This window comes from Streptomyces sp. NBC_00247 (assembly GCF_036188265.1).
Classification (GTDB): Bacteria; Actinomycetota; Actinomycetes; order Streptomycetales; family Streptomycetaceae; genus Streptomyces.
The window spans coordinates 4192362-4249614 of record NZ_CP108093.1 but is presented as its reverse complement, the minus strand read 5'-3'; the positions used below and the strand labels follow the sequence as shown (position 1 = coordinate 4249614).

Genomic DNA, 57253 nt, shown 5'->3' with positions numbered 1-57253 from the left:
TCGCGAGCTTAAGGGCTGTCCCGGCTGCGGCTTCAGCCCGGGAGAGCACCGGGCACCCCGTAGCGGGCGTGGCCGGCGCGCACCGGCGCGGATCGTGCTCACCGGCACCCTCACCCTGCTCGCCCAGAGGGCCTGGGGGCGAGCCGGCGCGGCCGTTCCGCCGCGAGGAGCGCGAAGTGGGCTCCTCGCGGCAGAGTGCGGGCACGACAGCCCTCAGGCGTGGACGACTGCGGGGAATGCCTCCGTCGTGTCGACGTAGTACTTGCGGACCAGCGGGCCGAATCCGTCCTGCGACGCGCCGAGGATCATTTTCTTGATGACCTCGGTGCACTTCGCGTCATTGAACACCGACACCTTCGCAACGGTGCCCTTGCCGCCGAGGGCGACCGGAGCCCACGCCATCCGGGACTCCCTCGTGGCGCTGACGTCCGGGTCGAGACCCAGAAAGAAGGGGCTTCCGCCGGGCTCCTGCCCGGTGGCCAGAAGCACGATCACGTGGAAGCCGATCCCGTTCTTGGCGAGGAAGACGCTCTTGTCTCCGCCCACGTGCCCGGGCGGCCCCTTGAGGATCACGGCGCGGTCGCCGTGCAGGATCTTACCGATCCCTTCCCACTTGACCGCGATGTCCGCGGCCGCCGACAGATCCGCGGGGTTGTAATGTCCCCTCGGATCGGAGCTGAGCCGGTCGCCCACCTTCTTGGCGCGCTCATCGCAGTCCCTGTCCAGCATGCTCGTGACGAGGGAATCAGTCGGCATCTGCAGCCAGACCTTGAGATGTTCGAGAACGGTGGCCTCCGCCGTCTCGTCCATCGCCTGCGAGATCCGAGCCCGCAGTGTCGCGATCGCCGGAGTGGTCACGTCCCCGGCTCCAACGTACGCCTGCCCGATCATGAAAGCTCCCCCCGGTCAACTCCCTTGCTTTCACTATGGCGTACGGGGTGTGCCGTCGGTGATGCAACCGGGGAAGAGGCAGTCGCGGCCGGTGCGGCCAGGTCCGGGACTTCGGCGTGTGGATGGTGGTGGGACTTCGGCGTGTGGGTGGTGGCGGTTCATCGCCGTCCCGTGCCCTTCCGCGTTTCCGCCCGGCCGCCGGTCACCCCTGGCCCGGCCGCTGCCGGGGCTGATACCGCCGGGGCGCGAACGGGCCGTCCAGTGCCGCCCATTGCAGCAGCATGATCGTCTTGCCGTCGGCGACGCGTCCGTCGCGGGTCATGGCGAGGGCCTCGGCGAAGGGCACGTCGAGGACTTCGATGTCCTCCCCCTCCGCCTCCACGCCACCACCGGCTCCGGTCCGGTCGGCCTCCGTGTACGGGGCGGCGAAGAAGTGGAGCCGTTCGGTGACCGAGCCGGGGCTCATGTACGCGTCGAAGACGTGCGTGAGCGGGCCGAGGGTGATGCCGAGTTCCTCGGCAGCCTCGCGGCGGACGGCGGTGAACGGGTCGTCCGCGTCGAGCAGCCCGGCGGCGGCTTCGACGAGCATGCCGTCGGGGTGGTCGTTGACGTAGGCCGGGTACCGGAACTGCCGGGTGAGCAGCACGCACCCCCGCTCGGTGTCGTACGGCAGGACGACGGCACCGTTGCCCCGGTCGTACGTCTCGCGCTGCTGCGTCTCCCAACGCCCGTCGCGGCGGCGGTAGTCGAAGGTGGTGCGCCGCAGGACGTGCCAGCCCTCGGAGGTGAGTTCGACGGCCTGGACCACAACGTCAGGATTGCGGTCCAGGCCGCGTCCCGCCCGGTCGAGGCCGGTACGGCCCCGATGGTCGGGGGTATCGACGCCGGGGCGGGCGGTCATGCGACCTCGCCCGGGGTACGGCGGGGGATCTCGCTCGCCTCGAAGTAGACGGGCAGGCCGCGGCGGCGGGCGGTGGCGACGTCCTGATCGGCTCCGGCGGACTCGCCGGGGAGGCGGAGTACGGCGTCGCAGTGCGCGAGCAGCCGGTCGGCGACCGGGTAGAGGACCTCGTCCGCGAGGGGGTCGGTGGGGCCCGCACCGGCGGAACGCAGCACGGGCAGGGCGACCCACTCACCGATGACGGGGACGTGCCCGGCGGCGAAGACCGGCCAGGCGGCCCTTTCGAGGCTGCGGAGGTTGTCGGCCATGGCCTGCGGGTCGCCGTCGGTACCGGAGCGGTAGGGGCCGGCGATGAGGATGAGCATGAGCTTGTTCGTCACGAGTGTGTCGTTCACGCCGACTACACTACATGCAGAAACACGCAAGAACAGGAGAGAACGTGCATGCTGGCTGCTGAACGACGCGATCACCTACTCGGTCTGCTCGCCCGCGAGGGCAAGATCGTCGCCAAGAACGTCGCCGCCGAATTGGGCATCTCCGAGGACAGCGTCCGCCGCGACCTGCGCGACCTCGCGGCCGAGGGACTGTGCCAGCGGGTCTACGGCGGGGCGCTGCCCGTCTCTCCGGCGGTGGCCGACTACGCCGCCCGGCAGGACGTGGCCGCAGACGGAAAGCAGCGGGTCGCCATGGTGGCGGCGGGTCTGGTGCGGCCGGGCGGCTCACTGATCCTGGACGGCGGCACCACCGCCCTCGCGGTCGCCCGCGCACTCCCGGCGGATCTCGCCTGCACCGTGATCACCCACAGCCCGACGATCGCCGCCGCCCTGATCGTTCATCCGCAGGCGGAGCTCTTCCTGCTCGGGGGCCGCGTCTTCAAGCACTCGGCGGTCACCTGCGGCGCGGCGGCGGTCGAAGCCGCGCAGAACGTCTCCGCCGATCTCTGCCTGCTCGGCGTCACCGGCGTCCACCCCGAGGCCGGACTGACGACCGGGGACGCGGAGGAGGCGGCCATGAAGCGGGCTCTCTCCGCGCGGGCGGCGGAGACGTACGTCCTGGCGTCCTCGGAGAAGATCGGCACGGCCTCGCAGTACCGCGTCCTCCCCTGGGAACGGGTCACCGGGCTGATCACCGACGCCGACCCGGGCAACCCGGTGATCGAGCGGCTCGTGGCGGAGGTGGGGGTGGAGGTACTGGCTGCCGGGTGACGGTGTGGGGCGGGTTCGGGAGCGGCGCAGGTGGGGGCGGCGGCGCAAGACACGAGACGCGTCGGCCCGCGCCTCAGTCGCTCCCGTTCCTCCGGGGCGTGGTCAGCTCTCGGCCGCGAACCCGACGAACGCGGTCCAGGTGGCGGCCCGGAACCTGATCTGCGGACCCGGGACGGTCTTGGAGTCCCGCAGATGGACAGTCGAGGCAGTCGTATAGACCTCAACGCAGTCGGAATTGGCGTCACTGCTGCTGTAACTGCTCTTGAACCACGCCGAAATCTCTTCGACCGTGGGTTTGGTACTCATGTCTCTCCCAGCAGTTTCTCAATGAAGGCAAGCGACTCTCTTGGAGTGAGCGCCTGCGCCCGGATACTCCCGTACTGCATCTCCAGCATCTGGACCTCACGAGGCTCGGTGATCAGCATCGACAGGTGCTGAACCTCCGTGTATCCCAAGGTAGTACCGCCTCTTAGCCGGAGGATACGGAAGCCTCCCATCAGCCCGGCATGGTCCTCAAGGTCGGTCGGCATCACCTGAATCTCCACGTTGCGCATCTGCCCCAGTTCGAGGAGGCGCTCCAGCTGTCCCCGCTGGACGAGCTTGCCTCCGAGCGGGCGGCGAAGCGTTGCCTCATCCTGGACAAAACTGAAGACCGGCACGGTCTCTGACTTCCCGATGACGTTCTGCCGTGCGGTCCGGGCTGCCACGGCTCTCTCGATGACCTCAGCGGAATACAGGGGACGGCGCGTCCCGAAGAGGGCTTTCGCGTACTCGTGCGTCTGCAGGAGGGCATGAAACGTCTGGTGCGTGTACGCGCCCATTTCAACTGCGTCTGCTTCCAACCGGGCCATGTCCCGGACCTTCTTCGGGTACCTCGCCTCCGCCACGTCCTGTTTCATCGCGGCGATCTTGCCGCCCGCGCCCAGGACTTCGTCCGCCTTGTCCAGGAACTCCGGCTTGGGGATGCGCTTGCCGGACTCGACCTTGTAGATCTGGTTCTCGCCGTAGCCGATGGCCCGGCCGAGTTCGGCGGCGCGCATGCCGGCCGCCTCCCGCCAGAGGCGGATCTGCCTGCCCACGGCGGCGATCACCGCGCCGGAGTCGTCCTCCAGGCCGAAGTCGCCGACGTCCGGCTCGTCCAGACCGTCCGCCGTACCGTCCCTGCCGTCTTCCTCCAGCATCAAAGTTCCCCGCCTTCTCGACCCGTCGCTCAGGCATGCGGTGCCGTACGAGGTGGACAGGAGGGGGCCGCGACTGGACAGTCACCGTCCGTACCCGCGTCGGCGCTTCTCAGCGTAGTGACCTGCGGCCACGCTGAGTGACATGAATCAAGAAATCATCCAACCGCGCGCGACTTCGGGGAAGTTCACGCTTCAGCTTTCGGCCACTCGCCGGGGCGCCCGGCTGGCCCGGCTGTTGGCGACGGAGCAGCTGCGTGCGTGGGGACTGACGCCGGACACGGCCGCTCTGGTGGTGGCGGAGCTGGCGGCGAACGCCGTGGTGCACGGGTACGTCCAGGGCCGCGACTTCCGCCTCGGGCTCACTCTCTCGGATGACACGCTCCGTATCGAGGTGATCGATACGCGCGGGGAGCGGCTGCCGCGCGTACGGGCTTCGGGGGCGGAGTCCGAGTCGGGGCGGGGGCTGGTGCTCGTGGAGGCTCTGGCTGAGCGCTGGGGCGTGGAGCACGGGCCGTTCCCCCGGAAGACGGTGTGGGCGGAGGTGGCGCTCACCGGGTCCTGACTCCCGGGCCACCCGGGTTCCCGGACGTTCCGTCCCACCGGGTCCCGCCTCCCGGGACCCGGTGGGACGGGTCCCCGCCCTCCGTATCCCGGACGGCGGGGACATGGCGCTTCGGGACTCCAAAAGCTTCAAAGAACTTGAAAAAGAACCAAACCGAACCCCTCCCCCACCAGGCGGTTCGGGGGCGGCTCCACGCCGCTCGGCGTGTCCTCACCCGGACGGGTGAGTTTCGGTAACTCAGCTGGATTTTCGTCCGGTTGGCAGGCATATGCTCCCCCCAACAGCAGGGGCATCCGCCCCTCACCAGACATAGGACGGCCCCCGCCGGGACTGGCATCCCGATCGAGGGCCTGACCAACCAGGAAGTCTCAACCTTCCCAATGGATACGCATGAGGTTAGCGCGCACCCGCGCGCCCGGACAGTGGTCATCGACCGCAGTCGCACCCGGACCACCGGGCTCTCGCACGTCACCGTGCCGCTCACCAGCGAGTTCGTGGTGGTCGGCAACCATCTGGCGCAGCACCCCGAGCTCTCGCTCGTCGCGATCGGTGTCTCGGTCCACATCCAGTCGCTGCCGCCCGGCCGCCGCGTGGGCATCAAGGCGCTCGCCGAGCGTTTCCAGGAAGGCGCCGAGACCATCGCGCGGGCCATGCGCGAGCTGGAGCGCTGCGGATACCTGGACCGGCCCCGGGACCGTGTCGGCGAGGGACGGTTCATGACCCGCACGATCGCGTACAACCACCCCGACGCCGCCCAGCAGGACCGCGCCGCCCGGGCAGCCGTGGCCGAGCGCCAGGCCGCCGAGCGCAGGGCCTCCGGCCGGAAACCCCTCGGGCGGCGGGCTCCCGGCGTACCGCAGCAGCGGGTGGGGGCTACGGGAAGCACCAGACCCGGTGGTGCTCGGGGCGCCGCCCGTGGACGGCGCCCCGAGCAGCGGCCCGTACGGGCGATGTGCACGGCGGCGGACGCGCTGCGGGAGCTGTGGGAGCCGGTGGGCGTCGCCGCCGCGACTGGGGCTGCGGCTGCGAGTGAGGCCGCGCCCGCCCCGGTAGCGGCTGTCGTCGAACTCTCCCGGCCTCACGCGGACGCGCCCGCAGGAGTGCCCCCGGCCGCCGAACCGAACGCGCCGTGCGCACCGCTGGTCGAGACCGTGCGTACGGAGCCGGACGCGCCACCGCAGCCGCCGGAACCCGCCCCGCCCATGCCCGCACCCGCACCCGCACCCGCACCCGCACCCGCTGAGCCTTCGGCACCTTCCGTGCCCAATGCCGCGTCCATCCGCGCCTCCCTGCCGCAGCCGGTCCGGCCGACCGCGTCGCCCGCCGCCGAACTGGCACGGCTCGCGGTCGCCGCCGAGCTGCTCAGCGGGCTGCGGGGCGAGGAGAAGCGGCTGCGGCTCAGCGAGAAGGAGGTGCGGGAACTCGCGCCGTCCGTGGCGGTCTGGCTGGAGCGGGGCGTCCACGCGGACCACGTGCGGGAGGCCCTCCTCAGCGATCTGCCCGGGCAGGTGAAGTACCCGGCGAAGTTCCTCGTCAAGCGGCTGACCAGCCAGCTTCCCCCGCCGCTCCCGCTCCCCGCCGAGCGCGGGAGCCGACCGGCGCCGAACCGACCGGCGGTCCTCCCCATGCAGAACTGCCCCGCCTGCGACCGGGCGTTCCGGGCCCCCGAGCAGAGCAGGTGCGACCGCTGCCTACGGGCCGACGCGGTGGACCCGGGGATCGAGGGCGTGTGATGAAGGTCCCGCCTGGCCGGCGGGCGGACGACGTACTCCGCGACGCCTCAGGCTGTCCCGCCGGACACCTCCTGGGTGCCGCATCCGGCGCCGAGCACCCGCCGAGAATCGCGAACAGCCCTGAGGACGTCGCCGGACAGCGGCGATGCCGTGGGCGCCGGTGACGGAGCCCACGCCGGCCAACTGGTCCGGCCCTGCTTCCGCCAGATCAGGTGGTGCGTCACGCCGCTCGGGCTGGGCACGACGTCCTGGTGGAACCGGTCGAGCAGCTCATCGGGGGACTCCCACAGCCGGGCCCCGGAGCCGAGCTTCGTCGGCGCGACCGCCACATGCGGGGTGTCGACGAGGCCGGCCTCGATGAACTCCCGGATGATCGTGGCCCCACCGCCGAGCCGGACGTCCTGACCCTGTGCCGCCTCCTTCGCGCGGGCGGGCACTGCGGCCGGGTCGCCGTCGAGCTCCCGCGGGGCGACGACTCCCAGCGGAAATCCCGTCGCCCGCCCTCCCCGCCGCTGCATAGAGTGACAGTCGTTTTCCATCCGCACCGGGGGCCCGACCATCATGCGTACGCACTACCCCCGCACCCCGCACCTGCCCTGGTCGCCCGGTGCCACCTCGGACGACGTGCGGGTGGCGGACCTGGCGGCGCTCGTCGGGCGCGAGGTCGTCGCCACGGAGAAGCTCGACGGCGAGAACACCACGCTCTACGCGGACGGGCTGCACGCCCGCTCGCTGGATTCGGCCCACCATCCGTCCCGTGGCTGGGTGAAGGCGCTCCAGGGGCGGGTGGGTTCCCGCATCCCGGCGGGGTGGCGGGTGTGCGGGGAGAACATGTTCGCGCGGCACTCGATCCCGTACGACCGGCTGGACGGCTTCTTCTACGGCTTCTCCGTCTGGGACGGCGACCGCTGCCTCGGCTGGGACGAGACCACCGCGTTCCTGCGCGGGCTGGGCATCCCCGTACCGCCGGTGCTCTGGCGCGGGGTGTTCGACGCGCGGGCGGAGAAGGCGCTGCGGAAGCTGACGCTCGACACCGGCCGACAGGAGGGGTACGTCGTCCGGCCCGCCGAGGCGTTCCGGGCCGAGGAGTTCGGGCGGGTCGTGGCCAAGTGGGTGCGGCCGGGGCACGTGACGACCGGCACGCACTGGATGCACGCGGCGGTGGTCCCGAACACGCTGGGCCCGTCCGCCGCCCTGTGGGCCGTACGTTCGGGGGGTGCGGTCGACGCGGACGCCCTGCGCGAGGCGCTCCCGCCCTCGCCCTCGCCCTCGCGGGAGGACCAGCCCGACGCCCGTACGGCGGAGGCCCTGGGCGAAGTCTCCGGCGGCTCCGGCGCCTTCGGCGACGAGCGGCTGGCCGGGGTCCTGGCCGGGCTGCTCCACCAGGACCGGCGGGCCTCGATCGCGCCCCGGCTCGCCCCCGTCGTCGGCATGCCGCTCGCGGTCCGGGTGGCCGACCTGGTGGGGCTGCACCGTTCACTGCACCGCCCGTACCCGGACGAGGCGCGCCGGACCGGACTGATCCGCATGTCGTGGGCGGCCGACCTGGGGACGCTGCACGCGCTCGCGGCGGCCACCGCACCCACGGACGAGGCGCGCGAGCAGGTCGCGTGGTCCGCGCTCCACGCCGAGGACGTCCGCGAACCGGCCGGGCTGCGCGAGGCGTTCGACGACCTTGAGCCGGACGCCGCCGACCGCTGCCGGGCGCAGGTCCGCGAGGCGTACGCGCTGGGGCGGGTCACCACCGCCGAGGAGGCGGTGGCCGCCACCTGGCGTTGGCGATCCGGCGACTTCCCGCGCTTGGTGCTGCTGTGCGGGCCGTCCGGCAGCGGCAAGAGCACGTACGCCCGCACGCTGCCCGGGATCGCCACGTACCTCGCCCTCGACGACCTGCGCGAGGCGCGCGGCGACCGGGCCGACCAGAGCGCCAACGCCGAGGTGGTACGGGAAGCGGCCGAGCGGCTGGACCGCGCGCTGCTGCCCCGCACCACCACCGTGTGGGACGCGACCTCGCTCACCCCGAGGCAGCGCGCCCTGGTGCACTCCACCGCCGCGCGCCGGAACGCGATGGTCACGCACGTGGTGGCGGTGGTGGGCGCGGCGGAACTGGCCCGGCGCAACGTCCACCGCACCCATCCCGTACCGCCCCGGGTGCAGGAGGCGCAGCTGCGGCGGTACGTCCCGCCCTACCCGGGCGAGGCGCACCGGACCTTCTACCTGGGCGCGAGCGGGACGGTGGAGGCGACAGCCTGATGCGGACGAGCGGAACAGGGACGGCGAAGGTCTGATGCGGACGAGCGACGAGATCTACCACCGGATTCGCTGGGACGCCCGCTTCGATCCGGCGCGGTTCACGATCGGGGTGGCGCAGCGCGGCCGGGAGCCGAAGCGGGTGCCGTTGCCGCGCTTCACGCCGGGCGGGGAGGTCCCCTGGCACCGGGTGCTGTTCTTCGAGGCGGACGGCGAGACGGTGTGGGACCGCGCCTCGGGTCTGGACCGGGTGGACTCGACGGAGGCCGGGCGGGTGCGCGAGACGCGGCTGCTCCCGTCGCCGTACTTCGCGGCCCGCACCCCGCACACCTTCGACGGCCGGAGCTGGGCTCCCGCTTCCCCGGCCCAACCGGCCTCCCCCGCGACCGGGTTGACCGTGCTGACGTGGAACACCCTGTGGGACCGGTACGACTCCGAACGCATCGGCACAGCCCGCCGCCGCCCGCTGCTGCTCGACGCGTTGCGGGCCGCCGACGCGGACGTCATCGCCCTCCAGGAGGTCGAACCTCCGCTGATGGACCTGCTGGCAGGAGTTGCGTGGGTCCGGGACGCGTACGCGTTCGGCGCGGGCCTGGACGGGCGGGAGGTCGCCGACTGCGGGCTGCTGGTGCTCAGCCGGCTGCCGGTACGCGAGGCGGGGTGGCACCCGCTGGGGCGGCACAAGGCGGTCGCGGCGGTCGTCGTGGAGGCGGCGGGCGGGCCCGTCACCGTCGCGGTGACGCACCTCAGCAGCGATCACTCCCCCGCGGGCGCCGCCCGCCGGGATCGTGAACTCGCCGATCTGGCAACGGGGTTCGCGGATCTGGACGGTGACCTTCTGGTGGTCGGGGATTTCAACGACGGCGGCCCGAACCCGCAGTCGCGGCTCGGCCTGACGGATGCCTGGACGACGGTCCACGGCCCGGACGACGACACCCCCACCTTCGATCCCTCGGTGAACCCGCTGGCCGCCGTGGGCTCACTGACGGGCCGCGTGTCCCGCCTGGACCGGGTGCTGTACCGCTCGCGGCGGCTGCGCCCGGTGGCGGCCGGGCTGGTGGGCGCGACCCCGGACGCGACCGGACTGTACGCCTCGGACCACTTCGGGGTACGCGTCGAGCTGTCCACGGCGGACGGGCCGGAGGCCGAAGGCGCCTCGGACGCGGGGGAGTTGGTCCTCGCCCGGGTGGCACGGGCGCTGCCCGGCGCGGGCGTCCACCTCGTGGGCTCGCGGCGGATGGGCGGTGCGCTGCCGGGGGCGGACGTGGACCTGGTGGCGGCGCTGCCCACACCGATCGGCGCCCGGGCGCTGGGGCGTCGGTTGCCCGAGGCCGAGGAGGTGCGGGAGGTGGCCGGGGCCCGGGTGCCCGGCCTGCGCTTCCTCCTCGACGGGCTGCGGGTGGACCTCGTGACGGTCGTCCCGGTCGGCGTTCCCCCGGCGGAGGCGGTCGGGCGGCGCGTGGAGCTGGGCCCTGCGGCGGCCGTCGCGCTGAGCGCGGTGAGCGACGCGGAGGAGCTGCTCGGGGCGACCGCCCCGCACCGCGCCGCCTTCACGGAGCTGGTCCACGACGTGAAGGCGTGGGCGCGGGCGCGCGGGCTCGACTCCGCGCCCTGCGGCGGACTGCCGGGGCTCGCGTGGACGGTCCTCGCGGCGCGGACGGTCCTGGAGGCGGGTGGTGCCCGGTCGACACCCACGGTCCGGCCGACGCGTACGGCGCTGCTGCGACGGTTCTTCGCCCAGTGGGCCGAGTGGGACTGGTCCCGGCCAGTGGCGTACGCGGACGACCCCGCCGCCCCCGCCACGGGTGACGCGGGTGACGCGGGTGACGCGGGTGACACCGTCACGATCCTGACCCCGACGACCCCCGTACGCTCCTGCTCCACGCAGGTGTCGGCGGCTGGCCGGGAGCTGATCGCCGAGGAGCTGTTCCGCGCGTGGGAGGTGCTGGACGCGGCGGTGGACGCCGGCCCCGTCCCGTACGCCCGGCTCTGCGCCCCGCCGCCGCTCCACCTGCGCCACACGGCCTGGGCGGTGGTCTCCGTACGCGAAGGCGCTGACGAAGGCCGCTTCCGGGGACGCCTCCTGGCGTTCCTCGACGCCCTCGCCCGGTCCGGCTCCCCGGACACCCATGCCTGGCCCCGCCCGGTGGCCGGGGGCCCGGACGCCACGGCGGACGCGGGGTTCGTCCGGTACGCCGTCGGGCTCGGCGCCACTCCCCCGGGCCCGCAGCGCCTCACGGAGATCGGCGCGGAGATCCTGCGCGGACTGCCCGGCGCCCGGGTGAGCCGCGTGCCGGGCCCGCCCCCGCTGGGCTGAGGCCGCTGAGGGGCCGCGTATCCCTCTCGCGCGGCCGACTTCCCCCGAGCGGACGCAGGAGGGATGCTCCCGGCGGTGGCACGGCTACGGCACCGAGCTCGGTCGCTCACCCCGTCGACGGGGAGCGGAAGTTCGGCTGAAGACGGCGGCTCGCCTGTGGAGGAGGCGCTAGCCTCTGGCCCTGAACCCCGCGTCGCGGTGGTGGGACGGGGGCGCAGAATGGCACTTCTCCAGGGCGATCCGCCGTCGATCGGCGGCTATCGGCTTCTCGACCGGCTCGGTTCGGGCGGGATGGGCACGGTGTATCTGGCCCAGGGGGGCGAGTCCGGACGGATGGTCGCCGTGAAGGTCGTCCACCAGCAGCTGGCCGACGACATGGAGTTCCGGATTCGCTTCCGCCAGGAGGTGGCGGCGGCGCGCAGAGTCTCGGGCGCTTTCACGACGCCCGTCGTGGATGCGGATCCGGAGGCGGAGCGGCCGTGGATGGCGACCCTGTACACGCCCGGCCGCTCGCTGCGCGCGGTGGTACGCGATGAGGGGCCGCTCACGGACACCGGGTTACGGCAGTTGGCGGTGGGGCTCGTCGAGGCACTGCGGGACATCCACCGGGTCGGGGTCATCCACCGAGATCTCAAGCCGGACAACGTGCTGTTGACCGGGGACGGGCCCCGAGTCATCGACTTCGGCATCTCCCGGGCCCCGGACCACCAGACCCTCACCGTCACGGGCAGAATCCTGGGAACCCCTCCCTACATGTCTCCCGAGCAGCTGTCCGCGCCACACGGGGTGAAGCAGGCGTCCGACGTCTTCTCCCTCGGTTCCGTCCTCGTCTTCGCCACGACGGGGCACGGCCCGTTCGATGCCGGATCGCCCTTCCTGACCTACAACGTGGTGCACGAGCCGGCCGCCGTCGCCGAACTGTCGGGCACGGTCCGCGAAGTCGTCCAGTGGTGTCTCGCCAAGGACCCGGCCGACCGGCCCACTCCGGACGAGCTCCTCGTCGCGTTCCGGTCCGCACCGGAGGACGACTGGGGCCGCCGCGCGGCGTTGCCCCCGGCCCGCGCAGAGGCCGACGCCGCTCCGGTACCGGCACGGAAGCCGCTGTCGCGACGTGGCGCACTCATCGCGGGGGCGGGGGCTCTGGCCGCTGCGGGTGGCCTCGGCTCGTGGGCGGCCAGAGTGTGGGACGGAGCCGATCGTCCGGGGACGACCGGCTCCGGTAAGCCCGTGCGACCCCTCACGGGCTCGTCCGCGGCCGGAGCGGTTCCCGCGCTGGAGAAAGCCAACGCTCTGCAGCCCGCCGGATGGGCCCGCTGGCAGCAGAAGGCGACCGCGCGGGACGGGGACGAAAACATCAGTTCCTGCCACGCCTCTGCCACCGTCCTCGTGTGTGCGTCGTCCCCTTCGACCGGCCAGATCGCGGCCTTCGCGACGGGGACGGGTACACGGCTCTGGAGCCGCGACTCTCCCCTTCAGACAGAGCTTCTGGGCCTCTCCCACGACGGTCGCCTCGCCTACACCCTCGAAGAGAGCGACGCCCGCGACGGCGAGGGACGCGTCGTCGCTGTCGACGCCGCGACCGGGAAGCCCGTCTGGTCGACCCCTCCGGGATCGGCGAATCCGTACGCGACATGTGTCCGCACGTCCGATCTCATCATCGTGTTCGACGTCCCGAACGGCCTGGTCGCCTGGCACGCACAGACGGGCGACAGAGTGTGGCAAGCCGAGGACCGGGGGAGCAATACCCAGCTGTACACCGCTCATGACCGCGTTTACCGCCTCACGGACGACGAGACCCTCAATGGGCGGAGGTTGCAGGAGCTCTCGACCGAGGACGGCAAGATCCTGAGCGCCCAATCGCCCGGCTCCATGGTCCCCGTGGCCTTCGCCGCCGAGACCGTACTGCTGCGACGCCCCGACGGGGCTCTCGTCATCAGTGACTGGCAGACCCAGCCGACGTCCACGACCCTTCCCAGCAGCATGGAATTCGTCGAGGAGGACGGGACCTTCTACGGAGTGGATCCGGACGGCACCGTCGTCGCGGCCGACGCCCGAACCGGGAAACGGCGATGGACGACGAAGACGCTGCCCACCACCGTCCAATGGCCGTGGAGTGACAGACACTTCCTGCACGTCAGCGGTAAGCGCGTCCATGTCTCGAACGCGGACGGAAGCGTCCACTGCTTCGCCTCCGCGAGCGGCGCCCCTCTCTGGCAGACGGCGCCTCGCGAGGATCACCCCATGAGCGCCACGGGGGGCCGGCCGGCCATCGCGGTGTACGGCGACACGGTGTACCTGCTGACCGAGGGCACGGTGACAGCCCTGCGCCCGCCGCAATCGGACGAAAGCTGACGACGGCGGACCCGAGGACCCGCGCGGGCCGCCCGAGTACACCGCACGGTGACCCCGCCCTCCCTGCTCCGGGGCCGCGCCGCCCCGCATGCTCCGGGCGCTCCGGGCGCTCCCTCTCGCGTGGCCGACTTCCCCGAGCGGGCGCAGGATGGATGCTCCCGGGGGTGGCACGGCTACGGCACCGGGCCAGGCGCCTGGCTACGGCACGGGCTCTGGCTCCGACAGGAGAGAACGATGAACGACAGCGTGTACCTCGCCTACGACTATCCGGTCCTCGGAGCCTTCTGGACCGCGATGTGGGTCTTCATCTGGGTCCTGTGGCTGGTGCTCCTCTTCCGGATCATCGCCGACATCTTCCGCGACGACGACATGAGCGGCCTCGCCAAGACCGCCTGGCTCCTCATCGTGATCCTGCTCCCGTACATCGGCGTCTTCGCCTACGTGATCGCACGCGGGCGGGGCATGGGCCGCCGCGAGCACAGGCACGCCAAGGAGCAGCAGAACGCGTTCGAGACGTACATCCGCGAGACGGCCGGCAACACCAGCCCGGCCGACCAGCTCGCCAAGCTCTCCGAGGTGCGTGCACGGGGCGACATCTCGGACGAGGAGTTCCAGCGGGCCAAGGCGAAGATCCTCGGCTGACCGCCGCGCAGGACCCCGGGACCGGGTCGCCTCCCCACCACGGGAAGGGAACCCGGTCCCGGCGCCGCGCTCAGCCTTTGGCCCACTCCGCCACGGTGACCACGTCGGCCTGCGACGGGAAGACCTTCTCCGTCAGAACCCGGTGCACCTCCGGATCGCCGTCCGCGCAGGCGTCCGAGAGGACCGTGAGCCGGTAGTCCAGGTCGGCGGCCTGGCGCACGGTCGAGAGCACCACCCCGCTGGTCGCGATACCGGCGAGAACCAGGTGCTCGATGCCTCCGGCCCGCAGCACCATGTCCAGGTCACTGCCCGCGAAGCCGCTCACCCGCCGCTTCACGACCACGACGTCCTCCGGCCGGGTCTCCACCCGGGGGTGGACCGGGTTGGGGTCCGCGCCCGCGGGCGCCGCTTGGCGCCCCGCCAGGCCGGCGAACATCTTGTTGCGCGGGTGGATCTCGGGCGCACCGGGACGGAACCCGACCGTCACGTGGATGACCCGCATCCCCTCGCTCCGGGCGTGGTCGACGGCCTCCCCCAGCCGGTCCAGGTACCCCGGCCCGGCAAGTCGCTCGACGATGAGTGTCTGGACGTCCATGATCAGCAGGGCTCGCTCGGTCATCGGGTTCCTTCTCTCGTACGGGGTCAACGGCCTCTCGCCGGGGCGACGTTACCTACGCCTCCCGGCCCGACGCCCCGCAGGGGTGCGCCGGCCGTGACCGGGCGGAGCGCGCCGGACGCGACACTAGATACTTGACGGATGAACAACAGCACCATGCCCCCTGCGGCTGCCACGTGGGCCCTGCGCCCCGCGCTCCCCGGTGACCTCGAAACCATCGCGGAGCTGCGCGCCGTCGTCCTGCGGCCGGACCTGGAGCGCCTCGGGCGGTACGACGAACACCGCGTACGCCAGCGGCTGCGGGACACCTTCGTCCCCGAGCACACCTCCGTCATCGAGGTGGACGGGGCCTTCGCCGGAAGCGTGACGCTGCGCCCCGCCGAGCGGGGCCGCCTACTGGAGAACTTCTACCTCGCCCCCGAAGCGCAGGGCCGGGGCGTGGGTACCGCGGTCCTCCGGACTCTTCTCACCCGCGCCGACGAAGCGGGTGCGGAGGTCCGGCTGATCGTCGTGCAGGGCAGCTCAGCGCGCCCGCTGTACGAGCGCCACGGATTCATGGAGGAGAGCCAGGACCCGATCGACGTGTACATGGTGCGCCGCCCGGTCCGTAACGCCTCGGCGGCCGTCACCGACTGAGCCGGGCGGGGCGGGCGGCCCGGGCGGGGCGGGGCGGAGGCGGGGCACGCTTCCCGAGCGGCCGAGCCGGGATAGGCCGACCCGGATCGTGGGCAGGCTCCCGCCGCCCGCGCTTCCCGCCCCGGTGGCCCGAGCAACCGGAATCACATATTCCAGGAACGTATGTGCGAACGAATCGGGCTACTGTCGCGGGGAGCGAGTCAAGGAGAAGCATGAACACCCGCATCCGGACCGGTGCACTCGTCGGCACAGCCTCCGCCCTGCTGCTGGCCACCGCCTGCACGGCCGATGCCACGGCCCCCGTCATCTCGGTGGAGGGCGGACTCGGCACGGCGAAGATCCACGGAAAGCCCCGTACCGTCGTCGCACTCGACAACGCCAGCGCCGACATCGCGCTCTCCCTGGGCTTCGAGCCGGCGGCCATGCCCGCGGCCGCCGAGGGAGTCCCCGGCGGCATCACGCCCTGGACCCAGACCGCACTCAGCGGCAAGCACCCCCACCTGCTCCGGGCCGACGGCGACCTCGTCGCCCAGGTCGCCTCGTACAAGCCGGACGTGATCCTGGCGACCCGGGACCGCACCCTCGACCCGGTGTACGCGAAGCTCTCCGCCATAGCTCCCGTCGTGCACTACATCAAGGGCCCCGACGCTGACCCCTGGCAGACCAGCACCCGCGTCATCGCCAAGGCGCTCGACGTCAAGGATCAGGGCGAACAGCTGATCAGCGCCGCCGAACAGATCACCCTCGACGCCCGCGCGGCCTTCCCCGCCATGGCCGGAACCCGCTTCAACCTGCTGGTCTCCCCCATGCCCCACGGCGTCGGGGCGGTGAAATCGCGCGAGGACACCTCGGCGCGCGTCCTGCGGAAGTTCGGGATCAAGCTGAACGAACTCACCACCCAGCTCCCCGGTGCCAGCAACCCCGCACGCACCTACCTCGACTACGCGGACGTCGGCCGGGCCGACACCGACGTCGTCTTCGCCGCCGGCACGCCGAACGCCCTCGCCACCCTGGAGAAGGCCCCCGCCTTCCGCACGATGCGGGCGGTCACCGAGGGCCGGTACATCCCCCTGAACCCCGCCTTGGCCGAGGCCCTCGCGGAGCCGACCCCGCACAGCATCGAATGGGCCGTCGAAGAGCTGGCCCCGAAGATCGGCGCGGCCGCCATGGCAGCCCGCGCCTGACGGAGGGCCGCGCCGGCCGCCGCGGGCTCCCCGGTACGAACCACGAATCCGGCCGAAGACAGGAAAAAGAAGGGCCCCGTCCCACCGCTCGCGCGGCGGGACGGGGCCCTTCTCGGTGCTCGGTGAGGAGCAACCAGGTCAGACGATCAAGTGATTACTTGATGATCTTGGTGACCTGGCCGGCGCCCACGGTCCGGCCACCCTCACGGATGGCGAACTTCAGGCCCTCTTCCATGGCGACGGGCTGGATCAGCACGACGTTCATGATCGTGTTGTCGCCCGGCATGACCATCTCGGTGCCCTCGGGGAGGGTCACGACGCCGGTCACGTCCGTGGTACGGAAGTAGAACTGCGGGCGGTAGTTGTTGAAGAACGGGGTGTGACGGCCACCCTCGTCCTTCGACAGGATGTAGGACTGGGCCTCGAACTCGGTGTGCGGCGTGACCGAACCGGGCTTGATGATGACCTGGCCGCGCTCGACGTCCTCGCGCTTGATGCCACGGAGGAGCAGACCGACGTTCTCACCGGCCTGGCCCTCGTCGAGCAGCTTGCGGAACATCTCGATGCCGGTGACCGTGGTGGTGGTCTTCTCCTGCTTGATGCCCACGATGTCAACGGTCTCGTTGACCTTCAGGACACCACGCTCGATACGACCGGTGACGACGGTGCCACGACCGGTGATCGTGAAGACGTCCTCGATCGGCATCAGGAACGGCTTGTCGACGTCGCGCTCGGGCTGCGGGATCGACTCGTCGACGGCGGCCATCAGGTTCAGGACCGACTGGCCCCACTCCTTGTCGCCCTCGAGCGCCTTGAGCGCCGAGACCTTGACGACCGGCAGGTCGTCGCCCGGGAACTCGTACTCGGAGAGGAGCTCACGGACCTCGAGCTCGACGAGCTCCAGGATCTCCTCGTCGTCCACCATGTCGGCCTTGTTCAGGGCGACGACGATGTACGGAACGCCGACCTGGCGGGCCAGGAGCACGTGCTCCTTGGTCTGCGGCATCGGGCCGTCGGTGGCGGCGACCACGAGGATGGCGCCGTCCATCTGCGCGGCACCCGTGATCATGTTCTTGATGTAGTCAGCGTGACCCGGGCAGTCGACGTGCGCGTAGTGACGCGACTCCGTCTGGTACTCGACGTGCGCGATGGAGATCGTGATTCCACGCTGACGCTCTTCGGGAGCCTTGTCGATCTGGTCGAAGGCCGAGGCCTCGTTCAGGTCGGGGAACGCGTCGTGCAGCACCTTGGTAATGGCGGCCGTGAGGGTCGTCTTACCGTGGTCGATGTGACCAATGGTGCCGATGTTGACGTGGGGCTTAGTCCGCTCGAACTTCGCCTTCGCCACTGGGTCCTCCTGGGGAGTGGTTCTGTACGCCTTGCTTCATCGGCGCCAGGTGATCTTTGCTGGGATGCCGGAGCCCGGGGCATCCACCGCAACACTCGCGCGTTGCGGTGAAAGCCCACCAGGCTCCGGTGACAAGCCTAAAGCGTGAGCTCGGGAGAGTTACTCGCCCTTGGCCTTCGCGATGATCTCCTCGGCGACGTTCCGCGGAACCTCGGCGTAGGAGTCGAACTGCATCGAGTAGCTTGCGCGACCCGAGGTCTTGCTACGGAGGTCTCCGACGTAGCCGAACATCTCCGAGAGGGGCACGAGGCCCTTCACGATGCGAGCACCGTGGCGCTCCTCCATGGCCTGGATCTGGCCACGGCGGGAGTTGATGTCGCCGATGACCTCACCCATGTAGTCCTCGGGCGTGGTGACCTCAACGGCCATCATGGGCTCGAGAATGACGGGAGAAGCCTTGCGCGCGGCCTCCTTGAAGGCCTGCGAACCGGCGATCTTGAACGCGAGCTCCGAGGAGTCGACCTCGTGGTAGCCACCGTCGAGAAGAATGACGCGGACGCCAGTCATCTCGTAGCCGGCCAGGATGCCGAACTGCATGGCCTCCTGCGCACCCGCGTCCACCGACGGGATGTACTCCCGGGGGATGCGGCCACCGGTGACCTTGTTCACGAACTCGTACGAGGCGTCGCCGCCCTCGATCGGCTCGATCGCGATCTGCACCTTGGCGAACTGACCGGTACCACCGGTCTGCTTCTTGTGGGTGTAGTCATGACGCTCGACGGCCTTGCGGATCGTCTCGCGGTACGCGACCTGGGGCTTGCCGACGTTCGCCTCGACCTTGAACTCGCGACGCATACGGTCGACGAGGATGTCGAGGTGGAGCTCGCCCATACCACCGATGATGGTCTGGCCGGTCTCCTCGTCCGAGTGAACCCGGAAGGAGGGGTCCTCCTCCGCGAGACGCTGGATGGCTACACCCAGCTTCTCCTGGTCACCCTTGGACTTGGGCTCGATGGCGACCTCGATGACCGGCGCCGGGAAGTCCATGGACTCCAGGATCACCGGGTTCTTGTCGTCGGACAGCGTCTCACCCGTGGTGGTCTGCTTCAGGCCCATGACGGCGACGATGTCACCGGCGCCCACCGACTCGATCTCCTCACGCTTGTTCGCGTGCATGCGGTAGATCTTGCCGATGCGCTCCTTCTTGCCCTTGACGGAGTTCAGCACCGCGGTGCCGGCCTCCAGGCGACCCGAGTAAACCCGGATGAAGGTGAGCTTACCGAGGTGCGGGTCGCTCGCGATCTTGAAGGCGAGCGCGGCGAGCGGCTCGTCCACCGAAGGCTTGCGAGTGATGACCTCGTCGGCGTTGTTGACCGCGTGGCCCTCGATGCCCTCGACGTCGATCGGCGACGGCAGGTAGCGGACGACGGCGTCGAGCAGGGGCTGAACGCCCTTGTTCTTGAACGCCGTGCCACAGAACACCGGGCTGATCGTCGTGGCGCCACCCTTGCCGGAGGCAATGGTGATGCGACGGACGGCCGCGTAGAGCTGCTCCTCGGTGGGCTCGGTGCCCTCCAGGAAGAGCTCCATGAGCTGGTCGTCGTTCTCGGCGACGGTCTCGACGAGCTTGCCGCGGTACTCCTCGGCGAGCTCGGCGAGGTTCGCCGGAATGTCGACGACCTCGTACATCTCGCCCTTGGAGGCTTCGGCCGTCCACACGAGGGCCTTCATGCGGACCAGGTCCACGACGCCCTCGAAGTCGGCCTCGGCACCGATCGGCAGCTGCATCACGATCGGGGTGGCGCCGAGGCGGTCCACGATCATGTCGACGCAGCGCAGGAAGTCGGCGCCGGTCCGGTCGAGCTTGTTGACGAAGCAGATACGCGGCACGCCGTAGCGGTCCGCCTGACGCCAAACGGTCTCGGACTGGGGCTCGACGCCGGCAACGCCGTCGAACACCGTCACGGCGCCGTCGAGGACGCGGAGCGAACGCTCCACCTCGACGGTGAAGTCCACGTGGCCGGGGGTGTCGATGATGTTGATCGTGTGATCGACATCTTCGAGGGGCCAGTGGCAGGTCGTCGCGGCAGACGTGATCGTGATGCCGCGCTCCTGCTCCTGCTCCATCCAGTCCATCGTGGCAGCGCCGTCGTGGACTTCACCGATCTTGTACGAAACACCGGTGTAGAACAGGATCCGCTCAGTGGTGGTCGTCTTGCCCGCGTCGATGTGGGCCATGATCCCAATGTTGCGGACCTTGGCCAGGTCAAGCGAAGTGGTAGCCATAAGGCTTCAGTCTTCTCTCGGTCTCGATGTGGGTAACGACTACCAGCGGTAGTGCGCGAAGGCCTTGTTGGACTCGGCCATCTTGTGGGTGTCCTCGCGCTTCTTGACGGCCGCACCGAGGCCGTTGGAGGCGTCGAGCAGCTCGTTCATGAGGCGCTCGGTCATGGTCTTCTCACGACGGGCGCGGGAGTAACCGACGAGCCAGCGCAGAGCGAGGGTGGACGCGCGACCGGGCTTGACCTCGATCGGCACCTGGTAGGTGGCGCCACCGACACGGCGGGACTTGACCTCAAGGGCGGGCTTGACGTTCTCAAGCGCGCGCTTCAGCGTGATGACCGGGTCGTTGCCGGTCTTCTCGCGGAGGCCTTCCATGGCGCCGTACACGATCCGCTCGGCGGTGGAACGCTTGCCGTCGAGCAGGATCTTGTTGATCAGCGACGTGACAAGAGGAGAGCTGTAGACCGGGTCAATGATGACCGGGCGCTTCGGGGCGGGGCCCTTACGAGGCATTCTTACTTCTCCTTCTTGGCGCCGTAGCGGCTGCGGGCCTGCTTGCGGTTCTTGACACCCTGGGTGTCGAGCGAGCCGCGGATGATCTTGTAACGAACACCCGGCAGGTCCTTCACACGGCCACCACGCACGAGCACGATGGAGTGCTCCTGCAGGTTGTGTCCCTCACCCGGGATGTAGGCCGTGACCTCGATGCCGGAGGTCAGACGCACACGCGCGACCTTACGGAGCGCCGAGTTCGGCTTCTTCGGGGTGGTCGTGAAGACACGCGTGCAGACGCCGCGGCGCTGGGGCGAACCCTCGAGCGCGGGCGTCTTGTTCTTCTCGACCTTGTCCTGCCGGCCCTTCCGGACCAGCTGCTGGATCGTAGGCACTACTTCTCCGGTTTCTGTGTGCCGTTCGTTGAAACTAACCTGGAACGTCGCCGACCCACGCGGTCGGGTGTGTCGAATACTGCAAGCCTCTGCCGGAAAACAACGGATGAAGCGCAGATTGCGGTGGCCCTTGTCCGGACCCGGCCTGCGGCTGAGGACACGCATGCCGAGCCCAGGCACACCCCAGGCACAAGGCTTGAGCGTACCTACCTCATCGACTTGGGTCAAAACAAATGGGGCGCGGCCGTACGCGCGACGGCCCGTCCCCCGGCGGGGACCCCGCCGCGGTGTCCCCCGGCTGCCCGCCCCGGTCGCGGTGGAGGGACGCCCGGGCGCGGGCCGGGCCGAGGAAACCCCTGGTCGGTACGGTGGTCAGTCCTGGGGAGCGCAGTCGCCGCCGAGATGTTTACGGATCAGGAATGCGTCCTCCCGGTACTTCCGGCGGGCGGACCTCTCCTTCCGGCCGAGAAACACGCAGAGGACCGCTCCCCGCGATCACGTGGTCGCCGAGCTCCAGGCCCAGGGACATGAGTTTCCTCACGATCGGAGAGACAGGGAGAACACGGCGCTGTCCCGTAGCCACCGTAAAGACCTGCGAACAGCACTGCGGCCAACCAGTCTCGCAGGGTGCCAGTCGGCTCCCCAGGGCGTCGTCGGCGCCGCCGTCACGCCGAAGAACACTCGTGTCGTCTCCATGCGCACACCCCCGTCCTCACGCGTGCCGGCCGGCACGCGCGGGCGCCGGACTCCACCGGCGCAGGGGACATGATGCGGGCCACTCTCACACCAAAGTCCCCCGCACGACGCCGCAGGGCGGCCACCCCTTCCGGGATGACCGCCCTGCGGTTCGATCAAGCGACTCGCTTACTGGTTGTACGGACCGTAGTCGTAGTCCTCCAGCGGAACGGCCTGGCCGGAGCCGGTGCCGAACGGCGAGTAGTCGATGTCGTCGTAGCCGACGGCCGAGTACATCGCGGCCTTGGCTTCCTCGGTCGGCTCGACCCGGATGTTGCGGTAGCGGGCGAGGCCCGTACCGGCCGGGATGAGCTTACCGATGATGACGTTCTCCTTGAGACCGATCAGGGAGTCCGACTTGGCGTTGATCGCCGCGTCGGTCAGGACCCTGGTCGTCTCCTGGAAGGACGCCGCCGACAGCCACGACTCGGTGGCCAGCGAGGCCTTGGTGATACCCATCAGCTGCGGACGGCCGGAGGCGGGGTGTCCGCCCTCGGTGACCACACGACGGTTCTCGGTCTCGAACTTCGAGCGCTCGACGAGCTCGCCCGGCAGGAGCTCCGCGTCGCCGGACTCGATGATCGTCACGCGGCGGAGCATCTGCCGGATGATGATCTCGATGTGCTTGTCGTGGATCGACACGCCCTGCGAGTTGTAGACCTTCTGGACTTCGCCGACCAGGTGGACCTGGACCGCACGCTGGCCGAGGATGCGCAGCACGTCGTGCGGGTTGGTCGCACCGAAGGTCAGCTTCTGGCCGACCTCCACGTGGTCGCCCTCGCGGACGAGCACCTTGGAGCGCTTGGAGATCGGGAAGGGAGTCTCTTCGCTGCCGTCGTCCGGCGTGACGATGATCTTCTTGGTCTTCTCGGTCTCTTCGATCCGGATGCGGCCTGCGGCCTCGGAGATCGGAGCGACACCCTTCGGCGTACGGGCTTCGAAGAGCTCGACGACACGGGGCAGACCCTGGGTGATGTCGTCACCGGCCACACCACCGGTGTGGAAGGTACGCATCGTCAGCTGGGTACCGGGCTCACCGATGGACTGGGCGGCGATGATGCCGACCGCCTCACCGATGTCGACCAGCTTGCCGGTGGCGAGCGAGCGTCCGTAGCAGAAGGCACAGGTGCCGACCGCGGACTCACAGGTCAGGACCGAACGCGTCTTGACCTCCTCGACACCCGCGTTGACGAGGGCGTCGATGAGCACGTCACCGAGGTCCACGTTGGCCGGCGCGATGACCTTGCCGTCGATGACGACGTCCTCGGCCAGCATGCGGGCGTACACCGAGGTCTCGACGTCGTCCGTCTTGCGCAGGACACCGTCCTCGCCCTTGACGGCGATCTTCAGCTTGAGGCCGCGGTCGGTGCCGCAGTCCTCTTCGCGGATGATCACGTCCTGGGAGACGTCCACCAGACGACGGGTCAGGTAACCCGAGTCGGCGGTACGCAGCGCGGTGTCGGCCAGACCCTTACGGGCACCGTGCGTGGAGATGAAGTACTCGAGGACGGTGAGGCCCTCACGGAACGACGCCTTGATGGGACGCGGGATCGTCTCGTTCTTGGCGTTCGACACCAGACCACGCATACCGGCGATCTGACGCATCTGCATCATGTTTCCTCGGGCACCCGAGTCAACCATCATGAAGATGGGGTTCACCTTGGGGAAGTTCGCGTTCATCGCCTCGGCGACCTCGTTGGTCGCCTTGGTCCAGATCGCGATGAGCTCCTGCGTGCGCTCGTCCTTGGTGATCAGACCGCGCTCGTACTGCTTCTGGACCTTCTCGTCCTGCTCCTCGTAGCCGCGCACGATGGCCTTCTTGGCCTCGGGCACGACGATGTCGGAGACCGCGACGGTCACACCGGAGCGGGTCGCCCAGTGGAAACCGGCCGCCTTCAGGTTGTCGAGCGTCGCCGCCACGATGACCTTGGGGTAGCGCTCGGCCAGGTCGTTGACGATCTCGGAGAGCTGCTTCTTGCCCACCGAGTAGTCGACGAACGGGTAGTCCTCGGGCAGCAGCTCGTTGAAGAGCGCGCGGCCCAGGCTCGTACGCAGCCGGAAGGTGTCGCCCGGCTGGTACTCGGGCTCGCCCTCTTCGGCGACCGGCGGCACCCAGCCACGCGGCGGGATGGTGCCCACCGGGAAGCGGATGTCGACCTTCGCCTGCAGCGACAGCTCGCGGGCGTCGAAGGCCATGGTGGCCTCGGCCGTGGAGCCGAACGCGCGGTCCGTGCCCTTGACGTTGCGGCCCTCTTCGTCCGTGGTGAGGAAGAAGAGACCCAGCACCATGTCCTGGGTCGGCATGGTGACGGGGCGACCGTCGGCCGGCTTCAGGATGTTGTTCGAGGACAGCATCAGGATGCGGGCCTCGGCCTGCGCCTCCGCGGAGAGCGGCAGGTGCACGGCCATCTGGTCACCGTCGAAGTCCGCGTTGAACGCGGTGCAGACGAGCGGGTGGATCTGGATGGCCTTGCCCTCGACCAGCTGGGGCTCGAAGGCCTGGATGCCGAGGCGGTGCAGGGTGGGTGCACGGTTCAGCAGCACCGGGTGCTCGGCGATGACCTCTTCGAGGACGTCGTACACGACGGTGCGGCCACGCTCGACCATGCGCTTGGCCGACTTGATGTTCTGCGCGTGGTTCAGGTCCACCAGGCGCTTCATCACGAACGGCTTGAAGAGCTCCAGCGCCATGGCCTTCGGCAGACCGCACTGGTGCAGCTTGAGCTGCGGGCCGACGACGATCACGGAACGCGCGGAGTAGTCCACGCGCTTGCCGAGGAGGTTCTGACGGAATCGACCCTGCTTGCCCTTGAGCATGTCGCTCAGGGACTTCAGCGGACGGTTGCCGGGGCCCGTGACCGGGCGGCCACGACGGCCGTTGTCGAACAGCGCGTCGACGGCCTCCTGGAGCATGCGCTTCTCGTTGTTCACGATGATCTCGGGGGCACCGAGGTCGAGAAGGCGCTTCAGGCGGTTGTTGCGGTTGATCACGCGGCGGTACAGGTCGTTCAGGTCGGAGGTCGCGAAGCGGCCACCGTCCAGCTGCACCATCGGACGCAGGTCCGGCGGGATGACCGGCACGCAGTCGAGCACCATGCCCTTGGGCTTGTTGCTGGTCTGCAGGAAAGCGGAGACGACCTTGAGGCGCTTGAGCGCACGGGTCTTCTTCTGGCCCTTGCCGGAACGGATGATCTCGCGGAGGCGCTCGGCCTCCTCGTCGAGGTCGAAGGACTCCAGGCGCTTCTGCAGCGCGGCGGCGCCCATGCAGCCGTCGAAGTACGTGCCGAAGCGGTCACGCAGCTCGCGGTAGAGCAGCTCGTCGCCCTCGAGGTCCTGGACCTTGAGGTTCTTGAAGCGGCTCCACACCTCGTCGAGACGGTCGATCTCGCGCTGCGCGCGGTCGCGCAGCTGCTTCATCTCGCGCTCGGCACCTTCGCGCACCTTGCGGCGCACGTCGGCCTTGGCGCCCTCGGCCTCCAGCTCGGCCAGGTCGGTCTCGAGCTTCTTGGCGCGGTTCTCCAGGTCGGAGTCGCGACGGTTCTCGACCTGCTGACGCTCGACGGAGACGTGGGCCTCCAGCGACGGGAGGTCGCGCGTGCGGCGCTCCTCGTCGACGAACGTGATCATGTACGCGGCGAAGTAGATGACCTTTTCGAGGTCCTTCGGCGCGAGGTCCAGCAGGTAGCCGAGGCGCGACGGGACGCCCTTGAAGTACCAGATGTGGGTGACGGGAGCGGCAAGCTCGATGTGGCCCATGCGCTCGCGGCGCACCTTGGCGCGCGTGACCTCGACGCCACAGCGCTCACAGATGATGCCCTTGAAGCGGACACGCTTGTACTTGCCGCAGTAGCACTCCCAGTCCCGGGTCGGACCGAAGATCTTCTCGCAGAAGAGTCCGTCCTTTTCGGGCTTGAGCGTGCGGTAGTTGATGGTCTCCGGCTTCTTCACTTCGCCGTGGGACCAGGTCCGGATGTCGTCCGCGGTGGCAAGGCCGATCCGCAGCTCGTCGAAGAAGTTGACGTCGAGCACTTGTCGTCAATCCCTCTTTCGGGGGTTCGAGCCCCTCGCCGTCAAGCGAAAAGATGGGGCACTTCAGCAATGGTCTGAACGGGTCCCGGGAGGGCCGGCCGGATCACGGGGATCCGGCCGGCCTACCCGTCAGACCTCTTCGACGCTGCTCGGCTCGCGCCGGGACAGGTCGATACCGAGTTCCTCCGCCGCGCGGAAGACGTCCTCGTCCGTGTCGCGCATCTCGATGGACATGCCGTCCGAGGACAGCACCTCCACGTTGAGGCAGAGCGACTGCATTTCCTTGATGAGCACCTTGAAGGACTCAGGGATGCCCGGCTCAGGGATGTTCTCGCCCTTGACGATGGCCTCGTAGACCTTCACGCGGCCGGTCACGTCGTCGGACTTGATCGTCAGCAGCTCCTGGAGTGCGTACGCGGCGCCATAAGCCTCGAGCGCCCACACCTCCATCTCTCCGAAGCGCTGGCCACCGAACTGAGCCTTACCACCGAGCGGCTGCTGGGTGATCATGGAGTACGGGCCGGTCGAACGAGCGTGGAGCTTGTCGTCGACCAGGTGGTGCAGCTTGAGGATGTACATGTAACCGACCGAGACCGGCTCCGGGAACGGCTCTCCGGAACGGCCGTCGAACAGGTTGGCCTTTCCGGTGGGCTGCACCAGGCGGTCGCCGTCGCGGTTCGGGATCGTGGCGTTGAACAGGCCGGAGATCTCGTCCTCGCGCGCACCGTCGAAGACGGGCGTGGCGACGTTGGTGCCGGGAGCGACCTGGTCGGCGCCGATGGCCTGGAGCCGCTTGGCCCACTCGTCACCGAGGCCGGAGACGTCCCAGCCACGACTGGCGAGCCAGCCGAGGTGGATCTCCAGGACCTGTCCCGGGTTCATTCGGGACGGGACACCAAGCGGGTTGAGGATGATGTCGACCGGGGTGCCGTCCTCCAGGAACGGCATGTCCTCGATCGGCAGGATCTTCGAGATGACGCCCTTGTTGCCGTGACGGCCGGCGAGCTTGTCACCATCGGTGATCTTGCGCTTCTGCGCGACGTAGACGCGGACCAGCTGGTTCACGCCCGGCGGCAGCTCGTCGCCCTCTTCGCGGTCGAAGACGCGGACGCCGATGACCTTGCCGATCTCACCGTGCGGCACCTTCAGCGAGGTGTCGCGCACTTCGCGCGCCTTCTCACCGAAGATCGCGCGGAGCAGGCGCTCCTCGGGGGTCAGCTCGGTCTCGCCCTTGGGCGTGACCTTGCCGACGAGGATGTCACCGGCGACGACCTCGGCACCGATACGGATGATGCCGCGCTCGTCGAGGTCGGCGAGGACCTCTTCGGAGACGTTCGGGATGTCCCGGGTGATCTCCTCCGGGCCGAGCTTGGTGTCACGGGCGTCGACCTCGTGCTCCTCGATGTGGATCGAGGAGAGGACGTCGTCCTGCACGAGGCGCTGCGACAGGATGATCGCGTCCTCGTAGTTGTGACCCTCCCACGGCATGAACGCCACGAGCAGGTTCTTGCCCAGGGCCATCTCACCGTTCTCGGTGGCCGGACCGTCGGCGAGCACCTGGTCGGCGACGACCCGGTCTCCCTCGGACACGACGACCTTCTGGTTGACCGAGGTGCCCTGGTTGGAGCGCATGAACTTGGCGATGCGGTACGTGGTGTACGTGCCGTCGTCGTTCGTGACGGTGATGTAGTCCGCGGAGACCTCCTGGACCACACCGTCCTTCTCGGCCTTCAGCACGTCACCGGCGTCGGTGGCGCAGCGGTACTCCATGCCGGTGCCGACGAGCGGCGCCTCGCTCTTGATGAGCGGGACGGCCTGACGCATCATGTTCGCGCCCATGAGGGCACGGTTGGCGTCGTCGTGCTCCAGGAAGGGGATCATCGCGGTGGCGACGGACACCATCTGGCGCGGCGAGACGTCCATGTAGTCGACCTCGGCCGGCGGCACGTAGTCGACTTCACCGCCGCGGCGGCGGACCAGGACGCGGGGCTCGGTGAAGCGCAGCTCGTCGGAGAGGGTCGCGTTCGCCTGGGCGATGACGTAGCGGTCCTCCTCGTCGGCCGTGATGTAGTCGACCTCGTCGGTGACCTGGCCGTCGACGACCTTGCGGTACGGCGTCTCGATGAAGCCGAACGCGTTGACGCGGCCGTACGAGGCGAGCGAACCGATCAGACCGATGTTCGGGCCTTCAGGGGTCTCGATCGGGCACATGCGTCCGTAGTGGGACGGGTGCACGTCTCGGACCTCGAAGCCGGCCCGCTCGCGGGAGAGACCACCCGGGCCAAGAGCCGACAGGCGGCGCTTGTGGGTGAGACCCGACAGCGGGTTGTTCTGGTCCATGAACTGCGACAGCTGGCTGGTGCCGAAGAACTCCTTGATGGAGGCGACGACCGGCCGGATGTTGATCAGGGTCTGCGGCGTGATCGCCTCGACGTCCTGGGTCGTCATGCGCTCACGCACGACGCGCTCCATACGGGCGAGACCCGTACGGACCTGGTTCTGGATCAGCTCGCCGACGTTGCGCAGGCGGCGGTTGCCGAAGTGGTCGATGTCGTCGGTCTCGACGACGATCGAACGTCCGGACTCGCCGACCGTCTCGGTCTCACCGGCGTGCAGCTTGACCAGGTACTTGATGGTCGCGATGACGTCGTCGGTGGTGAGCACGCCGGCGTCCAGCGGCTCGTCGGCGCCGAGCTTCTTGTTCACCTTGTAGCGGCCGACCTTCGCGAGGTCGTAACGCTTCGGGTTGAAGTAGAGGTTCTCGAGCAGCGTCTGAGCGGCCTCACGGGTCGGCGGCTCGCCCGGGCGGAGCTTGCGGTAGATGTCGAGCAGCGCGTCGTCCTGGCCCTGGGTGTGGTCCTTCTCCAGGGTGGCGCGCATCGACTCGTACTCGCCGAACTCCTCCAGGATCTGCTCGGTCGTCCAGCCGAGAGCCTTGAGGAGGACGGTGACCGACTGCTTGCGCTTGCGGTCGATGCGGACACCGACCATGTCGCGCTTGTCGATCTCCATCTCCAGCCAGGCACCCCGGGACGGGATGATCTTGGCGGAGTAGATGTCCTTGTCGGACGTCTTGTCGATCGAGGAATCGAAGTAGACGCCGGGGGAACGGACGAGCTGCGACACCACGACACGCTCGGTGCCGTTGATGACGAAGGTGCCCTTGTTGGTCATGAGCGGGAAATCGCCCATGAAGACCGTCTGAGACTTGATCTCGCCGGTCTCGTTGTTGGTGAACTCGGCCGTGACGAAGAGCGGGGCGGCGAAGGTGAAGTCGCGCTCCTTGCACTCGTCGATCGAGTTCTTCGGGGGCTCGAATCGGTGGTCGCGGAACGTGAGCGACATCGACCCGGAGAAGTCCTCGATCGGTGAGATCTCCTCGAAGATCTCCTCCAGGCCGGACTTGGTGGGGACGTCTTGTCCACTGTCCAGAGCAGCCTCGACGCGAGCCTTCCAGGCGGCGTTGCCGAGGAGCCAGTCAAAGCTCTCGGTCTGCAGCGCGAGGAGGTTCGGAACCTCGAGGGGCTCCTTGATCTTTGCAAAGGAGATGCGCAGCGGGGCGGTGCTGGCACCGTTGTTCGTATTCGCGGTCGAGGCGTTGCGCGAGGCGGCCAAGAGGGGGTCCTTCCGAGGGCTCGGACTCACTACGCGCGTACCGGTCCCATGCCGACACGAAGACGGAAATCCCGGTTCAAGGGGAATCTGTCATCGATGCTCAAGCGTGGGCATGCCCCTGGTGACGGGCAGGAGGCAGCTAACAGGCAGCGCAAAGGGACAGTGTAGCCAAGCGGCACACTGATGTCCAGTCGGGGTTCTCAGAGACCCGCGTCGCTGTCAACAGCTGTTCTCAACACCTTTTCAGCCCTCGCGCGGCTCGTGCCGCGCGCTTCTTTACTTCCCGCTTCGTATCCGATCCATGCCTCGGATGAGGATCGAGATGAAGACGCGTCCTGAGAATTGCGCGCCGCGTGCGGTTCGTCAAGGCCCCCCGGCCCGCTCGCGCCCCCTGAAGCCCACTCCGGGGCTCCTGGGCCCTCACCGGCGCCCTCAGGAGGCGTACGGCGATGATCACCCTACTACCCGCCGACGGAAGAGCAAGGCGGACGACTCGGATACGCCGAAGGGCGACCACCCGGTCGGGTGATCGCCCTTCGCGTTCGCGACGGACCCCGCCTCACGGCAGGGGCGTCGCTGGTGAGTCAGAAGACTCGTGAAGTCACTTGACCTCGACGGAGGCGCCGGCGCCCTTGAGGGACTCGGCAGCCTTCTCGGCGGCCTCCTTGGCGACCTTCTCCAGGACGGGCTTCGGAGCGCCGTCGACGAGGTCCTTGGCCTCCTTCAGGCCGAGGGAGGTCAGCTCACGCACGACCTTGATGACCTGGATCTTCTTCTCGCCGGCACCCGTGAGGATGACGTCGAACTCGTCCTGCTCCTCGACGGCCTCGACGGCGGCAGCGCCACCACCGGCGGCAACGGCGACCGGGGCGGCGGCCGTGACGTCGAACTTCGCCTCGAACGCCTTGACGAACTCGGAGAGCTCGATGAGGGTCAGGGTCTCGAACTGCTCGAGCAGCTCTTCCTGGGACAGCTTCGCCATGATGGCGTCCTTCCACTAAGTCGGCAGGTGCCGGATGTATATGTCGGCGGGCGTACGTAGGGCCCGCTGGACCGCTGAGTGGTTACTCGGCAGCCTCGGCGGGCGCCGGCGTACCGGCACCGCCCTGCTCTTCCTTCTTGGCACGAAGAGCTTCCGCGGTGCGGACGAACTTCGAGGGGAGCGCCTGGAAGAGCGCGGCAGTCTGCGACTGCTTGCCCTTCATGGCACCTGCCAGCTTGGCGAGCAGAACCTCGCGGGACTCGAGGTCCGCGAGCTTCTTGAACTCATCGGCGGACAGCGCCTTACCGTCAAGGACACCGCCCTTGATGATGAGGTTGGGGTTGTCCTTGGCGAAGTCACGAAGACCCTTCGCCGACTCCACCGGGTCACCGGTGACGAAGGCAACCGCCGTCGGACCTGCGAACAGGTCGTCCAGCGTGTCGATCCCGGCCTCGTTGGCCGCGATCTTGGTCAGCGTGTTCTTCACCACGGCGTACTGGGCGTTCTCACCGAGCGAACGGCGCAGCTGCTTGAGCTGGGCCACGGTGAGACCCCGGTACTCGGTCAGCACGGCGGCGTTCGAGCTGCGGAACTGGTCCGCCAGCTCGGCTACCGCGGCAGCCTTGTCGGGCCTTGCCATGAGCGTCGGCCTCCTTCCGGGTGATGAGGACCGCTCAGAAGGGGCCGGGAAAGACGAAACGCCCCAGCACAAGTGCCAGGGCGCGGCTCGACCGGACGAGTCCGGGAGCGTTCCACAGTCACCTGCGCAGGTCGTCCGTCCGTACGGAACCTTCGGTCAGTGCCCCTTCTCGCGAAGGCACACCGACGACCAGCGGTCTTTGGCTTCTCAAGGAGCGTACGCGACCGGGGCCGTGCGGAGCAAATCCGTCCGGAATCCATGGGGTGGGGGAGGTTTGGTCCCTCACCCCATGGGCCATGGGCGGGGTCAGGAGGCGGTCTGCGCGGCCTGACCGGCGATCTCCTTGAAGTCGACCGTGTCCCCGGCCGGGGGCTGGGCGACGCTCACCGCGGAGCCGTAGTCGCTGAAGAAGGAGGTGCTGTTCACCGCACCGTTGGCGCTGTCGGCGCTCGACGTCTGCTTGATCAGCAGGTCGTTCTCGTCGACCCACAGGTCGACGGTCTCCTTGGTGATGCCCGTCTTGGCCAGCTGCTCCTTGAACTCCTTGAGCTGCGCGGCGTCGAGGCCGGCGGTCTTCTCGGACAGCGCGGCGACGTCGACGGTGCCGGTGTAGTGCGTGGTCGCGACGCCCCGGACGTTCTCCTCGCCGATCTTCTTGATGCTGCCGGACGCCAGCAGGGACTCCACGCTCTTCTCGGGCGTGCTGCCCTGCATCTGGTCCTTGAGCACCTCGCCGGAGGCGCCGGCGATCGAGGCGAGGTCCTCGTAGCCGTACCGGATCCAGTGCTTGCCACCGATGGCCTCCGCGAAGCCGTCGCCCATGTTCGCGAAGTAGGCGTCCTTGAGGTACACCGTCCGCATGGTGCCGTCGGGGCTCATCTGCTTCATGGCCTCGGCCATGGTGCCGCCGGTGTACTTGATGGTGACGTCACCGGTGATGCCGTCGGACCAGTCCATGGCACCGGTCATCGTCATCGACATGGTGGTGCCCATCTCGACGGTGCTCTCGATCTTGGCGGATTCGGCTCCGCCGCTCTTCTGCTGCACCTTCTTGAGCGCGGCGATCGGAGACACCGCGGCCGCGGCCGCCGGGCTCTTGTCGCCGTTCTTGGCGCCCGAGCCGCTCGCCTCGTCCGAACCCCCGCACGCCGCCACCGAAGACAGCGCCGCCACCGTCGCGACCGACACGCACACGCGCCGCAGTATCTTGCTCGTCATCACTGAACCCCACCCCTCGTACGTACTGTCGTCCCACCCTCGCACAGAGGGCTGACAGCATCCGGTGCGGCCTCTTCCGTAAGGACCGCCCCCGGATACGAAGACGGGCCCCACAACCACATGGTTGCAGGGCCCATCTACACGCGTGACGCGGCTACCTGGTGAGCACGGGGGCTCAGACGGCGGCCGGGTCCTCCTCGACGAGGAGGTTACGGGTGCGGTTCTGGTCCAGCGGGATGCCGGGGCCCATCGTGGTGGCCAGTGCGGCCTTCTTGATGTAGCGGCCCTTGGCGGCCGACGGCTTCAGACGGAGGATCTCGTCCAGCGCGGCGGCGTAGTTCTCGACCAGCTTCGTCTCGTCGAAGGAGACCTTGCCGATGATGAAGTGCAGGTTCGAGTGCTTGTCGACGCGGAACTCGATCTTGCCGCCCTTGATGTCGTTGACAGCCTTGACGACATCGGGGGTGACGGTGCCGGTCTTCGGGTTCGGCATCAGACCACGCGGACCGAGCACGCGGCCGAGGCGGCCGACCTTGCCCATGAGGTCCGGGGTGGCGACGACGGCGTCGAAGTCCAGGCGGCCCTTCGCGACCTCGTCGATGAGCTCGTCGGAGCCGACGATGTCGGCGCCCGCGGCTTCCGCGGCCGCAGCACGGTCACCGGTCGCGAAGACCAGGACCCGGGCGGTCTTGCCGGTGCCGTGCGGGAGGTTCACGGTGCCACGGACCATCTGGTCGGCCTTGCGAGGGTCGACGCCCAGGCGGAAGGCGACCTCGACGGTGCCGTCGAACTTGGTGGACGCGGTCTCCTTGGCGAGACGGACGGCCTCGAGCGGGGCGTAGAGACGCTCCCGGTCGATCTTCGCGTCCGCAGCGCGGAGGTTCTTGCTGCGCTTCACAACTGCTCCTGTGTGTTTCAGAGTGTGGAGTCGTGGTGCGGACCAGCGCCTGGTCCTACCACTTGAGGCCGTGGAGGCTGGACTCAGCCTTCGACCGTGATGCCCATGGAACGGGCGGTGCCAGCGATGATCTTCGACGCGGCGTCGAGGTCGTTGGCGTTCAGGTCGGGAAGCTTCGTCGTGGCGATCTCGCGGACCTGGGCGGCCGTCAGCTTGGCGACCTTGGTCTTGTGCGGCTCGCCGGAGCCCTTGTCCACACCAGCGGCCTTGAGGATCAGCTTCGCGGCCGGCGGAGTCTTGGTGACGAAGGTGAAGGAGCGGTCTTCGTAGACCGTGATCTCCACCGGCACGACCATGCCACGCTGCGACTCGGTCGCGGCGTTGTAGGCCTTGCAGAACTCCATGATGTTGACGCCGTGCTGACCCAGTGCGGGGCCGACCGGCGGGGCCGGGTTGGCCGCACCGGCGTTGATCTGGAGCTTGATAAGCCCCGTGATCTTCTTCTTCTTGGGAGGCATTGCTCTCTCCGGGTCCTAGTGAGAGTGTTTCGCCGCCATTCCGGTCATCCGGACGGAGGCATACCGCACAACGATAACGGGTATAGCTGCGCGACCAAAAACCGAGCAGGTCAGACCGGCTGCGAAGCCTGTCTGACCTGCTCGGTAAGCATGCGTCCAGAAGGAGGCGAAAGCCGTCAGTTCTTCTGGATCTGGTCGAAGCTGAGCTCGACCGGGGTCTCGCGGCCGAAGATCTCGACGAGACCCTTGACCTTCTTCGAGTCGGCGTTGATCTCGTTGATCGTCGCCTGGAGGGTCGCGAACGGTCCGTCGGTGACGGTGACCGAGTCGCCCACCTCGAAGTCGAGCACCTGGACCTCGACCCGACGGGCCGGAGCCGGCTTGCCCGCGGCCTCGGCGGCCTCGCGAGCGGCCTTCTCCTCGGCCTCGGGAGCGAGCATCTTCACGATCTCGTCCAGGGTCAGCGGGTACGGGTCGTAGGCGTTGCCCACGAAGCCGGTGACGCCGGGCGTGTTGCGGACGACGCCCCAGGACTCGTTCGTCAGGTCCATGCGCACCAGGACGTAGCCCGGGAGCTTGTTCTGGCGGACGTTCTTGCGCTCGCCGTTCTTGATCTGGACGATCTCTTCCTCGGGGACTTCCGCCTGGTAGACGAACTCCTCGACGTTGAGCGAGACGGCACGCTGTTCGAGGTTGGCCTTCACGCGCTTCTCGTACCCGGCGTACGTGTGGATGACGTACCACTCGCCGGGCAGGGTGCGGAGTTCCTCGCGCAGGGCGGCGACGGGGTCGACGGGGGCGGCCGGCTCGGCGGCCTCCTCGGACTCCTCGTCGGCTTCGTCCTCGGCGGACTCGTCGGCGAGCGCCTCGTCGTCGGACTCGTCGGAAGCGTCCTCGTCGGACTCGACCGGAGCGTCCTCGTCGAGTTCGGCGTCGGCGCTCTCGTCAGCAGCTTCGACCTGGTCCGAGGACTCGGAGGACTCGGACTCCGAGGCCTCAACGATGTCGTGCTGGTCCTCGGCGGACTCGAAGGCGTCCGTCCCGGACTCGGCGGCGTCGTTCAGGTTCGGGTCAGACACGATGGCTGCTTCTTCCTGGATACAAATGGGTGGAACATGCGAAAGGGGCGCCGGTGAGGCGCCCTCCGCGGGATCAGCCGAAGACGTACTTGATGACCCGCTGGAATCCGAAGTCAATCACGGTTACGAGACCAATCATGACGACTACGAACACAATCACCACGGTGGTGTACGTGCTCAGCTGCTTGCGCGTGGGCCAGACGACCTTGCGCAGCTCGGCGATGATCTGGCGGTAGAAGAGCGCGAGACGGCCGAAGGGGCCCTTCTTGCCGCGCTTGCCGCCCTTCCGAGTCTTCTTGGACTCGGGCGCTTCATCCTCAGCATCAGGCATGTCGATGGAGCCCACGGCGTCCGTCACGCTACTCACCTGATTCCGGGTCGTGGCCGTGCCGCGCCCGTTGGAGCCGCGCACGGCTGTGCAATGAAGTACGTACATGCGCACACATCCCGGCGAAGGAGTGTGTAGCAGGGCCGGAGGGACTTGAACCCCCAACCGCTGGTTTTGGAGACCAGTGCTCTACCAATTGAGCTACGACCCTTTGTGGTTTCCCCAACCTACCGCATGTTCCCTGGTGACCAGGAAGTCATTCCGGCGCGGTTGGTGAAGGCCAACGACAGGTGAGTGTACGTGTTCACGGGCCCCGCGTCGAACAGAAGATGAGCGGGCCATCCGGACGGAGGCCGGCGGGGCGTGTCCGAGGGCTTCCCGGGGCCCTCGTTCCGGCCCTGGCCAGAGCCCGTGCGGCGGGTTCGGGGACGCCTTCCACCCGTGGGAAAGGCCGCGCAGGGAGGGCTGCGGGTCATGCACCATGGGGGCATGAGCGCTGCAACTTCTCCGACCGAACGCCGGGTCTCCGTCCGCGTCGGTGCGATCTCCGAGTCCGCCACCCTCGCCGTCGACGCCAAGGCGAAGGCCCTCAAGGCCGCCGGCCGTCCGGTGATCGGGTTCGGTGCCGGTGAACCCGACTTCCCGACGCCCGACTACATCGTCGAGGCCGCGATCGAGGCGTGCCGCAACCCGAAGTACCACCGCTACACCCCCGCGGGCGGGCTGCCGGAGCTCAAGGCGGCCATCGCGGCGAAGACGCTGCGCGACTCCGGCTACGAGGTCGACCCCTCGCAGATCCTGGTGACCAACGGCGGCAAGCAGGCCATCTACGAGGCCTTCGCCGCGCTCCTCGACCCGGGCGACGAGGTCATCGTCCCCGCCCCGTACTGGACCACCTACCCCGAGTCCATCCGGCTGGCCGGCGGTGTCCCGGTGGACGTCGTCGCCGACGAGACCACCGGGTACAAGGTCACCGTCGAGCAGCTGGAGGCCGCCCGTACCGAGCGGACGAAGGTCGTGCTGTTCGTCTCGCCGTCGAACCCGACCGGCGCGGTGTACTCCCGGGCCGAGGCCGAGGCGGTCGGCCGCTGGGCCGTCGAGCACGGGCTGTGGGTGCTGACCGACGAGATCTACGAGCACCTCGTCTACGGCGACGCGGAGTTCACCTCGCTGCCGGCCCTCCTTCCGGAGCTGCGCGACAAGTGCGTCGTGGTCAACGGGGTCGCCAAGACGTACGCGATGACCGGCTGGCGGGTGGGCTGGATCATCGGTCCGAAGGACGTCGTGAAGGCGGCGACCAACCTCCAGTCGCACGCGACCTCCAACGTCTCCAACGTCGCCCAGGCCGCCGCGCTGGCCGCCGTCTCCGGTCCGCTGGACGCGGTCGCCGCGATGCGGACCGCCTTCGACCGCCGCCGGAAGACGATGGTGCGGATGCTCGACGAGATCGACGGCGTCCTCTGCCCGGAGCCCGAGGGCGCGTTCTACGCGTACCCCTCGGTGAAGGGGCTGCTCGGCAAGGAGATCCGCGGCAGGCGTCCGGCGACCTCGGTCGAGCTGGCGGCGCTGATCCTGGACGAGGCCGAGGTCGCCGTCGTACCGGGTGAGGCCTTCGGTACGCCGGGTTACCTCCGCCTCTCCTACGCGCTGGGCGACGACGACCTGGCCGAGGGCGTCTCCCGGATCCAGAAGCTGCTGGCGGAGGCGCGCGACTGACCGTGCGCGCAAGCACGGGAGAGTGCCCCCGGGCCGCGGACTTCATGTCCCGGGCCGGGGGCGTTTCTTTGTTCGCCCCCCTCCCCGAAAGGGAAAGCGGCTTCCGCTCCGGGGCGTGGGTGCGGCAGGATCTTCCAATGGAGCGTGATGTACGTCTGTTGCCCAAGGCCCACCTGCACCTGCACTTCACCGGGTCGATGCGGCCCACCACTCTGCTCGAACTCGCCGACAAGTACGGCGTGCGCCTGCCCGAGGCCCTCACCGGCGGTGAACCTCCCGAACTGCGGGCGACCGACGAGCGCGGCTGGTTCCGGTTCCAGCGGCTCTACGACATCGCCCGGTCCTGCCTGCGGGAGCCGGAGGACATCCAGCGCCTGGTGCGGGAGACCGCGCGGGAGGACGTCGCGGACGGTTCCGGCTGGCTGGAGATCCAGGTCGACCCCACCTCGTACGCGCCGCTGCTCGGCGGGCTGATCCCGGCGATCGAGATCATCCTGGACGCCGTGGACAGCGCCTCCCGGGACACCGGGCTGGGGATGCGGGTGGTGATCGCGGCGAACCGGATGAAGCACCCGCTGGACGCCCGCACGCTGGCCCGGCTGGCGGTGCGGTACGCGGACCGGGGCGTCGTCGGGTTCGGCCTCTCCAACGACGAGCGCCGGGGCATGGCACGGGATTTCGACCGGGCCTTCGCCATCGCCCGCGAGGGCGGGCTGATCGCGGCCCCGCACGGCGGCGAGCTGGCCGGCCCGTCCAGCGTCCGCGACTGCCTGGACGATCTGGACGCGTACCGGATCGGGCACGGGGTGCGGGCGGCCGAGGACCCCCGGCTGATGCGCCGGCTGGCGGAGCGCGGGATCACCTGCGAGGTCTGTCCGGCGTCCAACGTGGCGCTCGGGGTCTACGAGAAGCCCGACGACGTCCCGCTGCGGACCCTCTTCGACGCGGGGGTGCCGATGGCGCTCGGCGCGGACGACCCGCTGCTCTTCGGCGCGCGGCTGGCGGACCAGTACGACCTGGTGCGCAAGCACCACGCCTTCACCGACGCGGAACTCGCGGAGCTCGCCCGGCAGTCGGTGCGCGGTTCGGTGGCACCCGAGGACGTGCGGCAGAAGATGCTGACCGGGATCGACGACTGGCTGGCGGCCCCGGCCGCCTGAGCGGGCGGGGGCGGCCCCGCCGGGGCTCAGAGGCTGACGCCGACCGTCACCGGCTCGTTGACCAGGGTCACGCCGAAGGCCTCGCGCACCCCGGCCACCACCTCGCGGGCGAGGGCGAGCAGGTCCTCGGTGGTGGCCTCGCCCCGGTTGGTGAGGGCGAGGGTGTGCTTGGTGGAGATGCGCGCGGGCCCGGTGCCGTACCCCTTGGTGAAGCCGGCCTTGTCGATCAGCCAGGCGGCCGAGGTCTTGGTCCGCCCGTCGCCCGCCGGATAGGCGGGCGGGGTGGTGTCCGGACCCAGGCGCTCCGCGGCGCGGGCGAGGAAGTCGGCGTACTCCCGCTCGTCGAGGACCGGGTTGGTGAAGAAGGAGCCGGCGGACCAGGTGTCGTGGTCCTCGGGGTCCAGCACCATGCCCTTGCCCGCGCGGAGTGCGAGGACGGTCTCCCGGGCGACCGCGGCCGGAACCCGGTCACCGGCCCGGACGCCGAGGGCGCGCGCGGTCTCCGGGTACTTGACGGGTGCGGACAGCCCGTCCGCGTCCTCAAGCTCGAACCGGACGCGCAGGAGGACGTACCGGTCGGGGTGCTGCTTGAAGGTGCTGTGGCGGTAGGAGAAGCCGCACGCGGCGTTGGGCAGGGTCACCGTCTCACCGGAGCGCCGGTCGTAGGCCACGACCTCGCTGATGGTGGTGGAGACCTCCTGGCCGTACGCACCGACGTTCTGGATCGGCGTGGCACCCGCGCTGCCGGGGATTCCCGCGAGGCACTCGATGCCCGCGAGCCCGGCTCCGACGGTACGGGCGACGGCGTCGGTCCAGACCTCGCCCGCCGCGAGTTCGAGGCGGGTGCCGGTCAGCTCGAAGCCCTGGGTGGCGATGCGCAGGGCGGTGCCGTCGAAGCCCTTGTCGCCGATGACCAGATTGGAGCCGCCGCCGATGACCAGGAGCGGGGTGCCCGCGTCGTCGGCCTCGCGGACGGCCGCGATCACCTCGGCATCGGTCGTCGCGGTGACGAGCCGGGTGGCCGGGCCGCCGAGCCGGAAGGTGGTCAGGGGGGCGAGGGGGGCGTCGTGGAGTACCTGCACGGGTCAAGAGTACGGGCCCCGGTCCAGCCGCCCCCGCCGCTCGGGCGGGGTGGCGGACCGGGGCCCGTACGGCGCGGTGCGCGGGCGGTGCGGCGCCGGTCAGGCCGGGACGCGGAGGGCCTGTGCGGCGGGCGCGGACTCGGGCTCCGGCACCTGCGGGCCGCCGCGCCGGCCCGGTACCAGCAGGGCGACCAGCGCGGCGAGGGCGACGACACCGGACCCGATCCAGACCGCGGGCACGGTCCCGTCGGCGAACTGCTGCGGGGAGCCGAAACCGCCCCGGGCGGAGAACACGGAGGCCAGTACGGCGACCCCGAGCGCTCCCCCGACCTCGCGCAGCGCGTTGTTGGCACCGGAGGCGATCCCCTGCTCACCGGGCCGGACGCTGGACATGACGAGTCCGGAAGCGGGCGCGAAGTACAGCGCCATGCCGACGCCGCCGATGATCAGGCCGGGCAGCTGGGCGGCGTAGGAGACGTCCGGACTGAGCACCCGGGCGAAGAGCGCGAGGCCCACCGCCTGGAGCGCGAGGCCGGTGACGACGATGGGCCGGCCGCCGAACCGGTCGCTGAGGTGGCCGGCTACCGGCGCGACCAGGATCGGCATGCCGGTCCAGGGCAGCATCCGCAGGCCGGCCTCGGTGGGCGAGTAGCCGAGCGCGCTCTGCAGGAACTGGCTGAGCAGGAAGATCGAACCGAACATCCCGAGGAACATCAGCAGGCTCGCGATGTTGATGCCGAAGAAGGCCCGGCTGCGGAAGAGCCGCATCGGCAGCATCGGGCGCTCGGCGCGGAAGCCGTGGCGGACGAAGGCACCGATCAGCGCGGTGCCGGCGATGAGTCCGGTGAGAACGGGGGCGCTGGTCCAGCCGTCGGAGTCGGCGCTGACGAGGGCGTACACGATCCCGAAGAGGCCGCCGCTGACCAGCAGGGTGCCGGGGACGTCGAGCCGGGCGTCGGGGGCGTGGGACTCCGTCAGCCGCAGCCGGGCCAGCGGCAGCAGCACGAGGCCGACGGGAACGTTCAGCCAGAAGATCCACTGCCAGGAGATGTGCTCGGTGATGCTGCCGCCGATGAGCGGGCCGCTCGCCACGGCGAGGCCGGTGACCGCGCTGTAGATGCCGAGCACCGCGCCCCGGCGGGCGGCCGGGACGGCGGCGGTGAGCAGGGTGAGGGTGAGCGGCATCATGATCGCCGCGCCGACGCCCTGGACCGCCCGGAAGGCGATGAGTTCACCGATGCCGGGCGAGAGGGCCGCCGCGGCGGAGGCGCCGGTGAAGACGGAGAGCCCGACGAGGAAGAGCCGGCGGCGGCCGAACCGGTCGCCCAGGGCCGCGCCCGTCATCAGGAGCACGGCGAAGGTGAGCGTGTAGGCGTTCACCGTCCATTCGAGCTCCGTCAGCCCGCCGCCGAGGCTCATCCGGATGGACGGCAGGGCCGTGGTGACGACCAGGTTGTCGAGCGCCGCCATGAAGCCGGCGAGGCTGGTGACGACGAGGGCCCAGACGGCTCCCCCGCGCAGGGCTGTGGGCGTGGGCTGATTCATGTCTCCCCCGGAGGGTTAGTTATTGATGACTAACTTTGCTGGGCAGCAAAGGGGCCTCCTCCGGACGCGATGTCCGGCGGGGCCTGAAGCACTGTTCTCAGTGGGGGGACGTGTCGGGTTCCGGAGCGTGGGGGCTCAGGGCGTGGGGCCAGGAGTGTCCGCCCGGGCGGCCTCCGCGGTCCCCGGACCAGGCACGGCGGACTCGGCCCCGGACGCGACGGGTTCGATGCCCGTCGGGCGGCTGTTGTCCCAGAAGCACGACCAGACCCGGTGGTCCGGCGGGAAGCCGAGCGAGGTCAGGGTGTTGATGAGCATGCCGTGGGCGAAGTAGTTCTTGGTGTCGTCGGCATCGGCGCCGAGGGCGAGGTGGACCTCGTCCCACATCCGCGCCCAGGAGGCGCGCACCGAGGCGCCGAACTCGCGGTCGCCCGCCGCCTCGGCCGCCGCGACGGCCGCGTACGTCTGCATCTGCATCAGCAGCTTGTCGGGGTCCTCGGAGATCAGACGCCCGTAGGCCTCCGCCATGCACCTGGCGGAGTCCTCGCCCTGACCCGACTTCACGAGGATGTCCATGGTGTCCGTCAGGCAACGCTCGGCGGCGGCCAGGAACATCGCCTGCTTGCTGGGGAACAGGCGGAAGAGGTACGGCTGCGAGACGCCGACGGCCCGCGCGATCGTCTCCGTGGAGGTGCCGTCGTACCCCCCGCGGGCGAACGCGGTGATCGCCGCGTGGATGACGCTCTCACGCCGCTCGTCCGCACTCATTCTCACCATGCGAGTAAGTTATTGCTCACTCACCAATCGTGTCAAGGAGCCTGCCCGGTACGCGGAAGGGGCACCCGCGCGAAGCGGGTGCCCCTTCCGTACGCCTGCGGCCTCCCGCACGGCGAGGGTTCAGGCGAGACGGACCACGGCGCGGGACATGCCCAGCACCTTCTGGCCGTCGCACACGGCGACCAGGTCGACCCGGACCTGGTTGTCGTCCAGCTTGGCGGCGACCTTGCCGCTGACCTCGATCAACGCGCCCTTGTCGTCGTTCGGCACGACGACCGGCTTGGTGAAGCGCACGCCGTACTCCACGACCGCACCCGGGTCGCCGGCCCAGTCCGTGACCACTCGGACGGCCTCGGCCATGGTGAACATGCCGTGCGCGATGACGTCCGGCAGCCCGACCTCGACCGCGAACTTCTCGTTCCAGTGGATCGGGTTGAAGTCGCCGGACGCACCCGCGTACCGCACCAGCGAGGCCCGGGTGACCGGGAAGGAGCGGGACGGCAGCTCCGTACCGACCTCGACCGACTCGTAAGCGACCTTCGCGGTCATCACGCCTCCTCGGCGGCTCGCGCCACCAGCTTCGTCCAGGCCGTCACGACGTGTGCGCCGGCCTCGTCGTGAACCTCGCCGCGGATGTCCAGGATGTCGTTCCCGGCCATCGACTTGATCCGCTCGATCGTCGAGGTGACCGTCAGCCGGTCCCCCGCCCGCACCGGGCGCGTGTAGGCGAACTTCTGGTCACCGTGCACGACCCGGCTGTAGTCCAGCCCCAGCTGCGGGTCCTCGATGACCTGCCCGGCGGCCTTGAACGTGATCGAGAAGACGAAGGTGGGCGGCGCGATCACGTCGGGGTGACCGAGCGCACGGGCCGCGTCCGCGTCGACGTACGCCGAATGGGCATCGCCCACCGCCTCGGCGAACTCGCGGATCTTCTCCCGGCCGACCTCGTACGCCGGGGTGGGCGGATAGGTCCGCCCCACGAAGGACTGGTCGAGCGCCATGAGCTCGCTACCTCCTGATGAAGAGAAAAAAGAGGGTCGAGGGAGGTCGAAGAAACCAGCCCCACGACCCCATACAACGACACGAGGCCGCCCCCAGTGGGGACGGCCTCGTGTACGAGCCTGTTTCAGCGCGTTTCGCGGTGCGCAGTGTGCGAGTTGCAGCGCGGGCAGTGCTTCTTCATCTCAAGACGGTCCGGGTTGTTACGCCGGTTCTTCTTGGTGATGTAGTTCCGCTCCTTGCACTCCACGCAGGCCAGCGTGATCTTCGGGCGGACGTCGGTGGCAGCCACGTGAGTGCTCCTAAGACGGACGGATGGACGGATGAACGCATAAAAGAGTAGCCGATCGAAGGACCGACCCCACAATCGGCTACCGTTTGTAGCGGTGACCGGACTTGAACCGGTGACACAGCGATTATGAGCCGCTTGCTCTACCGACTGAGCTACACCGCTTTGATGAAAAGGTCCCCCTGCCGAAGCAGGGTTTCCCGATCACCAGAGCCCCAATGCGGAATCGAACCGCAGACCTTCTCCTTACCATGGAGACGCTCTACCGACTGAGCTATTGGGGCGAGCGAGGAAGACATTACACGGTTCTCCGCCGATCCCCCAAATCCGTTTCCGCGCACCCCGTCGACGGCCCCGCGCGAGGTGTCCCCGGGGGCCCACCAAGCCTCTGATCAGGGGCTGAGCGGCGGGGAGCGGAACCACTGGAGTCCCACGGAACCCCTCCGTCCGGGGCGTCCCGTCGCACCTCACCGGTATGACTATTTCGCTCCTCCACGGGACAGGTCGGACTCCGCCCTAGGCTCGGGCCGGTTCGATCTTGAAATCGGCCGTTCCGGCGGCGTTCCGGCACCGTTCCGTCGGCGTCCGGGCGTCGCGAGGACCATCACCCCTCCCGGGAGCGCGATGCCCGACAGCCGGCCGAGGCGGCCCGACCACGACCCTGCGGACGGCCCCGGCCCGGCCCCCGAACCGCTCCTGCTGTGCGGCGCCCGGCTCACCGACGGCCGCCTCGTGGACGTACGGGTGGCCGGCGAGCGGATCGAGGCCGTCGGGGACCCCGGCACCCTCGGCACCCGGGGCTCACGGGTCGACCTGCGCGGCTACCTGCTGCTCCCCGCCCCCGCCGAACCTCACGCCCACGGCGACACCGCCCTCACCGCCCCGGACTGCGACGGTGACCCACGCCGGCCCCAGGACCTGCGCCGGCGCGTGACCGAGGCCGCCCTGCTCCAGCTGGGGCACGGCGCGACCGCGCTGCGCACCCACGTCCGGGTGGGCGGTGCGCAGGGCCTCGGGCCGCTGGAAGCCGTCCTGCAAGCGCGGTACGCGCTGCGCGGACTGGCCGACCTCACGCCCGTCGCGGTCCCCCGGCGCCTCGCCGGAGCCGCCGACGGGGACGTCACGGCTCTGCTCCGCGACGCCGTCGCGATGGGCGCGGGCGCGATCGGCGGGCGCCCGGACCTCGACCCCGACCCGGACGCGTACGTGGAGCGGGCGCTCGCGGTGGCCGCCGAGCACGGACTCCCGGTGGACCTGCACACCGACGCGGCCGACCCGACCCGGCTGGCCCGACTCGCCACGCTGGCAACCGGGTTGACGGCAGGGCAGGGGGCTGGGGCGGGGGCCGGACCGGGCGCTGGGGCGGGGGTCACCATCGGCCCCTGCGGCGGCCTGTCACGGCTGCCTCCGGAGACCGCGAGGCTGGCGGCCGGCCGGCTCGCGGCGGCCGGGGTGACGGTCGTCTGCCTTCCCCAGGGCGGCTGTTCCGGCGCGAAGCGCCGACTCACCGCCCCCGTACGCCTGTTGCGCGCGGCCGGAGTGCGAGTGGTGGCGGGCAGCGGGGCGTTGCGCGACACCGCCAACCCGGTCGGGCGGGGGGACCCGCTGGAGGCCGCGTACCTGCTGGCCTCGCAGCACGGACTGCCCGTCAGGGCCGCGTACGACGCCGTCGCGGACACCGCCCGGCAGGCGATGGGGCTGCCCGGGGTGCGGGTGGAGGCCGGCTTCCCGGCCGAGTTGCTCGCGGTGCGCGGGGACGGCCTCGCGGGCGTGCTCTCGCTCGCGTACAGCCGGATCGTGGTGCACCGGGGGCGGATCGTCGCCCGGACGAGCGCGGTGCGGGAGTACTGCGACTCGGAGCTGCCGGAGCCGTACGGGCTGCCGCGTCAGGGCAGACCCGGCCCGGGTCCCGGCCCGGGTCCCGGCCCGGGTTGATCTTCCGCCGGGCGTGCTCCCGGCGCGCGGGCCCGCTCCGGCGTACGGTCGTGACCATGCGCATTGTCATCGCAGGTGGACATGGTCAGATCGCACTGCGGCTGGAGCGACTGCTCGCCGCGCGCGGGGACGAACCGGTAGGCCTCGTCCGTGATCCGGGACAACGCGGGGACCTGGAGGCGGTGGGCGCCGAAGCGGCCGTCCTGGACCTCGAATCGGCCTCCGTGGACGAGGTGGCCGGGGTGCTGAAGGGCGCGCACGCCGTGGTCTTCGCGGCGGGCGCGGGCCCGAACAGCGGCGCGGGGCGCAAGGACACCGTGGACCGGGCGGCGGCGGTGCTGCTCGCCGACGCGGCCGAACGCGCGGGCGTACGCCGGTACGTCATGGTCTCGGCCATGGGCGCCGACGCCACGCACGCCGGGGACGAGGTCTTCGACGTGTACCTGAGGGCGAAGGGCGCGGCCGACGACGCCGTACGGGCGCGTCCCGGGCTCGACTGGACGATCCTGCGCCCCGGCATGCTCACCGACGACGCCGGCACCGGCCTGGTCCTGCTCTCCCCGTCCACCGGCCGGGGTCCGGTCCCCCGCGACGACGTGGCGGCGGCCCTCGCCGAGCTGCTGGACACCCCGAGTACGGCGGGGCTCACCCTGGAGCTGATCTCGGGCAACGTGCCGGTGGCGGTCGCGGTCCGGAACGTCGCGGGGAACTGAGGGGGCGCCCGGGGTCGCCGGCGCCCTGCGGGCTGCCGGGGTCCCGTGCGAGCCGCTTCCGGCGGGTCGGGTCAACTACCCTGCGGGGTCTCCAGGGCCGACGGGAAGACGACACGGCCGGCCCCTGTGTCGACTACGGCCAAGTCCTCGGGCGGCACCCTCTCGGCGAGGCTCTTCCAGGCAGCGAGAGCGAGATCTCCCAATCCCGGCAGGGACTGCGACCTGAGAGCGCCTCGTGAGCGACTGCGCGCCAGATTCCGCGGCTGCCAGTCCCCGGCCGATCGGCGGCGGCGGCTGTTCAGTGGTGGTGCCGTTTCGATCTGGAGCATGTGTTCCAGGGCGAGCCCGCAGGCCTCCAGCCCCATCTCGTTCACCGCTGCCTGTTCGTCCGCGGGCGCTGCGGGGAGCAGCAGGGGCCAGCGGATCACCACGACTCTCTCCCAGAGTTCGGGCGGAACCGTGTTGGCCAGATGGTGGCTCTCCCCCACCGGCAGATCCCGCAGCCGACGGCCGGCATCCTGCGTCTGGCCCACGTAGCAGAGCCCGGCGCCGGAGGAGAAGACGCCGTACAGCACAGGACCCGTCATCGCGGGCCCCTCCCCCGACGAGTCGGTCAGGAGCGCGCCGACTCGGTGCGCGAACCGGTAACGGCGCTCCTGCCAGCTCGCGAGCAAGGGTGCGTCCCCGAGCAGCGTGGTCAGTGCCGACCGCCAGGCTTCGTAAGCGTCTTCGTAGGTCTGATCGTCCACGGGCTCCAGTCTGAACCCGGTGCCGGGCCGCAGATCCTTGCCGACGGGTTTTCGAGACGGGCAGCACGTGGCCCGGACACGAAGAAAGCCCCCGTCCACATTGCTGTGGACGGGGGCTTCCCGTTCGGTGGCGGCGCCAGGGTTCGAACCTGGGTAGGCTGAGCCGGCAGATTTACAGTCTGCTCCCTTTGGCCACTCGGGCACACCGCCTCGAACATCACTCCGGAGCCCCGCTGGGGGACTCCTTGGCGACGACGTAAACGATACCCGATGCTCAGGGGTGCTCCGCCACTCGATTGATCAGCGTCCGGACGCGGGGGCAGCCTTTAGGCCAAGGCCGTGAAGTTACGGCTCGGGGGACGGGTTGGCGTGTGGGTTGATCTGGTGCGATCCGGGACGTGAGAAGCGGAGCCCCGGTAGAACTGGCAGTCGACCAAGACAGCCGTTCACAGCACCGGAGGCTCCGCTGTCCGATCAGTGTGTCATCACGAGTGAAATCACGGTAGCCAAGGGCCTGTTCGCTCCCGGGCATCTGGGGGAACTCACCCGGATCGTCCCGTTCGAGATGGTCGACGCGGCCCTTGCCGAAACAGGTGCGGTCCAGCAGCGGCTGCGGAAGATCCCTGCCCGGGTGGTGGTCTACCTGCTGCTGGCCGCGGCCCTTTTCGACGACTGCGGCTACCTGGCGGTCTGGCGCAAGCTCACTGCCTCACTGGAGGCGATACCGGTCGCGAACGTGACCGGCACGGCGCTCTGGCACGCCCGGACACGCCTGGGGGCGCGTCCCATGCAGGCCCTGTTCGACCTGTTGCGCGGGCCGGCCACGGCGATCCGTACCGCCGGCGCCCATTTCAAGGGCCTGCTGACCGTCGCGATCGACGGTACCTGCCTCGACGTCCCCGACAGCCCGCTGCACCGGGCCCGTCTGGGCGGGATCACCAACCAGTACGGGACCTCCGGCTACCCGCAGATCTGCCTGACCGCGCTGGTGGCCTGCGGCACCCGCGCGGTCCTGGACGCCGCCTTCGGCCCCCGCACCAGCGGCGAAACCGTCTACGGCACACGACTGACCCGTTCCCTGCACGCGGGAATGATCGTCCTTCTCGACCGGGGCTTCTCCGGCAATCCGTTCCTGACCGCCGTCGCCGGCACCGAGGCCGCCTTCCTGGCCCGTATCTCGGCCGCCCGCAGACCTCCGGTCCTGGAGCGTTTCGAGGACGGCTCCCACCTCTCCCGCTTCGGCGGCCTCGAAGTCCGCATCATCGAATGCGAGATCACCATCATCACCAGCCAGGGCCGCACGACCGGCCTCTACCGAATGGCCACCAGCCTCCTCGACCACCACCGATACCCGGCATCCGACCTGGTCAGCCTCTATCACGAGCGATGGGAAGTGGAGTCTGCCTACTTCGCGATCAAGAAGTCGATGCTGGGCCGACGAGTCCTGCGCTCCCAGACCTGTGCAGGCATCTCCCAGGAGGTCTACGCCCTCCTGAGCGCCTACCAGGCCCTGCGGATCGCGATCGCCGACGCCACCGGGACCACACCCGGAGCCGACCCCGACCGGGGAAGTTTCAGCGTCGCACTACGATGCGCCCGCGATCAGATCGTCCGAGCCGCAGGCATCATCGCCGACACCGCGATCGACCTCGTCGGAACGATCGGCCGAGCCGTCCTGGACCAGCTCATGCCCGCCCGCCGCCTCCGCGTCAGCCCCCGAGCGGTGAAACGACCCCTATCCCGATACGCATACAAAAGCCTCAGAGTCGACCGGCACACCCACACAGCCACCCTCAACATCAAGATCTTGACGCCAACGCCCACGTCTTAACTTCACGGCCTTGGCCTTTAGGCTTTCTCCTGCATCGCAGTGCAGATCCATGCCTACGACCGTCTACGACGCAAGGAGCCACACGTCATGGCCGACTCCAGTTTCGACATCGTCTCGAAGGTCGAGCGGCAGGAGGTCGACAACGCCCTCAACCAGGCCGCCAAGGAGATCTCCCAGCGCTACGACTTCAAGGGCACCGGCGCGTCGATCGCCTGGTCCGGCGAGAAGATCCTGATGGAGGCGAACGGCGAGGAGCGCGTCAAGGCGATCCTCGACATCTTCGAGACCAAGCTGATCAAGCGCGGGATCTCGCTGAAGTCGCTGGACGCGGGCGAGCCGCAGCTGTCCGGCAAGGAGTACAAGATCTTCGCCACCATCGAGGAAGGCATCTCCCAGGAGAACGCCAAGAAGGTCGCCAAGGCCATCCGCGACGAAGGTCCCAAGGGCGTCAAGGCGCAGGTCCAGGGTGACGAGCTGCGCGTCAGTTCGAAGAGCCGCGACGACCTCCAGGCCGTCCAGGCGCTGCTCAAGGGCAAGGACTTCGACTTCGCGCTGCAGTACGTCAACTACCGGTGACGGACGGGCCGATGCCCGTACCCCCGCGCGCTCACTGAGGTTCCCCACGGCGGTGTCGTCTTCGGCACCGCCGTGAGCCGTTTCCGGCCCCGGGTCGACGGGATCGACCCCGGTGCCCCATGTCGGATTTCCGCCAGCCCGAACGCGATGGTGTGCCGCAGACTCGTAGGTGGGGTACCGAGTGGCGCGCGAGAGGGACGAGGGCCGATGAGCACGGTGTACACGAGGTTCGACAGCCCGCTGGGCGAGCTGCTGCTGGTCGGCGACGAGGCGTCCGGGGGCCTGCTCTCCGTGTCCGTACCGGAGCAGAGGGGCGGGGCTGTCGTCCTGGCGGGGTGGCGGGAGGCGCCGGAGCTCTTCGAGGAGGCCCGGGAGCAGCTCTCGGCGTACTTCGCGGGGCGGCTGACGCGTTTCGCGCTGCCGTACGCGCCGGGGGCCGGGACGGAGTTCCAGCGGCGGGTCTGGGGGGCGCTGGAGGAGATCCCGTACGGCGGGACGGTGTCGTACGGCTGGGTCGCCGGGCGGGTCGGGGTGGCGGGTGCCGGGGTACGGGCCGTGGGCACCGCGATCGGGCGCAATCCGCTGCTGGTGGTACGGCCGTGCCACCGGGTGATCGGCGCGGACGGTTCGCTGCGGGGGTACGCGGGCGGCCCGGAGCGCAAGGAGCGGCTGCTGACGTTCGAGGGTGCCTGGGCCGACGGCCGGGCGGCCGGGGACGCGGCGGGGCGGGAGACCGGGCGGAACACCGCCGGGCGGGGCTGACGGTGCCGGCGGGGCTGTTCCCGAGGGAACGGCGGACCGTCGCTCCCGGGGCGGTGCACGTGCCGGGGTGGCTGTCCGTGGAGCGGCAGCGGGAGCTGGTGGTGGCCTGCCGGGAGTGGGCACGAGGTCCGGTGCCGCTCCGGCACACCGAGCTGCCGGGCGGCGGGGTGATGTCGGTGCGGACGGTGTGCCTGGGGTGGCACTGGCTGCCGTACCGGTACGTCCGGACCGCCGACGACGTGAACGGTGCCCGGGTGCCGGCCTTCCCCGGGTGGCTCGCGGAGCTGGGCCGTGCGGCGGTGGCGGAGGCGTACGGGGACGAGGCCGCGGGCCGGGCGTACGCGCCGGACGCGGGGCTGGTGAACTTCTACGACGGCACGGCCCGGATGGGCATGCACCAGGACCGGGAGGAAGTCTCCGGGGCGCCGGTGGTCTCGCTCAGCATCGGGGACACCTGCGTCTTCCGGTTCGGGAACTCGGAGGACCGGGGGCGGCCGTGGACGGACGTGGAGCTGGAGTCCGGTGATCTGTTCGTGTTCGGCGGCCCGTCGCGGTTCGCGTTCCACGGGGTGCCCAAGGTGTACCCGGGGACGGCCGGCCCGGATACGGGGATGCGGGCCGGCCGGCTCAATCTGACGCTGCGGGAGACCGGTCTGGAGGACCGGTGACCGGCGGAAGGGCGGCGCGGGTCAGCGGCGTTCGCGGGAGTTGCCGAAGAGCAGCCGGTAGACGATGAGCAGCACCAGGGAGCCCGCGATGGCGGCCACCCAGGTCGCGAGGTCGAAGAAGTCGTCGTTGATGGGACGGTCGAGGAACTTCGCGGAGAGCCAGCCTCCGACGAACGCTCCGGCGATCCCGATGAGGGTCGTGATGATGATGCCGCCGGGATCGCGTCCCGGCAGCAGAACCTTGGCTATGACTCCGGCGACTAGCCCGAGGATGATCCACGCGATGATGCCCATGCGGCGCACCTACCCCTTTCCTGGTTACGGAATCAGGGACGCGCGGGGCACCGGATCGGTTGCCCGGAAAAGTCGGATTACCGCACCGGACGGGGTGGTCAACGGGCGGCGAAGGGCTGGTCCGTGGGGACGACCTCCTTGCCGAACGGCATCAGCGACACCGGGATCAGCTTGAAGTTCGCGATGGCCAGCGGGATGCCGATGATCGTGACGAAGAGCGCGATACCGGTGACGATGTGGCCGAGGGCCAGCCACCAGCCGGCGAGGACCAGCCAGAGGACGTTGCCGACGCAGGAGGCGCCGCCCGCGTCACGGCGGTCGACCACCATGTAGCCGAAGGGCCAGAGGGCGTACAGGCCGATGCGGAACGCGGCCACGCCGAACGGGATGCCGATGATCGTGATGCAGAGGACGAGACCGGCGGCGAGGTAGCCGAGGCACATCCAGAAGCCGCACAGGACCAGCCATATGACGTTCAGGATCGTCTTCACGGTCGATGACCTGCCATCTTCTCTAGTCGGGCGATGCGCTCCGCCATCGGCGGATGCGTGGAGAACATCTTGGACACACCCTGGCCGGGCCGGAAGGGGTTCGCGATCATCATGTGGCTCGCGGTCTCGATCCGGGGCTCCGGAGGCAGCGGGAGCCGTTTCGTGCCCGCGTCGAGCTTGCGCAGGGCGCTCGCCAGGGCGAGCGGGTCCCCGGTGAGCTGGGCTCCGGAGGCGTCGGCCTCGTACTCGCGGGAACGGCTCACGGCGAGCTGGATGACGGAGGCGGCGAGCGGGCCCAGGATCATCACGAGGAGAAGGCCGAAGATGCCGGGGCCCTCGTCGTCGCTGGAGCGGCCGACCGGGATCAGCCAGGCGAAGTTGACCAGGAACATCACGACGGAGGCGAGTGCTCCGGCGACGGACGAGATGAGGATGTCGCGGTTGTAGACGTGGCTCAGCTCGTGGCCGAGGACACCGCGCAGCTCGCGTTCGTCCAGGATCTGGAGGATGCCGTCGGTGCAGCAGACCGCGGCGTTGCGCGGGTTGCGTCCGGTGGCGAAGGCGTTGGGCGCCTGGGTGGGCGAGATGTAGAGCCGGGGCATCGGCTGCCGGGCGGCGGTGGAGAGCTCGCGCACGATGCGGTAGATCGTGGGGGCCTCGAACTCGCTGACGGGCCTCGCCCGCATCGCCCGCAGGGCGAGCTTGTCGCTGTTCCAGTACGCGTAGGCGTTGGTGCCGACCGCCACGAGGAGCGCGACGATCAGGCCCGTACGCCCGAAGAAGCTGCCGATGACGATGATCAGCGCGGACAGACCACCGAGGAGTACTGCGGTCTTCAGCCCGTTGTGCCGGCGGTGCACGGTACGCCCTCCAAGTGGTGCAGCAGGGGAACCCTTGCTCGATGGCTCGACAGGAGCCCACTTCTTTCAGTGGAGCTTCCCGCTCTGGTCAACGCCAGGCGAGGTGAGCTAGTTCCCTTGTGCGCGGGCCCGGAGGGCGGGGCCCGCGCGCCCGTACGGGCCCCGGGGAGGGTTCGACCGTACGGGTGGTGGCACTCAGCGCTGGGCGGGGAGCTTCTGGGCGCCCACGGGCTTTCCGGTGACCTGCTCGGCGAGCGCCACGGCGGCCGGGTCGGGCTCGACCTCGCTGGTGCAGTGGCCGCAGCGCGAGGCGATGGCCGGGATGGCGGTGTAGCAGCGCGGGCAGTCGCGCAGGGCGGCCTTGATGTCGGCGGGCTCGTCGGCCTTCTTGGCGGTGAAGCGGTCCTGGACCTTCTGCATGGGGACGACGACGCAGAAGTAGAGCACGGCGGCGGTGATGACGAAGGCGATGGCCGCGGCGATGAACAGGCCGTAGGGGAAGGTGACGCCCTCGACGTCGAAGGACGCCTTGTTGAAGTCGCCGGTGCCCCGGGTGATGACGCCGATGAGGGGCACGATGAAGGCGTTGCTGAATCCGGTGACGACCGCGGTGAAGGCCGCTCCCACGGCGAGGCCGATCGCCATGGAGATGACGTTGCCCCGCAGGATGAAGTCCTTGAATCCGTTCAGCACTGCGCTGTCTCCCTCGTCCGCTCTTGCCTGCCCGGTGCGTCGCCCGGTGCGTGATGGATGCACGCAAGACCCTGCCCTGTTCCGGCCCGCCGGGGCAAACCGGTGAGGTGGGGGCCGGGGCGGGTGGTACGGAACCGTCAGAAAAGCGTTCCGCCGGCGAACCTCAGAACGATCTGCGGCGCCCCGGAGAGGACGAGCGCGGCGGCGGCGGTGAGGACGAGCGCGGCGACGAGGGGGGCGGGGGCGGCCGCCGGGGCCGTCCCCGCGGCGGCCACTGCCGGTACGGCCCGGGAAGTGTCCTCCCGTACGGCCTCCGGGGCCTCGGCGCCTCGGAAGAGCAGGGCGGTCCACCGGAGGTAGTAGGCGAGGGCGATCACCACGTTGACGGCCATCACGACGGCGAGCCAGCCCAGGCCCGCGTCGACGACGGCCGAGAAGACGGTGACCTTGGCGAAGAGGCCGATGATCCCGGGCGGCAGTCCAGCCAGGCAGAGCAGGAAGAAGGCCAGCGCCAGGGCGGTGAGGGGCCGGCGCGCGTAGAGGTTCCGGTAGTCGGTGAGCCGGTTGCCGGGGCTCGTACGGGCCACGAGGGCGGCGACCGCGAAGGCGCCGAGGTTCACGACGGCGTACATGAGGGCGTACGCGACGGTGGAGCCCACGTGGACGTCGTCGGAGTACGCGGACGCGGCGATCGGCACCAGCAGGTAGCCGGCCTGGCCCACCGAGGACCAGGCGAGCAGGCGTACCGCGCTGCGGGCGCGGCCCGGGTCCTGGCGCAGCGCGGCGACGTTCCCGGCGGTCATGGTCAGCGCGGCCAGCACGGCGAGCACCGGCCCCCACACGTCGGCGTAGGCCGGGAAGGCGATCACGGTGACCAGGATCAGGCCGGAGAAGCCGACCGCCTTGCCGACGACCGAGAGGTACGCGGCGATGGGCAGCGGGGCGCCGACGTAGGTGTCGGGGACCCAGAAGTGGAAGGGCGCGGCGGCGGTCTTGAAGGCGAAGCCGACGAGGGTGAGCGCGACGCCCGTCGCCGCGAGCGTGGAGAACCGGGCGGGCAGGTCGTCCAGGGCGTGGGACAGCTCGGTGAGGTGGGTGATGCCGGTGGCCGCGTACACGAAGCTGACGCCGAGGAGCATCACGGCGGTCGCGGTGACGGACGACAGGAAGAACTTGAGGGCCGCCTCGGAGGAGCGGCGGTCGCCGCGCTTGATGCCGACGAGGGCGAAGGCGGGGAGCGAGGCGACTTCCAGAGCGACGACGAGGGTGATCAGGTCGCGCGAGGCGGGCAGCAGCGCCGCGCCGGAGGCCGAGGAGAGCAGCAGGAACCAGAACTCCCCGGCGGGGAGCTTGCGGGTGTCGTCGAGCGAGAGCAGCGCGGTGAGCAGCGCCCCGACGAGGACCAGGGCCTGGATCACCAGGGCGAAGTTGTCGGCGGTGTAGCTGCACGCCTGTACCGACCCGGGACCGGCGGCGGCCGTGCAGAAGGTCGAGCGGTGGTCTCCCAGCAGCGGGACCAGGGAGGCGAGGGCGACGACGAGCCCGGCGACGGTGGCCCATCCGAGCAGCGGCTTGTGGCGTTCGGCGAGGAAGAGGTCGGCGACGAGGACGGCGAGCGCCAGGACCGCGACGACGAGCGGCGGGGCGACGGCGAGCCAGTCGATGGACTGGACGAGGCTCGCGGCGGACTCCACGGCCTGCGCTCCGGTCGGGCCGGTCGCTCCGGTCGGGCCGGTCGCGGGGCCCGGGGCCGCTCCGACGGCGGCGGTCACGAGGTCCGTGATCACGACTTGCCTCCTGCGAGGAGCTTCTGCACGGCCGGATCGCTGAGTCCCAGGAGGACGGCGGGCCAGAGTCCGGCGAGGACGGTGAGGGCGACGAGCGGGGTCCAGGTGGCGAACTCGTACGGGCGGACGTCGGCGATCTCCGTGGTGGACGCCGAGTCCGACACCGTCGTGTCCGTGGCGGTGGCCGCGGTGCTGGTGGCCACCGCGGTCCTGGTGGCCACCGGGGTCCCGGTGGTTCCGGCGGCTTCCGTGCTCCCGGGCCCGGCGCCGAGGCCGGTGGCGTTGCCCGTCCGCGCGGGCGGTTCGCCCATGCAGACGCGGCGGACGACGACGAGCATGTACGCGGCGGTGAGCAGGGTGCCGAAGGCGCCGATCGCCATGAAGGTCAGGAACGCCGGGCGGTTGAGGCCCTCGGCCGGGTCGAACGCGCCGAACAGGGTGAGCATCTCACCCCAGAACCCGGCAAGGCCCGGGAGTCCGAGGGAGGCGACGGCGGCGAAGGCGAGCAGGGCGCCGAGGCGGGGGGCGCGGCCGTAGAGGGCGGCTCCGGTGGCGCCCGCGAGGGTGTCGAGATCGGCGGTGCCGTGCCGGTCCTTCACCGCGCCGACCAGGAAGAACAGCAGGCCGGTGATGAGGCCGTGGGCGATGTTGGCGAAGAGCGCGCCGTTGACGCCGGTGGGGGTCATGGTGGCGATGCCGAGGAGCACGAAGCCCATGTGGCCGACCGAGGAGTACGCGATCAGGCGCTTGAGGTCGCCCTTGGCGCCCGGGCGGGCGAGGGCGAGGCAGGCGAGCGACCCGTAGACGATCCCGGCGACCGCGAGGGCGGCGAGGTACGGCGCGAAGGTGTGTATGCCGTCGGGGGCGATCGGCAGGAGCACCCGGACGAACCCGTACGTGCCCATCTTCAGCATCACACCGGCCAGGAGCACCGAGCCGACCGTGGGGGCGGCGGTGTGCGCGTCGGGCAGCCAGCTGTGCAGCGGCCACATCGGGGTCTTCACGGCGAGCCCGACACCGATCGCCAGAACGGCGATGACCTGCACGGACGTGGAAAGGCCACGGCCGTTGTCAGTGGCGAGTGCCACCATGTCGAAGGTGCCGGCGTCGAGTCCGACGAGCAGCAGGCCGAGCAGCATGACGACGGAGCCGAGCAGCGTGTAGAGGACGAATTTCGAGGCCGCGGCCTGCTTGCCCTCGCCGCCCCAGCGGGCGATGAGGAAGTACATCGGGATGAGGACCATCTCGAAGGCGAGGAAGAAGAGCAGCAGGTCCAGCACGGCGAAGGTCGCGAGCGTGCCGGACTCCAGGACCAGGATCAGTGCGACGAAGGCCTTCGGGGACGGGCCCGCGGGCATCTTGAAGTAGCTGTACAGCGCGCAGAGGAAGGTCAGCAGCGCGGTGAGCACGACGAGGGGGAGAGAGATGCCGTCGATGCCGAGGTGGACGCGGACGTCCAGCGCGGGGATCCAGCCGATGTCGGTGGTGGCCTGCATGGCCGACGCGTGGTCGCGGTCGAAGCCGGCCGCCAGCAGCAGGGTGACGACCAGGATCGCGCCGGTCACGGTGACGCCGTGGCGGAGCACGGCCTGGTCCGGGTCGCGGCCCTTCAGTCCGGGCGGGGCGGGGAGCAGGGCGGCGACGGCGCCGACCAGCGGGCCGACGACGGCCAACGCCAGAAGGGCCTGCATCACGGACGGGCTGATATCGATCACGGTTCACGCCCCGGCGTTGACGTTGGCATAGACGACGACGGCGATCGTCAGGACGAGTGACCCGGCGAGCAGGGCGGAGACGTAGGTCTGCGCGTTGCCGGTCTGGGCGCGGCGGACGGCGGTGCCGAGCAGTCGTGCGGTGGTGCCTGCGCCGCGTACGTACGTGTCGACGACCTCGCGGTCCAGGAAGCGGACGAGGCGGGCCGCGGCCAGCACGGGCCGGACGAACAGCCGCGAGTACAGGGCGTCCAGGTGGAATCCGGCGGCTGCCGGGCCGTGCAGGGGGCCGAGCAGCAGGCGTCCGGGGTCGGCCGGGTCGGCGGCTCCCGCGATGTCGCCGTAGACGGTGGCGTGGGCGCTGATGGCCTCGGCCTCCACCAGGGCGGGTTCGGCCCGCGGGTTCGCGGTGACGGCGCCGAGGGGGTGGCCGGTCGCGTGCGCGGTGGTGTGGCGCCACGCGGCGTAGGTGACGAGTCCGCCGACGAGTCCTACGCCCGTGGAGAGGACGGCGGTGGTCAGCGTCGGGGTGAGGCGGTGTCCGTCGAACCAGTCGCCGATCACGCCGACCGTCAGCCCGAAGCCGAGAGTGGGGACGGCCAGCACCCAGAGGACGCCGGTCATCGCGACGGGCTGCTTGCCGTGGTCCGCCGCTTCGGGGCCGCGGCCCTTGAAGGTGAGGAGCCAGAGGCGGGTGGCGTACGCGGCGGTGAGCACGGCGGCCAGCAGGCCGGCGACGAGGATCGTCCAGCCCGCGGCGGCCGGGGCGACGTGGCGGTCGCCGAGGGCGGTGTGCTCGGCGGCGACGAGGACGGCCTCCTTGGAGAAGAAGCCGGCGAACGGCGGAATGGCCGCCAGCGCCAGCAGGGCGACGGTCATCGTCCAGTAGGCGTCGGGGATGCGCTTGGTGAGCCCGCCCATGCGGGACATGGCGGCGAGCGAGTTGGTGCCGGTGGCGTGGATGACGACTCCGGCGGCCAGGAAGAGGACGGCCTTGAAGGCACCGTGCGACAGGAGGTGGAAGACGGCGGCCCCCCGGTCGCCGACGGCCAGTGCCCCGGCCATGTAGCCGAGCTGGCCGAGGGTCGAGTAGGCGAGGACGCGTTTGATGTCGTCCTGGGCGAGCGCGGCCAGACCGGAGCCGATCATCGTGACGGCGGCCATCACGGAGAGGACGACGAGGGCGGCGCCGGAGGCGGCGAAGACGGGCAGCAGCCGGGCCACGAAGTAGATTCCGGCGGCCACCATCGTCGCGGCGTGGATGAGCGCGGAGACGGGGGTCGGGCCGGCCATCGCGTCGGGCAGCCAGGTGTGCAGCGGGAACTGCGCGGACTTGCCCGCCACCCCGGCGAGCAGCAGCAGCGCGATGAGCGTGGGGTGGTCGAGTCCGCCGTTCGCGACCGCGCCGAGGATGCCCGTGATGCGGAAGGTGCCGGTGTCGGCGGCGAGCGCGAAGAGGCCGATCAGGAACGGCACGTCGCCGAGCTTGGTGACCAGGAACGCCTTGAGGGAGGCGGCGCGCGCCTCGGGCGTCTCCCAGTAGTGGCCGACGAGGAAGTACGAGCAGATGCCCATGACCTCCCAGCC

At 69.9% G+C, this 57253-nt stretch carries 50 protein-coding genes, 4 tRNA genes and 1 pseudogene (1 of these 55 running past the window's edge); 17 read left to right on the top strand and 38 right to left on the bottom strand.

The window, feature by feature from the left end:
* Window positions 1-213 precede the first annotated feature (213 nt).
* From OHT52_RS18320 to OHT52_RS18310, 3 genes are all read right to left on the bottom strand, one after another.
* Window positions 214-858 (bottom strand): hypothetical protein, encoded by a 645-nt coding sequence (locus tag OHT52_RS18320; protein WP_328721283.1) that lies wholly within the window; start codon window positions 856-858, stop codon window positions 214-216.
* A gap of 235 nt (window positions 859-1093) precedes the next feature.
* Window positions 1094-1792 carry an NUDIX domain-containing protein gene (locus tag OHT52_RS18315; protein WP_328721282.1) on the bottom strand — a complete coding sequence of 233 codons (699 nt, stop codon included), beginning with the start codon at window positions 1790-1792 and terminating at the stop codon, window positions 1094-1096.
* Window positions 1789-2172 (bottom strand): DUF4406 domain-containing protein, encoded by a 384-nt coding sequence (locus OHT52_RS18310; protein WP_328723794.1) that lies wholly within the window; start codon window positions 2170-2172, stop codon window positions 1789-1791. The genes OHT52_RS18315 and OHT52_RS18310 overlap by 4 nt, the downstream gene beginning before the upstream one ends.
* A gap of 63 nt (window positions 2173-2235) precedes the next feature.
* On the opposite strand from OHT52_RS18310, the gene OHT52_RS18305 reads away from it, so the two are divergent.
* Window positions 2236-2997 carry a DeoR/GlpR family DNA-binding transcription regulator gene (locus OHT52_RS18305; RefSeq protein WP_328721281.1) on the top strand — a complete coding sequence of 254 codons (762 nt, stop codon included), beginning with the start codon at window positions 2236-2238 and terminating at the stop codon, window positions 2995-2997.
* Window positions 2998-3099: 102 nt separating this feature from the next.
* Here the strand turns inward: OHT52_RS18305 and OHT52_RS18300 are convergent, their stop codons facing one another.
* Complete coding sequence (locus tag OHT52_RS18300) at window positions 3100-3303, bottom strand: DUF397 domain-containing protein (protein ID WP_328721280.1); 204 nt, start codon at window positions 3301-3303, stop codon at window positions 3100-3102.
* Window positions 3300-4178, bottom strand: coding sequence for a helix-turn-helix domain-containing protein (locus tag OHT52_RS18295; RefSeq protein ID WP_328721279.1), 879 nt, complete (start codon window positions 4176-4178; stop codon window positions 3300-3302). The genes OHT52_RS18300 and OHT52_RS18295 overlap by 4 nt, the downstream gene beginning before the upstream one ends.
* A 142-nt stretch (window positions 4179-4320) precedes the next feature.
* Here OHT52_RS18295 and OHT52_RS18290 point away from each other — a divergent pair, with 142 nt between their 5' ends.
* Both OHT52_RS18290 and OHT52_RS18285 read left to right on the top strand, forming a co-directional pair.
* Window positions 4321-4740, top strand: a complete 420-nt coding sequence (locus tag OHT52_RS18290) for an ATP-binding protein (RefSeq protein WP_328721278.1) — start codon at window positions 4321-4323, stop codon at window positions 4738-4740.
* Between the two features lie 380 nt (window positions 4741-5120).
* Window positions 5121-6473 carry a hypothetical protein gene (locus tag OHT52_RS18285; RefSeq protein ID WP_328721277.1) on the top strand — a complete coding sequence of 451 codons (1353 nt, stop codon included), beginning with the start codon at window positions 5121-5123 and terminating at the stop codon, window positions 6471-6473.
* Window positions 6474-6670: 197 nt separating this feature from the next.
* On the opposite strand, the pseudogene OHT52_RS18280 reads toward OHT52_RS18285, so the two are convergent.
* A pseudogene (locus OHT52_RS18280) lies at window positions 6671-6931 on the bottom strand (dihydrofolate reductase family protein); the annotation flags it as partial.
* Between the two features lie 103 nt (window positions 6932-7034).
* On the opposite strand from OHT52_RS18280, the gene OHT52_RS18275 reads away from it, so the two are divergent.
* The 4 genes from OHT52_RS18275 to OHT52_RS18260 all read left to right on the top strand — a co-directional run bounded on the left by OHT52_RS18275 (window position 7035) and on the right by OHT52_RS18260 (window position 14034).
* Entirely contained in the window at window positions 7035-8726 is a 1692-nt protein-coding gene (locus tag OHT52_RS18275; protein ID WP_328721276.1) for an RNA ligase family protein, read from the top strand.
* A gap of 34 nt (window positions 8727-8760) precedes the next feature.
* Entirely contained in the window at window positions 8761-11040 is a 2280-nt protein-coding gene (locus OHT52_RS18270) for a poly(A) polymerase (RefSeq protein WP_328721275.1), read from the top strand.
* A 219-nt stretch (window positions 11041-11259) separates the two neighbouring features.
* Window positions 11260-13392: a protein kinase domain-containing protein gene (locus OHT52_RS18265; RefSeq protein WP_328721274.1), complete on the top strand. Its 2133-nt coding sequence runs from the start codon at window positions 11260-11262 to the stop codon at window positions 13390-13392.
* Window positions 13393-13626: 234 nt separating this feature from the next.
* Window positions 13627-14034 (top strand): SHOCT domain-containing protein, encoded by a 408-nt coding sequence (locus tag OHT52_RS18260; protein ID WP_328721273.1) that lies wholly within the window; start codon window positions 13627-13629, stop codon window positions 14032-14034.
* A gap of 70 nt (window positions 14035-14104) precedes the next feature.
* Here OHT52_RS18260 and OHT52_RS18255 read toward each other — a convergent pair whose 3' ends face one another.
* Window positions 14105-14653 carry a cysteine hydrolase family protein gene (locus OHT52_RS18255; protein WP_328721272.1) on the bottom strand — a complete coding sequence of 183 codons (549 nt, stop codon included), beginning with the start codon at window positions 14651-14653 and terminating at the stop codon, window positions 14105-14107.
* Window positions 14654-14791: 138 nt separating this feature from the next.
* On the opposite strand from OHT52_RS18255, the gene OHT52_RS18250 reads away from it, so the two are divergent.
* Complete coding sequence (locus tag OHT52_RS18250; RefSeq protein ID WP_328721271.1) at window positions 14792-15286, top strand: GNAT family N-acetyltransferase; 495 nt, start codon at window positions 14792-14794, stop codon at window positions 15284-15286.
* Window positions 15287-15498: 212 nt separating this feature from the next.
* Window positions 15499-16470, top strand: coding sequence for an ABC transporter substrate-binding protein (locus tag OHT52_RS18245; RefSeq protein ID WP_328721270.1), 972 nt, complete (start codon window positions 15499-15501; stop codon window positions 16468-16470).
* 154 nt (window positions 16471-16624) lie between these two features.
* Here OHT52_RS18245 and tuf read toward each other — a convergent pair whose 3' ends face one another.
* The 14 genes from tuf to OHT52_RS18175 all read right to left on the bottom strand — a co-directional run bounded on the left by tuf (window position 16625) and on the right by OHT52_RS18175 (window position 35241).
* Window positions 16625-17818, bottom strand: a complete 1194-nt coding sequence (gene tuf, locus OHT52_RS18240; RefSeq protein WP_266705279.1) for an elongation factor Tu — start codon at window positions 17816-17818, stop codon at window positions 16625-16627.
* A gap of 159 nt (window positions 17819-17977) precedes the next feature.
* Entirely contained in the window at window positions 17978-20104 is a 2127-nt protein-coding gene (gene fusA / locus OHT52_RS18235) for an elongation factor G (RefSeq protein ID WP_328721269.1), read from the bottom strand.
* 39 nt (window positions 20105-20143) lie between these two features.
* Window positions 20144-20614, bottom strand: coding sequence for a 30S ribosomal protein S7 (gene rpsG / locus OHT52_RS18230; protein WP_219611728.1), 471 nt, complete (start codon window positions 20612-20614; stop codon window positions 20144-20146).
* A 2-nt stretch (window positions 20615-20616) separates the two neighbouring features.
* Window positions 20617-20988, bottom strand: coding sequence for a 30S ribosomal protein S12 (rpsL, locus tag OHT52_RS18225; RefSeq protein WP_003948652.1), 372 nt, complete (start codon window positions 20986-20988; stop codon window positions 20617-20619).
* Between the two features lie 864 nt (window positions 20989-21852).
* Window positions 21853-25752, bottom strand: a complete 3900-nt coding sequence (locus tag OHT52_RS18220) for a DNA-directed RNA polymerase subunit beta' (protein ID WP_328721268.1) — start codon at window positions 25750-25752, stop codon at window positions 21853-21855.
* Window positions 25753-25881: 129 nt separating this feature from the next.
* Window positions 25882-29367 carry a DNA-directed RNA polymerase subunit beta gene (rpoB, locus tag OHT52_RS18215; protein ID WP_328721267.1) on the bottom strand — a complete coding sequence of 1162 codons (3486 nt, stop codon included), beginning with the start codon at window positions 29365-29367 and terminating at the stop codon, window positions 25882-25884.
* A gap of 601 nt (window positions 29368-29968) precedes the next feature.
* Complete coding sequence (gene rplL, locus OHT52_RS18210; RefSeq protein WP_328721266.1) at window positions 29969-30349, bottom strand: 50S ribosomal protein L7/L12; 381 nt, start codon at window positions 30347-30349, stop codon at window positions 29969-29971.
* 82 nt (window positions 30350-30431) lie between these two features.
* On the bottom strand, window positions 30432-30989 hold the full coding sequence (gene rplJ / locus OHT52_RS18205) for a 50S ribosomal protein L10 (RefSeq protein WP_328721265.1): 558 nt from the start codon (window positions 30987-30989) through the stop codon (window positions 30432-30434).
* Window positions 30990-31295: 306 nt separating this feature from the next.
* Window positions 31296-32207 (bottom strand): hypothetical protein, encoded by a 912-nt coding sequence (locus OHT52_RS18200; protein WP_328721264.1) that lies wholly within the window; start codon window positions 32205-32207, stop codon window positions 31296-31298.
* 175 nt (window positions 32208-32382) lie between these two features.
* Window positions 32383-33105, bottom strand: coding sequence for a 50S ribosomal protein L1 (gene rplA, locus OHT52_RS18195; protein WP_328721263.1), 723 nt, complete (start codon window positions 33103-33105; stop codon window positions 32383-32385).
* An 83-nt stretch (window positions 33106-33188) separates the two neighbouring features.
* A complete protein-coding gene (gene rplK, locus OHT52_RS18190) occupies window positions 33189-33623 on the bottom strand; it encodes a 50S ribosomal protein L11 (protein WP_328721262.1) in 435 nt (144 codons plus the stop codon).
* Window positions 33624-33799: 176 nt separating this feature from the next.
* A complete protein-coding gene (gene nusG, locus OHT52_RS18185) occupies window positions 33800-34702 on the bottom strand; it encodes a transcription termination/antitermination protein NusG (protein WP_328721261.1) in 903 nt (300 codons plus the stop codon).
* 73 nt (window positions 34703-34775) lie between these two features.
* A complete protein-coding gene (gene secE, locus OHT52_RS18180) occupies window positions 34776-35060 on the bottom strand; it encodes a preprotein translocase subunit SecE (protein WP_266705301.1) in 285 nt (94 codons plus the stop codon).
* Between the two features lie 108 nt (window positions 35061-35168).
* Window positions 35169-35241 (bottom strand) — tRNA-Trp (locus OHT52_RS18175).
* A 278-nt stretch (window positions 35242-35519) separates the two neighbouring features.
* Between OHT52_RS18175 and OHT52_RS18170 the strand changes: the two genes are divergently transcribed.
* Window positions 35520-36746, top strand: coding sequence for a pyridoxal phosphate-dependent aminotransferase (locus OHT52_RS18170; protein ID WP_328721260.1), 1227 nt, complete (start codon window positions 35520-35522; stop codon window positions 36744-36746).
* A 137-nt stretch (window positions 36747-36883) separates the two neighbouring features.
* Window positions 36884-37906: an adenosine deaminase gene (locus tag OHT52_RS18165; protein ID WP_328721259.1), complete on the top strand. Its 1023-nt coding sequence runs from the start codon at window positions 36884-36886 to the stop codon at window positions 37904-37906.
* 26 nt (window positions 37907-37932) lie between these two features.
* Here OHT52_RS18165 and OHT52_RS18160 read toward each other — a convergent pair whose 3' ends face one another.
* The 8 genes from OHT52_RS18160 to OHT52_RS18125 form a co-directional block, all read right to left on the bottom strand.
* Window positions 37933-38988 (bottom strand): UDP-N-acetylmuramate dehydrogenase, encoded by a 1056-nt coding sequence (locus OHT52_RS18160; RefSeq protein ID WP_328721258.1) that lies wholly within the window; start codon window positions 38986-38988, stop codon window positions 37933-37935.
* Between the two features lie 99 nt (window positions 38989-39087).
* Window positions 39088-40533 carry a DHA2 family efflux MFS transporter permease subunit gene (locus OHT52_RS18155; RefSeq protein ID WP_328721257.1) on the bottom strand — a complete coding sequence of 482 codons (1446 nt, stop codon included), beginning with the start codon at window positions 40531-40533 and terminating at the stop codon, window positions 39088-39090.
* Between the two features lie 135 nt (window positions 40534-40668).
* Window positions 40669-41307, bottom strand: coding sequence for a TetR/AcrR family transcriptional regulator (locus OHT52_RS18150; RefSeq protein WP_328721256.1), 639 nt, complete (start codon window positions 41305-41307; stop codon window positions 40669-40671).
* Between the two features lie 120 nt (window positions 41308-41427).
* A complete protein-coding gene (locus OHT52_RS18145) occupies window positions 41428-41856 on the bottom strand; it encodes a MaoC family dehydratase (RefSeq protein ID WP_328721255.1) in 429 nt (142 codons plus the stop codon).
* Window positions 41856-42308 carry a MaoC family dehydratase N-terminal domain-containing protein gene (locus tag OHT52_RS18140; RefSeq protein ID WP_328721254.1) on the bottom strand — a complete coding sequence of 151 codons (453 nt, stop codon included), beginning with the start codon at window positions 42306-42308 and terminating at the stop codon, window positions 41856-41858. The genes OHT52_RS18145 and OHT52_RS18140 overlap by 1 nt, the downstream gene beginning before the upstream one ends.
* Before the next feature lie 125 nt (window positions 42309-42433).
* Window positions 42434-42598 carry a 50S ribosomal protein L33 gene (gene rpmG / locus OHT52_RS18135; RefSeq protein WP_003956487.1) on the bottom strand — a complete coding sequence of 55 codons (165 nt, stop codon included), beginning with the start codon at window positions 42596-42598 and terminating at the stop codon, window positions 42434-42436.
* 89 nt (window positions 42599-42687) lie between these two features.
* Window positions 42688-42760: transfer RNA gene (locus OHT52_RS18130), tRNA-Met, on the bottom strand.
* Window positions 42761-42806: 46 nt separating this feature from the next.
* Window positions 42807-42879 (bottom strand) — tRNA-Thr (locus OHT52_RS18125).
* A 340-nt stretch (window positions 42880-43219) separates the two neighbouring features.
* Here OHT52_RS18125 and OHT52_RS18120 point away from each other — a divergent pair.
* Both OHT52_RS18120 and OHT52_RS18115 read left to right on the top strand, forming a co-directional pair.
* A complete protein-coding gene (locus tag OHT52_RS18120; RefSeq protein ID WP_328721253.1) occupies window positions 43220-44530 on the top strand; it encodes an amidohydrolase family protein in 1311 nt (436 codons plus the stop codon).
* 56 nt (window positions 44531-44586) lie between these two features.
* Window positions 44587-45243 carry an SDR family oxidoreductase gene (locus tag OHT52_RS18115; RefSeq protein WP_328721252.1) on the top strand — a complete coding sequence of 219 codons (657 nt, stop codon included), beginning with the start codon at window positions 44587-44589 and terminating at the stop codon, window positions 45241-45243.
* Window positions 45244-45314: 71 nt separating this feature from the next.
* On the opposite strand, the gene OHT52_RS18110 is transcribed toward OHT52_RS18115, so the two are convergent.
* Both OHT52_RS18110 and OHT52_RS18105 read right to left on the bottom strand, forming a co-directional pair.
* A complete protein-coding gene (locus OHT52_RS18110) occupies window positions 45315-45992 on the bottom strand; it encodes a hypothetical protein (RefSeq protein ID WP_328721251.1) in 678 nt (225 codons plus the stop codon).
* A gap of 128 nt (window positions 45993-46120) precedes the next feature.
* Window positions 46121-46202, bottom strand: a tRNA-Tyr gene (locus tag OHT52_RS18105).
* A gap of 256 nt (window positions 46203-46458) precedes the next feature.
* Here OHT52_RS18105 and OHT52_RS18100 point away from each other — a divergent pair.
* The 4 genes from OHT52_RS18100 to OHT52_RS18085 all read left to right on the top strand — a co-directional run bounded on the left by OHT52_RS18100 (window position 46459) and on the right by OHT52_RS18085 (window position 49829).
* Window positions 46459-47823 (top strand): IS4 family transposase, encoded by a 1365-nt coding sequence (locus OHT52_RS18100; protein WP_328723591.1) that lies wholly within the window; start codon window positions 46459-46461, stop codon window positions 47821-47823.
* Window positions 47824-47910: 87 nt separating this feature from the next.
* Window positions 47911-48399, top strand: coding sequence for a YajQ family cyclic di-GMP-binding protein (locus tag OHT52_RS18095; protein ID WP_328721250.1), 489 nt, complete (start codon window positions 47911-47913; stop codon window positions 48397-48399).
* A 207-nt stretch (window positions 48400-48606) separates the two neighbouring features.
* Window positions 48607-49161: a methylated-DNA--[protein]-cysteine S-methyltransferase gene (locus OHT52_RS18090; RefSeq protein WP_328721249.1), complete on the top strand. Its 555-nt coding sequence runs from the start codon at window positions 48607-48609 to the stop codon at window positions 49159-49161.
* 2 nt (window positions 49162-49163) lie between these two features.
* Window positions 49164-49829, top strand: coding sequence for an alpha-ketoglutarate-dependent dioxygenase AlkB family protein (locus tag OHT52_RS18085; RefSeq protein ID WP_328721248.1), 666 nt, complete (start codon window positions 49164-49166; stop codon window positions 49827-49829).
* Between the two features lie 21 nt (window positions 49830-49850).
* On the opposite strand, the gene OHT52_RS18080 is transcribed toward OHT52_RS18085, so the two are convergent.
* From OHT52_RS18080 to OHT52_RS18050, 7 genes are all read right to left on the bottom strand, one after another.
* Entirely contained in the window at window positions 49851-50123 is a 273-nt protein-coding gene (locus tag OHT52_RS18080; protein WP_327176228.1) for a GlsB/YeaQ/YmgE family stress response membrane protein, read from the bottom strand.
* A 98-nt stretch (window positions 50124-50221) separates the two neighbouring features.
* On the bottom strand, window positions 50222-50614 hold the full coding sequence (locus OHT52_RS18075) for a YccF domain-containing protein (protein ID WP_328721247.1): 393 nt from the start codon (window positions 50612-50614) through the stop codon (window positions 50222-50224).
* A complete protein-coding gene (gene htpX / locus OHT52_RS18070) occupies window positions 50611-51474 on the bottom strand; it encodes a zinc metalloprotease HtpX (RefSeq protein ID WP_328721246.1) in 864 nt (287 codons plus the stop codon). Before htpX ends, OHT52_RS18075 begins: the two co-directional genes overlap by 4 nt.
* 195 nt (window positions 51475-51669) lie before the next feature.
* Window positions 51670-52167 carry a large conductance mechanosensitive channel protein MscL gene (locus tag OHT52_RS18065; RefSeq protein ID WP_328721245.1) on the bottom strand — a complete coding sequence of 166 codons (498 nt, stop codon included), beginning with the start codon at window positions 52165-52167 and terminating at the stop codon, window positions 51670-51672.
* A gap of 137 nt (window positions 52168-52304) precedes the next feature.
* A complete protein-coding gene (locus tag OHT52_RS18060) occupies window positions 52305-53939 on the bottom strand; it encodes an NADH-quinone oxidoreductase subunit N (protein WP_443046801.1) in 1635 nt (544 codons plus the stop codon).
* Window positions 53940-53950: 11 nt separating this feature from the next.
* The gene (locus OHT52_RS18055; protein WP_328723792.1) at window positions 53951-55645 is read right to left on the bottom strand and encodes a complex I subunit 4 family protein; all 1695 of its coding nucleotides are present in this window, start codon (window positions 55643-55645) and stop codon (window positions 53951-53953) included.
* A 27-nt stretch (window positions 55646-55672) separates the two neighbouring features.
* Window positions 55673-57253 carry the 3' portion of an NADH-quinone oxidoreductase subunit 5 family protein gene (locus OHT52_RS18050; protein WP_328721244.1) on the bottom strand. The gene runs 420 nt beyond the window's last position, so 1581 of the gene's 2001 nt are visible here — the last part of the coding sequence; its start codon lies off the right edge, out of view — the gene reads right to left on this strand; the stop codon is at window positions 55673-55675.

Bases quoted from the DNA above. Each gene is read 5' to 3' on its own strand.
- OHT52_RS18200 (WP_328721264.1), bottom strand. From the start codon at position 32,207: ATGACGAGCAAGATACTGCGGCGCGTGTGCGTGTCGGTCGCGACGGTG.
- OHT52_RS18245 (WP_328721270.1), top strand. From the start codon at position 15,499: ATGAACACCCGCATCCGGACCGGTGCACTCGTCGGCACAGCCTCCGCC.
- OHT52_RS18305 (WP_328721281.1), top strand. From the start codon at position 2,236: ATGCTGGCTGCTGAACGACGCGATCACCTACTCGGTCTGCTCGCCCGC.
- OHT52_RS18250 (WP_328721271.1), top strand. From the start codon at position 14,792: ATGAACAACAGCACCATGCCCCCTGCGGCTGCCACGTGGGCCCTGCGC.
- rplK (WP_328721262.1), bottom strand. From the start codon at position 33,623: ATGCCTCCCAAGAAGAAGAAGATCACGGGGCTTATCAAGCTCCAGATC.
- OHT52_RS18265 (WP_328721274.1), top strand. From the start codon at position 11,260: ATGGCACTTCTCCAGGGCGATCCGCCGTCGATCGGCGGCTATCGGCTT.
- OHT52_RS18260 (WP_328721273.1), top strand. From the start codon at position 13,627: ATGAACGACAGCGTGTACCTCGCCTACGACTATCCGGTCCTCGGAGCC.
- fusA (WP_328721269.1), bottom strand. From the start codon at position 20,104: ATGGCTACCACTTCGCTTGACCTGGCCAAGGTCCGCAACATTGGGATC.
- OHT52_RS18270 (WP_328721275.1), top strand. From the start codon at position 8,761: ATGCGGACGAGCGACGAGATCTACCACCGGATTCGCTGGGACGCCCGC.
- OHT52_RS18290 (WP_328721278.1), top strand. From the start codon at position 4,321: ATGAATCAAGAAATCATCCAACCGCGCGCGACTTCGGGGAAGTTCACG.
- OHT52_RS18300 (WP_328721280.1), bottom strand. From the start codon at position 3,303: ATGAGTACCAAACCCACGGTCGAAGAGATTTCGGCGTGGTTCAAGAGC.
- OHT52_RS18095 (WP_328721250.1), top strand. From the start codon at position 47,911: ATGGCCGACTCCAGTTTCGACATCGTCTCGAAGGTCGAGCGGCAGGAG.
- OHT52_RS18165 (WP_328721259.1), top strand. From the start codon at position 36,884: ATGGAGCGTGATGTACGTCTGTTGCCCAAGGCCCACCTGCACCTGCAC.
- rplL (WP_328721266.1), bottom strand. From the start codon at position 30,349: ATGGCGAAGCTGTCCCAGGAAGAGCTGCTCGAGCAGTTCGAGACCCTG.
- OHT52_RS18315 (WP_328721282.1), bottom strand. From the start codon at position 1,792: ATGACCGCCCGCCCCGGCGTCGATACCCCCGACCATCGGGGCCGTACC.
- OHT52_RS18170 (WP_328721260.1), top strand. From the start codon at position 35,520: ATGAGCGCTGCAACTTCTCCGACCGAACGCCGGGTCTCCGTCCGCGTC.
- OHT52_RS18145 (WP_328721255.1), bottom strand. From the start codon at position 41,856: ATGACCGCGAAGGTCGCTTACGAGTCGGTCGAGGTCGGTACGGAGCTG.
- OHT52_RS18295 (WP_328721279.1), bottom strand. From the start codon at position 4,178: ATGCTGGAGGAAGACGGCAGGGACGGTACGGCGGACGGTCTGGACGAG.
- OHT52_RS18140 (WP_328721254.1), bottom strand. From the start codon at position 42,308: ATGGCGCTCGACCAGTCCTTCGTGGGGCGGACCTATCCGCCCACCCCG.
- rpsG (WP_219611728.1), bottom strand. From the start codon at position 20,614: ATGCCTCGTAAGGGCCCCGCCCCGAAGCGCCCGGTCATCATTGACCCG.
- rplJ (WP_328721265.1), bottom strand. From the start codon at position 30,989: ATGGCAAGGCCCGACAAGGCTGCCGCGGTAGCCGAGCTGGCGGACCAG.
- OHT52_RS18115 (WP_328721252.1), top strand. From the start codon at position 44,587: ATGCGCATTGTCATCGCAGGTGGACATGGTCAGATCGCACTGCGGCTG.
- OHT52_RS18275 (WP_328721276.1), top strand. From the start codon at position 7,035: ATGCGTACGCACTACCCCCGCACCCCGCACCTGCCCTGGTCGCCCGGT.
- OHT52_RS18150 (WP_328721256.1), bottom strand. From the start codon at position 41,307: ATGGTGAGAATGAGTGCGGACGAGCGGCGTGAGAGCGTCATCCACGCG.
- OHT52_RS18080 (WP_327176228.1), bottom strand. From the start codon at position 50,123: ATGGGCATCATCGCGTGGATCATCCTCGGGCTAGTCGCCGGAGTCATA.
- OHT52_RS18285 (WP_328721277.1), top strand. From the start codon at position 5,121: ATGGATACGCATGAGGTTAGCGCGCACCCGCGCGCCCGGACAGTGGTC.
- OHT52_RS18255 (WP_328721272.1), bottom strand. From the start codon at position 14,653: ATGACCGAGCGAGCCCTGCTGATCATGGACGTCCAGACACTCATCGTC.
- OHT52_RS18090 (WP_328721249.1), top strand. From the start codon at position 48,607: ATGAGCACGGTGTACACGAGGTTCGACAGCCCGCTGGGCGAGCTGCTG.
- OHT52_RS18120 (WP_328721253.1), top strand. From the start codon at position 43,220: ATGCCCGACAGCCGGCCGAGGCGGCCCGACCACGACCCTGCGGACGGC.
- OHT52_RS18155 (WP_328721257.1), bottom strand. From the start codon at position 40,533: ATGAATCAGCCCACGCCCACAGCCCTGCGCGGGGGAGCCGTCTGGGCC.
- OHT52_RS18055 (WP_328723792.1), bottom strand. From the start codon at position 55,645: ATGCAGGCCCTTCTGGCGTTGGCCGTCGTCGGCCCGCTGGTCGGCGCC.